The organism is Actinomadura harenae (genome assembly GCF_003696215.1).
Lineage (GTDB): Bacteria > Actinomycetota > Actinomycetes > Streptosporangiales > Streptosporangiaceae > Spirillospora > Spirillospora harenae.
In genome coordinates this window covers 1-48,612 of the sequence record NZ_RFFG01000061.1, presented here as the reverse complement: position 1 = coordinate 48,612, position 48,612 = coordinate 1, and the positions used below count along the sequence as shown (strand labels likewise).

The window sequence follows — 48,612 nt, the reverse complement described above, 5'->3', positions numbered from 1 at the left end:
TCCCTGATAAGGATGAGGCCCCAGGTTCAAGTCCTGGTACGCCCACCAGCCAAAACCCGCCGGATCACCGGCGGGTTTTCGCGTTGAGTGGGGGAATAGTGGAGATCATTTCCCCAATGTCACCCGGCCTTCGCGATTTCCGCCACTGAACCCTTCAGATGCGCGGCCGCCTGGTGCTCGCGCAGCAGCCGGTCCAACAGCGGGACGGCCGACCGTGGGCTGATCGCCGCCCGCGCGCTCAGCGACTCCTCCCAGCGCCGCTGAAGCCCGGTCAGGATGGCCTGGCGCATGTCGTCGGACGCGTGCGAGTAGACCCCGCGGATACCGCCCATCGTGTGCCCGAGACGCTCGAACTGCGCGATCTCCGGAATGTGGTCTTCGAGCATCCACGTCTTGTGGCTGTGCCGAAGACCGTGCGGGGTCAGGCCAGGTTCGACGGGCAGCCAGGCGGCCTCGGCGCGCCCGGCGCTGTTCCGGCCCACGACCGGGGCGCCGGGCCAGCTGCTCTCCTCATAGGAGACGTACACCGGGGCCCGCTCACCGTCGCGCACCGGCCGCATCCCCTCAACCGCGGGGGTGAACTGGCGGCGGTAGTAGTTGGAGCGCCGGTGGTGCCCGGAGCCGGGACCGAGGAAGGTGTACTCGCGCGGCCGGTCGTCGTGCGGCTCGTCGCAGGCGCAGAAGTTCTTGTCGATGGCCGCGATCTGGTCGGCGATCAGGTCGACCAGGAACGGCGGCAGCTGGATGTCGCGCCGGCCGTCCCCCTTGGGCGGCCGCCGGTAGAAGTGCCCGCGGACCTCCACGAGCTGCCACTCGACCCGGATGAGCCCGTGGAGCTTGGCCCGCGCGTAGCGCTTCTCCAGGCCGATCGCCTCCCCCAAGCGCATCCCCGTGTAGGCGATCGTGAGCGGGAACAGGAAATCCTCGTCGCGTCCGCCGAGGACGCCACACCGTTCGGCGACCAGCAGCGCTCCCAGCGGGGTCGTCCACACCTCTTCCTCGGAGGAGGTCGGCGCGTTGTCAGACCGCTTACCCCGTTTCCGCTTGTGGTCGCAGGGGTTCTTGCGCGCATAGCCGTTGTCCACCGCGTCTTCCATGAGGGTGTACATCCGCGCGTGTGCGGTGGCGATCGAGGACGGCTTGTAGCCCTCGGCGCGCAGCTTCTTCGTCCACCCGGCGATGTTGATCGGCTTGATCGACCCGGTCCCCCAGCCCACCCAGTGGGGCAGGATCATGCTGTCGAGCGTCGACCGGTAGTTCGACATGGTGGTCTCGGCCAAGTCCTGCGCCTCGTACCACTCCTCGGCCCAGGTCTCGAAGGGAGTGCCGAGGAGCTTCGGGTCAGCCCAGTCGCCGCCCTTCATCTTCTCTTCCTCGGCGTTCCCCCAGGACTCCGCAGCCCGCTTGGTGCGGAATCCGGGCTCGCTGCCGGTCGTTCCGTCCGGCTTCGTGTAGCGCGCCCTCCATTTGCCCTGCTTGCCGTATCGCTCTGCCCATGCCATGGGCACCTCCAGGGGGTTAGGCGTCGTTGTCGGGGTCGTCGTCGCTGCTCGGGTCAGGATCGGGATCGGGAGCCGGATCGGTGCGGGGGGCGTCGGCCGGTTCGGGCTCGGCCTGGGCGTCCGGCGGGGCGGGCGCGCCCGTGTCGGGCGCCGGTGCGGGGTCAGGTGCGGGAGCGGGTTGGTCGAGGATCGGGCCGTCGGTGGGCGGGGTCGCGGCGGGCGCCGGGGCCTGGTCGTTGGTCGGCGGCTGCTTCGCCGGGTCTGGGGAGGTCGGTGCAGGGCTCGGGTCTACGGGCGGGGACGTCGGCGGCGCGGGCGGGGTGGAGTGCGGCGGGCTGGTGGGTGTCGTCGGCGTGGTGCTCGGGGGGATCGGATCGGGGGTCGGCGTCGTGGGGGTCGGGCTCGGCGTCGGCATGGTCGGGACGGGCGTCGGCGGCGTCGGCTTGGCGAGGGGATCCGTCGGTCCGGGCGGCGTGGGGGGTGGCCCCGTCTCGTCTGAGGCGTGGTCGCGAGCCGTCGGAGCGTCCGGGCGCTGCGGGATCTGCAGGCGGAGCGGTTGTTCCTGGTTGAGCTGGCCGACTTCCGTCGTGGTGTTGGCCGAGGAAACGGCTTGGGGTGGGACGGCGGTATGCCACCACGCCAGGTCCTGTGCGACGTAGGGGCCGGTGATGACGGCGGCGGCCGTCGCGAGCGGCGCGGCCGTGGACGCGAACACGGTCGTCGGTGTCGCCAGGGCCGGACCGGTCATGGACAGGTCCCGCCCCCACCGCATCATCAGCAGGAGCGGCAGCAGGACGATGCTCCACAACTTCCGGCCCGGGTTGTGGTCGATCCAGGCGCGGCGCAGCTTCCGGACGACCACGCGCGTTTCGGTGCCGAGCCACTGCCCGACCACCAGGCGCGTCGTGTCCGCGCGGTCGAGCACGTATCCGGCGAGCGGGCGCGGCAGCGCGGCAGGTGCGATCGGGCCGACGTTCGTCGGCGGCTGGGTGCGGGCGGCCGTGACCGCCGTCAGGTAGCCGTAGATCTCCTCGGCGGTGGTCGTGTCGGCGTCGCCGCCGACCGTGACCAGGACGCGCTGCCCATCGTCGAGCGGCACCCACCCCGTTCGCCAGGGCTCGCCGCCGGAGAGCAGAGTCTCCAGCTCGGGAGGCACGTACGGTTCGAGGTTCTCTTCAAGCTCTGCGATGCGGCGCCGCAAGCGCGCTTCTCGTTCTGCGGCCTCCCTTGCCTCGCTGCTGCCGTCGTGCTGGTAGGGATCGCGCATCCCCGTGTCCCCTATGCGTCGCCGCCCCCGGTCCCGCTGTTTTGGGGATCAAGCCCGCTCGCGCAGGCTGATCAGTTGTGCGCGTGGCCGCGTCAGCGGCCGGACGGGTACTGCCCGCTCGCGCGCGCAGCACGATGCTGCGGCGCTTGCCGGAGTAGCCGCTTCTCCTTCTCCATCCTGCGCAGCTCAACGCGCAGGATGGCGTACTCCCGTTCGTCCTCTGGCACGCCTTCGAAATTCCAGATGTGCTGGTAGAAGGGGTCGCCGCCAACGAAGTCGGGGTAGTCGGTGACGCTGCTGTCGGGGCCCGATCCGGTGACCGGGCGCAGGACGGTCAGGGTGGGCTGGCCGCCTTGGAGGATCTGCTCGACGCTGCCGTGGTCCCACAGCAGGACGTTCTCCAGGGCGATGACCACGCGTCTTCCTGGCCGGAGTGTGCCGTTCTCGATCTTGGAGAGCATCGAGATCGACGGGCCGCCGGCCTCTTGTACGTCAGCCTGGTTCATGTCCATGTCGCGGCGACGGCGGTGTACCGCTTCGCCCAGGCGGGCGTAGTCGGCGGGTGAGTAAGGGTGCTCGTCCATGGGTCCTGTCCTCAGGTGGGCGGGCCACGTCTCGGCGAGGCGCTCCCCCGGACTGTAGCTCTGAAAACGGACTTTGGCGAGTCTTCACGTGCTTTAGTGAGCAACTGATCTTTGAATCTGGAGAATCACCGATCGTTACTTGTAAAAATCGGTGATGGCTCGTTACAGTCCCTGATCATGACGCACTTGCACACCAGCGGTGAGCCTCCGCGTCTCTACAAAGCGGCCGAGGCCGCCACGATCACCGGACTCACCGCGCATTGGCTGACCTCCCATGCCCGCGCCAAGCAGATCCCGCACTGGCGCTTCGGCAAGCTCATCCGCTTCAGCAGGGCCCACCTGGACGAGATCGTTCAGCAGGCCCACCAGCCCGTGACCGTCGGCGGCGCGAAGTGACCGCCCGGACGGCCTCGACGGACTCGGCCTGCAGCCGCTGCGGAGCGCCCCAGCTCTACACCGCAGCTGAGGCTGGCGTTCGTCTCAAGGTCGCCGCCTCGTGGCTGGAGAAGCGCGCCGCTGCCGGGCTGATCCCCGCGACCTACGTCGGCAGGTACCTACGGTTCTCGGACGCCGACATCCGCGAGATCGCGGAGGCCGGCGCCACCCGTCCCGTCAGCGAACACAGGCGACGGTCAACATCGCGGAGCGCCCGGTGACGGACCTCCCGATCTTCAAACCGGGCGTGTACGACCTGGACGCTGAGGTCTATCACGCCGATCCGGTGGCCGGCGGGTCGCTGTCGTCGTCCGGCGCGCGGCGGCTGCTGGCGACCTGCCCGGCGCGATTCCGGTACGAGCTGGACCACCCGCGGGCCTCAACGGCCTCGATGGACCTGGGGACGGCCGCGCACCGCCTGGTCCTCGGCGTTGGGCCCGAGCTGGTCGAGGTCGAGGCGAAGGACTGGCGGACCAAGGCGGCGCAGGACGAGCGCGACGAGGCGCGGGCTCGGGGCGCCGTCCCGCTGTTGTCGAAGGACTTTGCGGCCGTTCACGCGATGGCGGACGCGCTGCGCAGGCATGAGCTGGCGTCGGCGCTGCTCGGCGGCCCTGGCCGAGCCGAGCAGACCCTGATCTGGCGCGACGGCCCCACGGCGGTGTGGCGTCGGGCGCTGGTCGACTGGCTGGCGAGGCCCGAGCCGACGGGGCTGATGTACCTGGCCGACTACAAGACCAGCGAGTCGGCGCACCCCGCCGCGATCAGTAAGGCCATCGCGAACTACGGCTACCACGGCCAGGGCGCTTGGTACGGCGACGGGGTGATCGCCCTGGGCCTAGCCGCCGAGGTCGCGTTCTTCCTGGTGGTTCAGGAGAAGACGGAGCCGTACCTGGTGACGCCCGTGCAGCTCAACCAACTCGCCCTCGACGCGGGACGGCACGAGAACCGCAAGGCGCTGGAGCTGTACGCGCGCTGCCGAGCCACCGACACCTGGCCCGCCTACGTCGACGGGATCGAGCCCGTCGGCCTTCCCGGCTGGGCCGAGAACCGCTTTCTGCAGGAGGTCACGTCATGAAGACGGGGAACCAGCTTGACCGCGTCGCGCTGCCGACGCCGCCGTCGCCCGCCCGTGTCGGGCAGGCGACCGCCGTGGAGCAGTCCCGCGCCGTCGCCGAGGTCCATGCCTCGGTGCTGCTGGCGCGCGAGTCGCCCCGCAATATCGCCGCCGCGCAGGAGGCGATCCGGCAGGTCTGCACCAAGCCGACGTTCGCCGAGCGCGCCTTCTACTCCTTCCCGCGCGGCGACGGCACCGTCAACGGGGAGAGCATCTACCTGGCCCGCGAGTTGGCCCGCTGCTGGGGCAACATCCAGTACGGCGTCAACGAGCTGCGCCGCGACGACGTCGCCGGCGAGTCGGAGATCCTCGCCTGGGCCTGGGACGTCGAGACCAACACGCGCGCCTCGCAGACCTTCATCGTCCCCCACGCCAGGGACACCAAGAAGGGCCGCAAACCGCTCATCGACCTGCGCGACATCTACGAGAACAACGCCAACAACGGATCGCGGCGCCTGCGTGAAGCAATTTTCGCGGTGCTGCCGTCCTGGCTGATCGAGGACGCCAAGCAGACGTGCTCGCAGACCCTGGAGCAGGGCAACGGGACGTCGCTGGAGCAGCGCGTTGCCGAGGCCGTCGACGCGTTCGGCCAGCAGGGCATCACCGCCGCTCGGCTTGAGGCCAAGGTCGGTAAGCCGCGCACGAAGTGGACGGGGGCCGACATCGCCCGCCTGGAGGTCGTGTTCCGGTCGCTGTCGCGCCGCGAGACCACCATCGACGACGAGTTCCCCGTCGCCCCCGCGACCGCCGAGGAGATTCTCGCCGCCCGCAACGCCGCGCCGCCGTCCGCCCCGGATGCCGAGGCCGCCGCGCAGGCCGACGCCGTGAGCGGACGCGCGGGCTGATGACCGACTACGAGCGGAAGCTGCGCGCCGTCCTGGCCGCCCACGCGGCCACCGTCCGGCCGCGGCCTGCGCTCGACCTGATCCATCACCTGATGAAGCAGAAGCGCCGCCTCGGCTGGACCCCGGGGCGGCGCGCAGGTCAACAACTAGGGAGTCACCGACCATGACCCATCGTACGAGCGTTCAGCGCAAGCCGTTGGAGCTGGGGGCCGGGAGCCTGGTACTGGAGTGGCCGGACTACCGGCTGCGCACCTACCAGCCCGACGAGCTGGGCGAGTGGCTGATCACCGCCGACCCGATCGACTACGGCCCGCACGTCCGCGTCGACTACCGCGACGACCAGACCGGCACCGCCGGAACGTGGTTCCTGCCGGCCAGCAGGAAGGTCCGCGTCGCGCTGATCGGTCGCGAGCTGCAGCAGCAGGCCGCCGAGGTGCTGAATCTGCTGGCGAGCCGGACCTGGCTGCCGGAGGTCTCCCGCTGGGAGGTCACCGAGAACGGCCTGGAGGGACTGCTGGTCCACACCTACACCGACCAGGACGCCCAGGCCGTGGAGAAGTGGCGGGAGTACCTGGAGTCCGCCGAGACCCACAGCGCCGAGATCACACCCGGCCTGACCCGGGTGTGGGTGGCCGCGCTGGTCTGCGACGTCCCGGTGTCGGTGTCGGCCCACACCCGCACCCCCAAGACCGCGCAGCCGCCCACCCCGAGCGACCCGCCTCCGTCCGCCATCGAGTGCCGGAACTGCGACGTTCCGCTGACGCTGTCCTCCCCGAACGGGAGGTGGCTGCACGTCACCAGCCACCAGGAGGAGTGCGCGCCCGGTGCCGACCCGGCCCGCTACGCCCAGCCGATGATGCAACGCCTCCCGGACGGCTCGGCCCAGCCGCCGGCCGACTCCGCGCTGCTGGAGCGCGTCCACGACGGCCTGGTCCAGCTCGACGCCGGGGAGGTCGAGCGTGCCTGACATCTCCGACGAGCCCGTTGGCGAGCTGATCGCTCGGCTGCGCGCCGACCTGGACGCCGCCCGCGCCAAGGCCACCATCACCATCCGGCAGCGCAACGCGTTCAAGGCCGAGCGGGATCAGCTCCGCGCGCAGCTGGACGCCCGCGGGGTCTGGGTGGTGCCGCGGGTCGAGTACGACCCGGACCAGCTCGGCGCGCCGACCGCGTACTGGGGCATGGTCCGGCGCGAGGCCGGAACGGGCACCCCCGAGCACGCCCGCGTGTACGCCGCGCGGCTGCTGGCCGCCGCCGACCACGCCGAGCGCCTCAACGAGGTCCGCGACGTTGAACTGGCCGCCGGACGGCTGTGCCTGCGCTGCCAGCACGCGCCGGTCCACCATGAGGGCGAGGCCGGCCCGACCGGGCGCGGCTGCTGGAAGTGCCTGATCGCCTGCTTCCAGGACGGCGACGCCGAATGCGCGCTGTGCCGTCCGGCCCCGCGGGAGGCCGTCGATGCCCGCTGACCTGACCAGCGTCCCGTGGCCGCTGTGGCTCGCGCTCGCCTGCTCCGTCTGCGCCGTCCTGCTGGTGTTCGTCATCGGCCTCGGACGCGCCGCCGGACGCCCCCGGCCCCGCCCTGATCGACCCGAGGACACCAGCGGCGGTGGGCGGTGAACAAGCCCAAGCAGCGCGGCACCGCCGCCGAAACGGCCGTCGTCCGGTACCTGCGGGGGCACGGCTGGCCGTCCGCCGAACGCCGGGCGCTGCGTGGCCGGGACGACGCAGGCGACATCACCGGAACCCCCGGCATCGCCTGGGAGGTCAAGGGCGGCGACATGGCCCGCAACGCCTCCGACAATGACATCGCCCGCTGGATGGTCGAGACCGAGGTCGAGCGCGCCAACGCGCGCGCGGCCGTCGGCGTCCTGGTCGTCCAGCGGCGCGGAGTCGGCGCGCCGAACGCGGGCCGCTGGTGGGCCGTCCTGCCCGCCAACAGCCCCCTGCTGCGCGGCGGCCCGGTCGACCACGACTGCCCCGTCCGCCTGGTGCTCGCCGACGCCGTCACGCTGGCCCGGCACGCCGGATTCGGCGACTCCGCGGAGGTACCGGCGTGAGCACGACCTGGCCCGTCGTCCAGAGCCTGCGCGGGACGTGGCTGGCCGTGTGCCGTGATCCAGCCTGCGGCGCCAACCACCTCGTCGGCATGTCCGAGTCCCTCCGCGACGTCGAGCGCGTCGCCGACCGGCACCTCAAAGACACCCACACCCCCGCCCCGAACGGAGAGCGCTCGTGACCATCCCCATCGATACCGAGACCGGCGAGATCCAGGTCCGGCCGTTCGCCGACATCCTGCGCGACCTCGGCCGCGGGTCGGTCATCGACCAGGCCGCCGTCCTGCTGCAGGACCTGGTCCGCGCCGTCCAGGAACGCGGGAAGAAGGGCACCTTCTCCCTGCGCGTCGAGATCCAGCCCATGAAGGGCGACAGCAACGCCTTGGTCGTGTCGGCCAAGGCCGAGGCCAAGCCGCCCGCGGGCGAGCCCACCAGCGCCGTCTTCTTCTCCGACGAGCACGGCAACCTCCTGCGCGAAGACCCCCGCCAGTTGAAGATCTCGCTGCGCGAGGTCACCCGCCCGACCACCCCCGACACCAAGGACCTGAAGCAGGCATGAGCATTCCCGAGAGCCGCACCGAGAACGACGCCGTCGTCGAGCAGGCGCGGCAGGCCGCCGGTCCCGCGCTGCTCGACACCCGCACGGGCGGTGAGCTGGCCGTCTTCCACACGCCTGAAGGGCTCCGCATCGTCGACCTGGACGACGAGCAGTACGCCCGCCGCGCTGACCGTCCCCGCCGCAAGCAGGGCACGACCGTCGTCCGCGACATCGCGAGCTTCGCGCAGTTCTACGCCAAGCACAGCGACGAGTCATCGGAGGTGTACGCCGACCTCGACCGGGGCGCCATCACCGCCGTCCTGGATGCCCACGAGCCCGACGAACCCCGCTGGGCCGCTCACCGCCTGGTGCTGGAGCTGACCCCGACCGAGGCGTGGGCCCGGTGGGCGTCGATCAACCGGCGGCTGATCCCGCAGGTCGAGTTCGCCGAGTTCCTCGAGGACAACCTCCTCGACATCGCCCCCGACCCGGTGCCTGCCGCGCAGATGCTGGAGATCGCGCAGACCTTCCAGGCCCGCACCCGCGTCGCGTTCTCCTCCGGAGTCGTCTCCGCCTCCGGCGACATCCGGCTGAAGTACGAGGAGACCACCGACGCCAGCGGCGGCGCGAAGGGCGACATGGCCGTCCCGCGCGTGTTCGCGCTCGCGCTCGCGCCGTTCGACGACGTCGACCCGTACCGCATCGAGGCCCGGTTCCGGCACCGCATCGAGGGCGGCAAGCTCCGCTTGATGGCGATCCTCGACCGGCCCGAGGACGTCATCCGCGACGCCGTCAAGACCGTCGTGACCAAGGTCGAGGAGGCCACCGGCGCCGCGATCATGCGCGGCCGTCCGGCGACCGCCTGACCGTGGCCCGCTGCGCCCGCTGCTACGCCCCGGCCGCCGTCGTCTTGTACGAGGGCCGGGGCCCGCACGGGTACCGCGCGATCCTCGCCTGCGAACTGGATCGGTCCAGCGCCCTGCAGTGGACCCGGGGCGCTGGCGGGACGGTCACTACCACCCTCGTCGCCTCGGCAGCAGACACCGCCGACATCTCCACACCCACCCTCTTCTGATCTGGAGTCGCCTTGCCCCGCATCCGCGCCATCAAGCCGGGGTTCTTCGCATCCGAGGACGTCGCGGCGTTGCCATTGCGTGCGCGCCTGACGTGGATCGGTCTCTGGACGCACTGCGACGACCAGGGCCGCGCCAAGGACAACGTGAAGCTCATCAAGGCGGCGCTGTGGCCCCTCGACCCGGTGTCGCTGCAGGACGTCGAGGACGACCTGGCCGTCCTCGCCGAGCACGGCCGCATCGTTCGCTACGAGGTTGCCGGACGCCGGTTCCTGGCGGTGGTCGGCTGGCACGAGCATCAGAAGATCAGCAAGCCGACGCCGTCCAAGCTGCCGCCGCCCACCGCAGACCGCAGCTTGTCCGCCCGCACCGCCCCGGATTTGAACACGAAGAGTGACAGTCATCCTGTGGATAACCCTGGGGAGAGTTATCCACAAGAAGCATCCGAAGTGGCCCGAGAATCGGACAGTCGGGAAGAAAGCACCTCCGGGAGCCCTCCCGGAACGCTCCCGGAGTCCTCCCGGAAGGCTCCCGTGGGGAAAGGAAAGGAAAGGAAGGGAAAGGAAGGGATCAGTCCACGCGCGCGTACGCACAACGCCGCCCGCTGGCTCCGAGACCGCTACCGCCTGACCGACCACGAAGCGTCACAGGTCCTCGAAGCCGTCCAGACCCGCGCGCCCCGACCGATCGAACACCTCGTCCCCTACCTCGCGGCCATGACCGAGGGGGACCTGGCCGACATCGTCGCCGCCGTCATGGACACCCCGCCGCCCGGCACCACCACCCCCGCCGGCGGCGGGCCCGACGACGGGCCGCCACCGCCGTACGAGCCGCCGCCCGTCCGCAACGGGCTGCTCGACCGCGAGCCCGGACCCGACCAGGACGCCATCACCAGCCGCGGCGCAAGCGCCGTCCGCCAGGCCCTCGCCGCCGCACGCACCACCGAGCCCGAGGACGAGCCGTGATCGACGACGACGCCCCCCACATCCTGTGCCCCTGGCCCACCGTCTGCCGCTGCACCCACCACGCCTGCGTCGACGGCTGGCTCGACCGCACCCGCGACGACGGCACCGCCTACGCCGCCCCATGCCCCAACTGCCGGCCCGAAGTCCACCGACACCTGGCCGACCGCTCCAAGAGCATGCGGCGGCTCCGCCGCGAGCTGCCCGACCTGCCCCGCCCGTCCCGCAACACCGGCCGTCGAGTCGAGGAGGCCCATTGAGCACCATCCCGTGCCCGATCAGCGGCTGCGGACGCCCGACCCGCGGCGCGACGATCTGCGGCGCCTGCGAGGCCGACCTTGAGCGCGCGCTCACCGCCGTCCCCTGGCTCGTCGCCCAGCTTGACCTGGTGCTCTCCCGGCAGACCCGCACCGGTTCCAGTGGTGGCGCCCGCTCGGCCGAGACCTCGCTGCCCTACGCTCCGCACGCCAGCGAGGCCAGCCGCGTGCTGGCCTCGACATTGACGGCCTGGGTGGACGAGCTGCGGCCCGCCGAGCCGCGCCGGATCGGGCCGCTATGCGAACGGTGTACGCACGCCTCGTGCCGCCTGATGCGCCCGCTCGCCGGTCGAACGGCCAGCGCCTGCGCCGTCTGGCTCCGAGCCCGCGTAGATCGCATCGTCCGCCTGCCCGTGGCTGAGGAACTGTGGGACGAGATCACCGCCGCCGTATGGGCGGCTCAGCGCCTTGTGGACCGGCCGCCGGAACGGCGGTACGTCGGCCAGTGCGGCGCGGGCCTCGACGACGGGACCGACTGCGACGTCGACCTGTACGCGCGGCCGGACGCCGCGGCCGTGACGTGCCCGGAGTGCGGAACCCGCTGGGATGTCCGGTGGCGGCGCCGGCGGCTGCTCGAAGCTGCCGAGGACACCCTCGCGACGGCCGCCGACCTCGCGCGCGCCCTCACCGGCCTTGGCCATGAGGTGACGCCGGAGATGATCCGCGGCTACGGCCACCGCGGGCAGATCGTCCCGCACGGCCGGGACGGACGGGGCCGGCCGCTGTACAGGCTCGCCGACGTCGCCGACGCGGTCGCCGCGGCAGCCGCGCGCCGCGCTGAGCGTTCGGCGTAGCAGTTCGTCCAGTTCGCGCCGGGTCGTGGAAACCCGCGACCCGGTTCGCCGCACAGTGGCGCGCCACGTGATCTTGGAAAGGAAGTCGGGAAAGAACCTCCTACCGAACCGTTGGCGTTCGGTGAACGAGGTGCTTGCTTCGTGGGCGGAACGGTGTATGGTCTCGACCCACAACCCCATAAACGAAACGACCCCCAGCCGGTGCTAACAACACCGCTGAGGGTCTGGCCACAGAAGACTGGTTGGAGTCCCCCGTGGTTGCCCGCGATGCTATCGCGACGGCGTCAACGCCGTCACCCTCTGCCCCGCCCCGCCGCGGGATGCTCCGGATCCGGACCGAGCACCGATCCCACTTTGTGATCCTGCCGAACGCGCTGACCCAGCACGCCACGCTGTCGCTGCAGGCCCGCGGCCTGGCCGCCTACCTGCTGTCCCTGCCCGACGGGACCGACATCTCCATCCGGGCCCTTGCCGCCCGGCTGCCCGCCGGTGAGATCGCCATCAGCCGCGCGCTGCGGGAACTGGAGAACGCCGGATACCTCACCCGCCAGCGCGTCCGGGGGCCGCACAACCGGATCTCCACGGTCACCACCATGCGCGACGTCCCCGCCGCTGACCTGCGTGTTTCGCCCGCTGCGCCCGCTGCTACGCCCCGGCCGCCGTCGTCTTGTACGAGGGCCGGGGCCCGCACGGGTACCGCGCGATCCTCGCCTGCGAACTGGATCGGTCCAGCGCCCTGCAGTGGACCCGGGGCGCTGGCGGGACGGTCACTACCACCCTCGTCGCCTCGGCAGCAGACACCGCCGACATCTCCACACCCACCCTCTTCTGATCTGGAGTCGCCTTGCCCCGCATCCGCGCCATCAAGCCGGGGTTCTTCGCATCCGAGGACGTCGCGGCGTTGCCATTGCGTGCGCGCCTGACGTGGATCGGTCTCTGGACGCACTGCGACGACCAGGGCCGCGCCAAGGACAACGTGAAGCTCATCAAGGCGGCGCTGTGGCCCCTCGACCCGGTGTCGCTGCAGGACGTCGAGGACGACCTGGCCGTCCTCGCCGAGCACGGCCGCATCGTTCGCTACGAGGTTGCCGGACGCCGGTTCCTGGCGGTGGTCGGCTGGCACGAGCATCAGAAGATCAGCAAGCCGACGCCGTCCAAGCTGCCGCCGCCCACCGCAGACCGCAGCTTGTCCGCCCGCACCGCCCCGGATTTGAACACGAAGAGTGACAGTCATCCTGTGGATAACCCTGGGGAGAGTTATCCACAAGAAGCATCCGAAGTGGCCCGAGAATCGGACAGTCGGGAAGAAAGCACCTCCGGGAGCCCTCCCGGAACGCTCCCGGAGTCCTCCCGGAAGGCTCCCGTGGGGAAAGGAAAGGAAAGGAAGGGAAAGGAAGGGATCAGTCCACGCGCGCGTACGCACAACGCCGCCCGCTGGCTCCGAGACCGCTACCGCCTGACCGACCACGAAGCGTCACAGGTCCTCGAAGCCGTCCAGACCCGCGCGCCCCGACCGATCGAACACCTCGTCCCCTACCTCGCGGCCATGACCGAGGGGGACCTGGCCGACATCGTCGCCGCCGTCATGGACACCCCGCCGCCCGGCACCACCACCCCCGCCGGCGGCGGGCCCGACGACGGGCCGCCACCGCCGTACGAGCCGCCGCCCGTCCGCAACGGGCTGCTCGACCGCGAGCCCGGACCCGACCAGGACGCCATCACCAGCCGCGGCGCAAGCGCCGTCCGCCAGGCCCTCGCCGCCGCACGCACCACCGAGCCCGAGGACGAGCCGTGATCGACGACGACGCCCCCCACATCCTGTGCCCCTGGCCCACCGTCTGCCGCTGCACCCACCACGCCTGCGTCGACGGCTGGCTCGACCGCACCCGCGACGACGGCACCGCCTACGCCGCCCCATGCCCCAACTGCCGGCCCGAAGTCCACCGACACCTGGCCGACCGCTCCAAGAGCATGCGGCGGCTCCGCCGCGAGCTGCCCGACCTGCCCCGCCCGTCCCGCAACACCGGCCGTCGAGTCGAGGAGGCCCATTGAGCACCATCCCGTGCCCGATCAGCGGCTGCGGACGCCCGACCCGCGGCGCGACGATCTGCGGCGCCTGCGAGGCCGACCTTGAGCGCGCGCTCACCGCCGTCCCCTGGCTCGTCGCCCAGCTTGACCTGGTGCTCTCCCGGCAGACCCGCACCGGTTCCAGTGGTGGCGCCCGCTCGGCCGAGACCTCGCTGCCCTACGCTCCGCACGCCAGCGAGGCCAGCCGCGTGCTGGCCTCGACATTGACGGCCTGGGTGGACGAGCTGCGGCCCGCCGAGCCGCGCCGGATCGGGCCGCTATGCGAACGGTGTACGCACGCCTCGTGCCGCCTGATGCGCCCGCTCGCCGGTCGAACGGCCAGCGCCTGCGCCGTCTGGCTCCGAGCCCGCGTAGATCGCATCGTCCGCCTGCCCGTGGCTGAGGAACTGTGGGACGAGATCACCGCCGCCGTATGGGCGGCTCAGCGCCTTGTGGACCGGCCGCCGGAACGGCGGTACGTCGGCCAGTGCGGCGCGGGCCTCGACGACGGGACCGACTGCGACGTCGACCTGTACGCGCGGCCGGACGCCGCGGCCGTGACGTGCCCGGAGTGCGGAACCCGCTGGGATGTCCGGTGGCGGCGCCGGCGGCTGCTCGAAGCTGCCGAGGACACCCTCGCGACGGCCGCCGACCTCGCGCGCGCCCTCACCGGCCTTGGCCATGAGGTGACGCCGGAGATGATCCGCGGCTACGGCCACCGCGGGCAGATCGTCCCGCACGGCCGGGACGGACGGGGCCGGCCGCTGTACAGGCTCGCCGACGTCGCCGACGCGGTCGCCGCGGCAGCCGCGCGCCGCGCTGAGCGTTCGGCGTAGCAGTTCGTCCAGTTCGCGCCGGGTCGTGGAAACCCGCGACCCGGTTCGCCGCACAGTGGCGCGCCACGTGATCTTGGAAAGGAAGTCGGGAAAGAACCTCCTACCGAACCGTTGGCGTTCGGTGAACGAGGTGCTTGCTTCGTGGGCGGAACGGTGTATGGTCTCGACCCACAACCCCATAAACGAAACGACCCCCAGCCGGTGCTAACAACACCGCTGAGGGTCTGGCCACAGAAGACTGGTTGGAGTCCCCCGTGGTTGCCCGCGATGCTATCGCGACGGCGTCAACGCCGTCACCCTCTGCCCCGCCCCGCCGCGGGATGCTCCGGATCCGGACCGAGCACCGATCCCACTTTGTGATCCTGCCGAACGCGCTGACCCAGCACGCCACGCTGTCGCTGCAGGCCCGCGGCCTGGCCGCCTACCTGCTGTCCCTGCCCGACGGGACCGACATCTCCATCCGGGCCCTTGCCGCCCGGCTGCCCGCCGGTGAGATCGCCATCAGCCGCGCGCTGCGGGAACTGGAGAACGCCGGATACCTCACCCGCCAGCGCGTCCGGGGGCCGCACAACCGGATCTCCACGGTCACCACCATGCGCGACGTCCCCGCCGCTGACCTGCGTGTTTCGCCCGAAGCGCCCGCAGCTGCGCCCGAAGCGTCCCCCGCACCGGCCGAGAGCACGCCCGAACCGGCGCACCCGTCCGAGCCCGAGGACGAACCGGCCGCGCCGTGCGCTCCGAAGCCGACGCGCCCGGCCGCCGCGCCGTCGCTCGACGCGGTGACCGCCGGAACGCGCGTTCTCCTCGACGTCGCCGCCACCGAGCCCCGGCTGACCGTCGGCGCGACGGCACTGCCCGCGCTCGCCGCGCTCGTCGACCAGGCGCTCGCCGTCGTCGAGCCCGCCGAGATCTGCCGGGCCCTGACCGCGAACCTGCCCGGCGAAATCCGCTCGGCCGCCGCGCTGATCCGGCACCGCCTCGCCGAGCACCTCCCGGTTTGGACGGCCGCCGCGACCGTCCGCGCCCTGCACGCGTCCACCTCGGCCGCGCCCCGGCCCCGCATTGAGATCGCGACCTCGCCCGCCGCCGCACGCTGGACCGAATGCAGCGACTGCGCGCGCCCGCTCCGCACCTCCACGCCGGACGGCCTGTGCGGCGACTGCCGCGCCGTCTGCGCCGCCTGACCCGTTCACGCATCGGGCCCCGGCCAGCGCGCGACCGCCGACCGAGGCCCTCGACACCCGGAGAAAGAGGCTCCAGATGGCTACCCCCCACGCTATCCCCGCCCCGACCAAGACACCCACGACGACCAGCCGGCTCGACGGACAGCGCCTGGTTGCCGCGGCCGTGACCGTCATCGTGGCCGCCGCCGGTGTGCTGTCGCTGGACGGCCAGCGCCGCATCGCCGACACCGCAGGCTGGCACGGCCCCTACGCGTGGCTGCTGCCAGTCGCCGTCGAGACCTACGCAGCCCTGGCCACCTGGCTGTACTCCCGCACGCGCGGCGCCGACCGCGCCCGCATGGCCCACCAGGTTCTGGTCGGCATCGCCTTCTCCGCCGGCCTGAACGTGTGCTGGCACCTGATCGACGGCGGCGTGCTCCACCGCGGGTGGCCGGTCACCGTCGGCGTCAGCCTGGTCCCTACCGCCCTAGTCGCCCTCGCGTTGCACCTGGCCGCCGGATACCGCGTGCCGACCCCGGCCGAGGCGGACGAGCACCAGGCGGACGAGTCCGCGCAGCCACGCCGCCGGTACCGCGTGTCGCGCGCCCTGGTCGACGTTGCCGCCCAGGCGCTCGCTGACGCCCCCGACCCGCGGGCCGTGACCGGGGTCGAGCTGGCCGGCCGGGACCCCAAGGGCCGGTCCGTCCGCGCCTGGCAGATGGCCCTCGCTGAAGCGCGCTCACAGGTTGCCGGTTGATCAACGAGCTGGGCAAACGGTAGTTTGTGATCAGATACGTGATTTAGGCCCAGCGGTTCGCCGCCGGGCCTTTCGCGTTTCTCGACGTGGCCTCAGCAAAACCGGGGGGTTGCTGAGGCCACGTCACCCCCGGGAAGCCGCCCCCCGGCCACCCACACGACTTGCTCACCCGCCCACAAGCGCGTGCATGCGACCCGGGGAGAACCAACATGACCTGCCCAACCAGCCCGACCTGGACCCTGCACAACGGCGACGCGCTCGCCGTCCTGCCGACCCTGCCCGACGCGTCCGTCGACTGCGTGATCACCGACCCGCCCTACAACTCCGGCGGCACCGCCACCAGCCAGCGCGTCAACCAAACCGCCCGCGGCAAGTACGTCGGAAGCAACGTCAAGCACACCCTCGCCGACTTCGCCGGGGAGAACCGCGACCAGCGGTCCTTCGGCTACTGGATGACCCTGGTCCTGTCCGAGTGCCTGCGGGTCTCCCGGCCGGGCGCGTCCGCGCTGGTGTTCAGCGACTTCCGGCAGCTGCCCGCCGTCTCCGACGCGCTGCAGGCCGCGGGCTGGACATGGCGCGGCGTGATCCCGTGGTTCAAGCCGAACACCCGCCCGCAACGTGACGGGTTCAGGCGCTCCTGCGAGTACGTGCTGTGGGGGAGCCACGGGCCGCTGGCCCGCCACCCCGACCCGGTGTACCTGCCGGGCCTGCTGCAGGGGTCCCAACCGTCGGGAAAGAAGCGGCAGCACATCACCCAGAAGCCGGTCGCGGTCATGCAGGAACTGGTGAAGGTGTGCCCGCCCGACGGCACCGTGCTGGACCCGTTCGCGGGAGCCGGATCCACAGGCGTTGCCGCGCTGGCCGAGGGCCGCGGGTTCGTCGGGGTCGAAGTCACCCCGCACTACGCCCAGGTCGCACGGGAACGCCTCGCCGATGCCAGCACGGAGGCTGGCGCTTGAGCGTGGCCTGCGCGAACGCTAATCTTTGATCAGATGAGTGATTCAGGCCCGGCGATACGTCGGGCCTGGTGCATGTCCGGAGGTGAACGTGTCCGCCTCCGCCGGTCGCAAGGGTCGCCCCTACCGTCGTGCCCGTGCCGAAGTACTCGCCGTGTCGACCGTGTGCTGGTTGTGCGGGCACGAAGGTGCAGGCGACGTTGACCACGAACCACCGATCCGAGTCCTCCGAGCTCTGGGGCTGAACCCCGACGACCCCGAGCACATGCGACCCGCCCACGGAGCGCACTCCCGGTGCCGAACGTGCGGACGTTGCTGTAACCAGTCGAAGGGCGACCGTCCGCACACGCCCGCCGCGCCGTCCTCGCGGCCCTGGTGACGACCAGCCGCACCAACCGGCACCTCGGCAGCCGCCTGCAATCCCGCCCCTGACCTGCGGCTACTCCGGGTGGCCGGGGGGAGGGGTTTCAACGGGATCGACACGACCCCGGGTGACCCCACACGCATCCTCCCTTTTCTCTCCCTGCGTTCTGAAGCCGCCGGGCACGCCTTCCGGCATTCGCTCACGCGCCGTGACGATCGGGGGTGATCATGGCCTCGCGGAAGCCGACGCAGGTCGTCCCGAGCAGCGCCCTGGAGGACGCCGTCCGGGAGCAACTCATCGGCTGGGGCCTGGTCGACTCGGCCGAGGGTGCGTCGGCCCTCGACCTCGCCCGCCGCCTGGACGCCGGGGATGTCCGGGCATCGGCCGCGGCGATGCTCCACGGGCAGCTCCGGGCGCTGCTGTCGGATCTGCGCAAGCTCGCGCCGCCGGCCGACTCCGATGACGCGGTGGACGAGCTGGCCGCGCAGCGCGAGCAGCGGCGCCGCGCCGCGGGGATGCCGTGACGGTCCTCCAGGAGCCGCCGCTGGTGGGCCTGCAGGAGCCGACGGTCCACGTCGCTCCGACGTATGTGTCGTCGGCCGGGCCCGAGGTGTGCGCGCTCGCCGACAGCGCGGGCCTGCACCTGGACCCCTGGCAGCGTCTGGTGTTGCGCGACGGCCTGGGCGAGCGCGCCGACGGCCGATGGGCGGCGTTCGAGGCCGCGGTGATGGTGGCGCGGCAGAACGGCAAGGGCGCGATCTTCGAGGCGCGGTGTCTGGGCGGGCTGTTCGTGCTCGGCGAGCGGCTGATCATGTACTCGGCGCACGAGTTCAAGACCGCGCAGGAGATGTTCAAGCGCATCGAGGAGCTGATCGCGGGAACGGCGCACCTGCGCAAACGCGTCAAGGCGGTCTCGCGGTCGAAGGGCGACGAGGGGATCACCCTGGTCACGGGCCAGCGGCTGCGGTTCTTCGCACGGTCCGGTGGTTCCGGGCGAGGCTTCTCCGGCGACTGCAACATCTGGGACGAGGCGCAGCACCTGGGCAACGGCCCGGTCGATGCGATGATGCCGACGATGAGCGCGCGGCCGAACCCGCAGCTCTGGTACGGCTGCTCCGCGCCCGACAAGGACATGGCGCCCTGCGACCAGATCGCCCGGGTCCGCGAACGCGCCCTGACCGGCGGGGAGAAGGCCGCACGGCTGGCCTACTTCGAGTGGTCGGCGGCGCTGTGCACCGACCTGTGCCGCAAGGACTGCACCGACCACGACGACCCCGCCGACCCGCAGGTCTGGGCCCGCACCAATCCCGGCCTCGGCATCCGGATCAGCGCCGAGCACATCGGCACCGAGCGCTCGTCGATGTCGCCGCGTGGGTTCGCCCGCGAGCGCCTGTCGGTCGGGAACTACCCGGTGACGGGCGGCGGCTGGGCCGTCATCAGCGAAGCCGCGTGGACGGCGACCGCCGACCCGGCCTCGCACGCGCTGGACCCCGTCGCGTTCGCGGTCGACGTCACCCCCGACCGGTCCGCCGCCGCGATCGCGATCGCCGGGCAGCGCGAGGACGGTGGCACGCACCTGGAGCTCGTCGACCATCGGTCCGGGACCGGCTGGGTCGTCGAGCGGCTCAAGCAGCTGGACGACCGGTGGTCGCCCTGCGCCGTCGTCCTGGACCCCGCAGGCCCGGCCGGGTCACTGGTCGCCGACCTGGAAGACGCTGGCGTCGAGCTGACGCTCACGGGAGCCCGAGACGCCGCCGCAGCGACCGGCGCACTGTACGACGCGATCGTCCGGCCGCCGAACGCCCCGGCCGACTGGGCCCCGACCGCCCACCACGTCCCGCACCCGTCGCTGAACTCCGCCCTGGCCGGCGCGGCTCGCCGGCGCCTGGGAGACGCGTGGGCGTGGGACCGGCGCGGCGTGAGCGTGGACATCTCCCCGCTGGTGGCAATCACCCTGGCCCGCTGGGGCTGGACGACTCGACCTCGCGAGGAGGCACCCGTGGAGCCGTGGGCAGCATGGTCATGACGAACTCGTCCCCGCTGGCACGCAACGTGGGCCGCATCACTGACCGTGCGATCCGGACCACGGCGCCGGATCTGGCGCGGCTGCTGCTGACCGTGCTGGCGCTGGTGCCGTACCTGCTGGGATGGCTGGCCGGAGTCATGGTGACGGCGACGCTGTGGACTTGGGCCGCGCTCGTGGTCGGCTGGCACGACGGCCACCGCACCCGCCAGGCGTCCGCCCCGGCCCCGCCCGCGGACGAGGTGCGTTGATGGGCCTGGTGGAACGGATCGCCGCCGCTCGCGCCGACCGTTCGTCGCAGCGGTCGATCAGCACGATCGACGACTACGCCCAGGCCGTGCAGAGCTACGTCAACGGCTACAACGGCGGGGTCACCTACTCCATCGCCGGGGAACCAGCCGAGCGGGCACCCAACGACCTCGTCGGGTACGCGACCACCGCCTACGCCTCGAACGGGCCGGTGTTCGCGCTGATGGCCGTGCGGATGCTGGTGTTCTCGGCGATCCGGTTCCAGTTCCAGCGGCTGGTCGGCGGTCGCCCGTCGGAGCTGTTCGGCACGCAGGCGCTGAGCCTGGTCGAGGAGCCGTGGCCGGGCGGCACCACCCAGGACCTACTGATCCGCATGATCCAGGACGCCGACCTCGCCGGGAACAGCTACTGGACCGCGCAGGAAGGCCAGTTGGTCCGGCTGCGCCCCGACTGGGTCGACATCGTCCTGGAGCCGCGCCGCTTCCGCGGCGGGATCCTCGGCTACCGCCGGATCGGCTACCTCTACACCGAGGGCGGCTACGGCCAGGGCGGCGAGCCCGTCCCGCTGCTGCCGAACGAGGTGTGCCACTTCGCGCCGATCCAAGACCCGCTGGCGACCTACCGCGGCATGTCGTGGCTGACCCCGGTCATCCGGGAGCTGCTCAACGACCGCCTCATGGGTCGCCACCAGGCCAAGTTCTTCGAGAACGCCGCAACCCCGAACATGGTCGTCCGGTACGACCCGACCGTCACCCCGGACAAGTTCCGCGAATTCAAGAAGATCATCGACGAAGGCCATGCAGGCGCCGAGAACGCCTACCGGACCCTGCACCTGGGCGGCGGCGCGGACGTCACCGTGGTCGGCACGAACATGGAGCAGATGGCGTTCACCGCCGTCCAGGGCCGCGGCGAAACCCGCCTGGCGGCGGCGGCCGGTGTCCCGCCGGTGATCGTCGGCTTCTCCGAGGGCCTGCAGGGCTCCAGCCTGAACGCCGGGAACTTCTCAGCCGCCCGGCGCCGGTTCGCCGACATGACCCTCCACCCGCTGTGGGCCAACGCCGCCGGAAGCCTCCGCCAGATCATCCCCACCCCACCAGGCTCCCGGCTCTGGTACGACGCCCGCGACGTCCCGGCCCTGCGCGAGGACTCCAAGGACGAGGCGCAGATCCAGCAGACCCGCGCGCAGACGCTGCGTGCCTACATCGACGCCGGATACACCCCCGAATCGGCCGTCCGCGCGCTGCAGGCCGGAGACGAGTCGCTGCTGGAGCACACCGGGCTGTTCAGCGTGCAGCTGCAGGCGCCTGGGTCGACCGACCCGAACCCGCCGCCGACCAACGGACAGGAAGGGACCGCGCAGTGAGCGCACTAGTGACCGCACCGCGGGAGAACCTGACCAGGACGGCCTCGTTCGCGCTGCGCGACACCGCCGCCAATCCCGACGACGCGGCGGGCGACGGCCGCACCCTCGACGGCTACGCCGCGGTGTTCGACGCGCCGACCCTGATTGACTCTTGGGAAGGCACGTTCAACGAGGAGATCCGCAAGGGCGCGTTCCGCAAGAGCATCCGCGAGCGGACCCCGGTCATGCAGTTCGACCACGGGCGGCACCCGCTGATCGGCTCCATCCCGATCGGCCGGATCGACGAGCTCGCCGAGGACGACCACGGGCTCCAGGTGCTCGGCCGGATCAGCGACAACTGGCTGATGGAGCCGATCCGCGACGCGATCGCCGACCGCACCGTGACCGGCATGTCCTTCCGGTTCTCGGTGGTGCGCGAGGAATGGCGCGACGCGGCGGGCAAGCTGGTCAAGCCAGACGAGCTCTCTTCGCTGCTCTGGGACCCGGGCGACCGCGGCCCGTTGACCCGAACCCTCATCGAGGTCAAGCTGCACGAACTCGGGCCGGTGGTGTTCCCCGCCTACGAACAGACCTCCGTGGACGTGCGGGCCCGGTCCCTGGCCGCCGAGATCCGCGGCGACGACCAGCTGCGCCGCGAGGTCCGCGCCGCGCTGGCCCGCCAGGCGCCCCAGGTGCCCGCCGCCGACGCCGACGACCTGGACGACCCGGACGTTCGCCGCGACGTCGCCAAGGTCCTGCTGTTCGACCAGACCCGGACGTCCACCGAGACGCCCGTCACCGGACGCTCGTCCGAACCCGAAGACCGCTCGCAGGGCGCGCCGGCCGACGACGGCCACCCGCCCGCGACCACCGACGCGCCGCCTGCCGATGGGCACCCGTCGGACACCCCGACCCCACGAGCCACCCGCCTGCGGGGCGACATCCGAGAGATCGGCGCCCTCATGGACGACGTGCTCGCGTCCATCAAGGAGTAGACGTGGACCTGACCCACCAGCAGGCGATCATCCGCCTGCGCGACATCCGCTCCCGGCTGGAGGAGCTGGAACGGCGCGACAACCTCACCGCCGACGACGAGCGCGAGTTCGACGAGCTGACCCGCGAGTTCAGCGAGGTCGACGACCACCGCCGCCAGCTGGAGCGGCGCAGCGCCCTGGAGCGCGTCCGCTCCGCCGTCCAGTCCACCGAGCGGACCCCGGCCGCGCTGCGCGTCGAGCGCGGCACTGCCACCAACCCCGGCGACGGCTACGACGCCGACCCGATCCTCAACCCCGACAGCGTCGAAGAGGCCCGCTTCCGCAACCCCTGGGACCTGTCGTCGGTCAACACCTGGTCGCGGTCCCGCGAGGAGGTCGGCGCCGAGCTGCGCGCCCGAGCGCTGTGCGCGGTGGAACGCATGCGCGGCGCGACCGACCCCATCCGGTCCGTTGCGACCGACATCCTGGAGCGCTGGGACGACGAGCAGGGCACCATCGCCCGGATGTGCCTGGCGACCAGCTCGCCGGAGTACCTGCGGGCCTGGAGCAAGATGGCCCGCGGCATGGCCCACATGATCGTCCCGGACGAGCAGCGGGCCCTGGAACGCGCGATGTCGCTCACCGACAACGCGGGCGGCTACCTGGTTCCCTTCCAGCTCGACCCCACGATCATCCTCACCAGCGACGGATCCAAGTCCGACATCCGCCGCGCGGCCCGCACCGTGGTCGCCACCGGCGACATCTGGCACGGCGTGTCCGCGGGCGAGGTGAGCTGGCGCTGGGCCGCCGAGGGCAGCGAGGCCGGCGACAACGCCCCCGGCTTCGGCCAGCCGACCGTCCCGGTCTACAAGGCCGACGGGTTCGTCCCGATCAGCATCGAGGCGCTGCAGGACGAGGCGAACGTCACCGCCGAGGTCGGGCGGCTGCTCGCGGCCGGGAAGGACACCCTGGAGGCTGCGGCGTTCGCGACCGGCGACGGCGTCGGCAAGCCGACCGGCCTGGTCACCGCCCTCGCCGGTACCGCCAGCGAGATCCTGCCGACCACCGCCGAGACGTTCGCCGCCGCCGACATCTACAAGATGGAGGAGTCCCTGCCCGCCCGCTACAGGTCCGGGGCGTCCTGGGTCGCGAACAAGCGGATGTACAACCTGGTCCGCCAGTTCGACGTGAACGGCGGCGCGCAGATGTGGGAGCGCATCGGCAACGGCCAGCCGAACGAGCTGCTCGGTTACCCCGCGCTGGAGGCCGAGAACATGGCCGCCTCCTGGAACCCGGCCGTCAACGGCGACAACCGCGTCCTGGTCTACGGCGACCTGACCAACTACGTGATCGCCGACCGCATCGGGATGACCGTGGAGTTCCTCCCGCACCTGGTCGGCACCAACCGGCGGCCCACCGGCCAGCGGGGTTGGTACGCCTGGTACCGCGTCGGCGCCGACAGCGTCAACGACGCGGGCATGCGGGTCCTGAACGTCAAGACCACCAGCCCCTGACCCTGACAACGGCGCATTTCGGGCGACGACCCCTTCACTCGGGGCGTCGCCCGCTTCGCTGAAAGGAGAGATCGCCATGGCGATCATGCGCAGCATCGCGTCGTTCGCCGCCGTCATCGACGGCATCCAGAAGGTCATCCCCGTCGGCCACCTCGTCGAGGACGACGACGAGCTCCTCGTCGGCCGCGCCCACCTGTTCGAGCCCGTCGAGGCGCACCTGGCGCGCCGCGCCCAGCCCGTCGAGGCCACCGTCGCCGCCCCTGGCGACAGGCGCACCGTCAGCCGTCCCGGCCGAGGCACCTCGAGCCGAGGCAAGAGCAAGACGACCGGAGGGCAGTCGTGAGGCGCTCGTCCTACAGCCAGTCGACCTTCGTGTCCTCGCTGACCCCGACGGCGGCCCGGACCGCCAGCAGCAACGGCTCGAGCGTGGACCGCATGCAGGGCCTGCAGGCGTACCGGTCGGCGATGCTCGTCGTCCACGCCGGGGCCATCACCGACGGCACGCACACGTTCAAGATCCAGGTTTCCGACGACGGGACGACCTGGGCGGACGCCCCTACCACCGACCTGCAGGGCCCGGCGATCTCGGTGGCGGCCGTCACCGGAAACACCGCTTACACCCAGGGCTACAACGGCCCGGCCCGCTACCTGCGCGCGGTCGCGACGGTGACGGGGTCCCCGGCGACCGGCGGCCTGTACTCGGCCGGCTTCGTCCTCAGTGGTCCCCGCCGTAGCCCGCGGGCGTAACAGATGACCGTCGTCAACGGGTACTGCACCCTCGACCAGGTCCGCACCCACCTCGGCGACGACGCCGCGCAGCTCCCAGCCGAGCTGCTGGAACGCGCGATCAACGCGACGTCCCGCGCCATCGAGAACTGGACCGGCCGCCGGTTCTGGCAGGACCCCGCCCCGACGGTGCGCCGGTTCCGCCCGACCAGGCCGTCCGGGACCGACCTGCCCGACATCTCCACCACCGACGGCCTTCTGGTCGAGGTCGAGACCGTTCCCGGCACGTGGATGCCCTGGACGCTCGACACCGACTTCGAGCTGGGACCGGACAACGCCGACGGCGGCGCCTACGCGTGGTGGCAGCTGGAACCGATCGGCACGCAGCGGCTCCCGGTCACCGGCCGCCGGACGGTGCGGGTCACCGCACGCTGGGGATGGTCGGCCGTCCCCGACCAGGTCCAGGAGGCCGCGATCCTGCGCGCCGTCGCGCTGTTCAAACGGAAGGAGGCGGTGTACGGAGTGGCCGACTTCGGCGAGTTCGGGCCCGTCCGCATCACCCGCGCCGACCCGGACGTGATGGACCTGCTGCGTCCGTTCCAGAAGCCGATGGTGGCCTGATGGCGACCGTCACCGAGCAGCGGGACCGCATCGCCGTCGTCCTCGCCGGGGTGGACGGCCTCAAGATGGTCGTGAAGCATCCGGCTGAATCCGCGCCCAGCGTGCGCCCGGCGGTGGTGCTCGGCGAGCCGACCGCCATCTTCGCTGAGGGCGAGGCGCGCCGCGGCCTGGATTCCTGGGACTGGCCGTTGCTGATCCTGGTGTCCCTCGGCGACTATCCGGCCGCCCAGCAGGTCATGGACGCGTTCCTCAACACCGGCCCCGGCTCGATCCGCCAGGCGTTCCTCGAGGAGCCGGGACTCGGCCTGCTCGACGGAACCCACGCTGTCATCGACCGCATGGACGACTACGGCCCGCGCGACTCAGGAGACGGGACGCGCATGGTCGGCGCGGTCCTGCATCTGGTCGTCCGCACGACCACGTGACCACCCAAGGAAGGCAACCATGGCCCTGACCAGCCGTATCTCCGTCGACTTCTCGGCGGCGCTGACCGGCTCCCACAAGCTAGCCGCCCCATCCTCGCTGCTGCGCCTGGCCCGCCAGATCGACCTGGCCACCGGCACCGGCGCCGGGCAGGCCGACAAGGTCTGGTCCGACCGACGCACCCTCGCCGCCTCGGCGAACGAGGACCTGGACCTCGCCGGCACCCTGCTCGACGCGCTCGGCACGGTGGTGAGCTTCGCACGCGTGAAGGCCCTGTACATCTCCGCGGCCACGACCAACACCAACGCGCTCGTCATCGGCGCCGCCGCCGCGAACGCCTGGTCGGCGCTGCTCGGCACGACCGGCACCCTCACGCTGCCGCCAGCCGGGGAGCTGCTGGTCGCTGCGCCGGGCGCCACCGCCTACCCCGTGACCGCCGGGACCGCCGACCTGCTGCGCGTCACCAACGGCGGCGCGGGCTCGACGGTCACCTACGACATCGCCGTGATCGGAGCGTCCGCCTGATGCGCGCCACCATCACCCGCACCGAGGTGTTCGCCTTCGCCCGCTCACTGGGCGCTGATCCGCGGAACATCCGAGAGATCACCATCGAGCCGCTCGCCGTCACCGTCACGACGTACCGCACCGACGAGGCCGGCCAACGCGTCGCCGCTGACGACGGCGAGCCCGTCCGCGAGGTCACCACGATCGCGCTCGTCGGCGAGGACGGCGGCCCCGACCGTGTTCTGATGCGTCACCCGCTCCTGGACGCCGAGGTCGAGGTGCCCGCCAGCGCTGTTGGTCAGCACGCCATCGCGGGCTGGGAGGCCGTGGTCCCCGCCCCGGCGGTTGCCGACGAGTCGGCGCAGGCCGAGAACGTCTCTGCAGGTGGCGAACCGCCTGCCCAGCTCACCGGCAGCAAGCCCACGCCGCGCGTTCGGCGGAAGAAGGAAGAGGAGTAATTCGATGGCCGCACCCCCGATTACCCCCAGCAAGCGGTTCAGCGCCCGCGGGGTCAGCAAGTGCTACTTCGTGCCGTCGATCGCCAGTATCTCCGCGCCGACCCGGGCGGAGCTGGACGCGGGCACTGACCTGTCCCCGCAGGTCGCCGACATCGACGGCTGGACGGTCCAGAGCGAGCAGATCGAGACGCCCGACCTCGGCTCGACGTTCACCTCCAAGATCCCCGGCAGCACGTCGGCCGACGACTCGTCGCTGACGATGTACACCGACCTGGGCGGTGCCGACGTCCGGACGCTCCTGCCGCGCGGCACGGACGGTTTCATCGTCTGGCTGGACGGTGGCGACGTTGCCGGGCGCAAGATGGACGTCTTTCCGATCCGCGTCGCGAGCCTCGGTAAGAAGCGGACCACCGACGACGACGCCGAGACGATCGACGTCGGGTTCAGCATCACCGCCGAGCCCGCCGAGAACGTCACCATCCCGTAGCCATGCCGTCCGACCAGCTGCTACGGATCGAGAACGGCCAACGCCTCCGCGAGCTCGCCCGCACGTTCCGCCAGCTGGAGGACGGCAAGGTCCTCCGCAAAGCCCTGCGAGCGGAACTGAAACGGACGGCCGTCCAGCTGCAGCGCGCTGAGCAGAAAGCCGTGACGGCGCTGCCATCCAAGGCCCAAAACGCCCGGCTCGCCCGGATGGCACTTCGCCGGCGCGTCTCCCGCGCAACGCAGATCCGCATCCGCATGGCCGGTCCACGCACCGGCGTCATGGTGTGGGTCAACCCCCGCCGTATGCCTGCCGGGCAGGGCAATCTCCCCGCCTACCTCGAAGGGCTGCGGCCGTTCAGCCGCTGGCGTCACCCGGTGTTCGGCCGCGCCACCGACCGCTGGGTGACGCAGCGCCCGCACCCCTGGTTCTACCGCACCGCCTATCGCTACGAGGGCCAGGCGCAGCGCGCCGCCGCCCAAGCCATCAACCGCCTCGCCGACGAGATTGAGAGCCGTACATGACCGCCACCAGCCGCAAGGCTCCCCGCCCGGCCGACGATGAGCCGTTCGACTTCAACCTCAACACCGTCCAGAAAGAGGTGGAGCTCCGCCCCTGGCGCGTGGTCTGGGGCCCCGAGAACAAGCGGTGGACCTTCGCCCACATGCAGGAGCTGGACACCTGGGACCTGATCGCCGCCGCGGGCAAGGGCGACAACGCCGCCACGATCGAGATGTTCAAGGCCGCGCTCGGCCCGGACCAGTTCCGCGAGTTCCGGAAGATCCCGCTGCCGCAGTGGGCCGCCGAGGAGCTGTTCAACGCTTGGGGCGAGCACTGCGGTGTGGACGTGGGGGAATCGTCGGGCTCTACCGACTGATCGAACGTCACGGTAGAGCCGTCGAGGCCGACCTGCGTCGCTACTACTCCGTCCGGCTGCGGGACCTGTTCACCGGCGACGTGACGATGCGGGAGCTGTGCGCCTACGTCCGGTCCCTCCCGCAGGACGGCGCGCTCGGCCGCGCGGTCATGGGCGAGGCGGCCGTCTACAGCCCCGAGGTGCATCGGCTCACCGACATCGCCGACCTGCTCCAACAGCACAACTACATCGCGGTCCGGGCGGCGGGCGGCAAGGCCAGGAAGCCCAAGCCGATCCGCCGGCCACGTCCACCCGTCGAGGGCGACGCATGAGGTGATCGAGGGGGTGAGCCATGGCCGCCCGCTCGATCATCCTGAACCTGATCGGCAACGACCGGGTCAGTAAGACCCTGCGCGGGGTCAGCCGCGAGCTGGACAACGCCTCCGACTCGTCCTCGCGCCTGTCCAAGGCCATGTCGGGCCTGGACAAGGTCGGCAAGGGCACCGGCCTCGCGACCGCGGCGGCCGGAGCGCTGGCCTTGGCGCAGGCCGCCGCACCCGCCGCCGGGGCGTCCCTCGCGCTCGCGCCCGCGCTGCTCGGCGTCAAGGCCGCCGCCGGGCTGCTGAAGGTCGGGCTGTACGGCGTCAGCGACGCGATGTCGGCGCTGGCCGGGGGCGACGCCAAGAAGCTCGACGAGGCGCTGAAGAAGCTCGCGCCGAACGCACGCTCGTTCGTCCGCGAGGCGCAGAGCATGCGCAAGGAGATCATCGGCGTTCAGCAGGCCAGCCAGAACGCGCTGTTCGCGGGCCTGGACAAGGACCTCGACCGGCTCGGCCGGACGCTGCTGCCGACCGTCCGCCGCGGCATGGTCGCCGCGTCCGGCGCGCTGAACGGCATCGCCCGCGAGGCGGCACGGACGGCGGCGACGCCCTGGTTCCGTGGCGAGCTCGCAACCGCGATGCAGGGCGCGACCGGCGTCATCCGTACCCTCACCGGCGCGGTCGCGCCCGCGATCCAGGTCGTCACCCGGCTGACGGTCGCGGGGCTGCCGCTGCTGCAGCGCATGACCGGCTGGGCGGTCGCCGGGGTTCAGGCCGCCGCCGCGTTCCTGTCCAGCGAGCGCGGCGCGCGGGCGCTGACCGGCGTCGTCCAGGCGGCCGGGGACCGCATGGCGCAGCTCGTCGGCATCGGTGTCAACCTCGGCATCGCGCTCGGCAACATCGTGCGGGCGGCCGGGGCGTTCACCGCCACCGGCGGTGATCTCCTCGGGCTGCTGGTGAACCTCACCGGCGACTTCGCGGCCTGGACGAAATCGGCCGACGGGCAGCAGCGGCTCAACAACGTCTTCGCGCTGTTCGGCGAGATCGCGCGGGACGTCGCCCAGGCGCTACCGCTGCTGCTCGGCCCGATCGGTGCGACTGTCAAGATCCTTATGGGGATGCCCGCGCCGGTTCGCGGCGTGGTGTCCCAGATGCTCGCCTGGTCCATCCTGATCGGCGTCGTCGGGCAGCGCCTGCAGGTCCTGACCGGCATCACCGTGGCGTGGAAGGCCGCGATGATCTCGGCCACCGCGATCAAGACGGCCGCGACAGCGACGGCCGGGTTCGTGGCCGGCCTCCGCTCGATCGAGGTCGCGATGGCCGCCGACGCGACCGTCGCCACCCGGCTCGGCGCAGCGCTCCGGGCCCAGGTGCTCCTGTGGCGCCAGCAGGCCGCCGCCGCTGGAGTGTCCACCGCCCGGTACCTGGCGCTGGCGGTGGCGCAGAAGGCGGTCGCCGCCGCGACGGCGATCTGGTCGGCCGTCCAGTGGACGCTGAACGCGGCGCTGGATGCGAACCCGATCGGCGTGGTGATCATGGCGATCGCCGCCTTGGTCGCGATCTTCGTCATCGCCTGGAACAGCTCGAGCACCTTCAGGGCCGTCGTGATCGGCACCTGGAACGCGATCAAGGCCGGGGTGACGGCCGCGGTCTCCTTCGTGGTCGACTTCGTCAAGAACCACTGGAAGCTGCTGCTGACGATCCTGCTCGGACCGCTCGGCCCCGCCTTCCTGGTCATCTCGACGTTCTGGCGACAGATCTGGAGCACCATCCAGACCGTCTGGCAGGCCATCGCCGCCGCCGCGACGTGGGCGTGGACGAACGTCCTGCAGCCCATCTTCAACGCGATGCAGGCCGTGGTCGGCACGGTCCTCAACGTCGCCTGGATCGTCCTCTCCAACACGGTCAAGACGGTCTGGATCCTGATCCAGATCGCGATCAAGCTGGCGTGGGCAGCGATCAAGGTCATCTTCAACGCGATCCAGGCCGTGATCACGACCGTCCTCGCGCCCGCCTTCAGCTGGTTTTGGAGCAACGTCGTCCAGCCGGTCTGGTCGGCCATCGCCGGTCACATCCGCACCCAGTGGGCCGTCATGCGGGCGGCCTGGTCGGCGATCAGCAGCTGGCTGTCGACCGTCCTCGCACCCGCGTTCAAGGTGTTCAAGATCGCGGCGGGCGGGGCATGGTCCGCGCTGTCGTCGGTCATTCAGGCCGTCTGGAACTCGGCGATCAAGCCGTCGTTCGAGGGCCTCAAGGTCGCCCTCGGCACCGTCAAGAGCGCTTTCAAGGTCGCGATCGACGCGATCGGCTCGATCTGGGGCCATCTCGGGTCGATCGCCAAGACGCCCGTGAACTTCGTGATCGGCGTCTACAACAAGGGCATCGTCGGGCTGGTCAACAAGCTCGCCGACTTCGCCGGGGTCAAGACCCGACTCACGCCGATCCCCGCGCTGGCCCGCGGCGGCACCCTCGACAACCCGATGCCCGTCGCGCCGATGATGACCAACGGGCCGCTCGCGATCGTCGGCGAGGGGCGAAGGGCGTACCCCGAGTACGTCATCCCGACCGACCCCCAGTTCCGTGGACGCGCCCAGTCGCTCTGGGCCGCCGCGGGCCGGGACCTCGGAGGCAGCGCCCGCAAGTGGCTGACCGGGCCGCAGGCGCTCGGCGGCGAGGGCCTGGCCTTCGCGCGCGGCGGCACCCTCCAGGCGCTCGCGTCCGGCGGGATCATCGGCGACTTCGTCCAGGGCGTGAAGGACTTCACGATCGGCGACATCAGCAAGGCCGCGTCCGGCCTGCTGGGCAAGCTGATCGGCGGGACGGTCCCGGGCACCGGCACCTTCCGAGACATGATCGCCGCGGTCCCGGGCTGGATCAAAGACACCGTCCTGAAGTGGATCAAGGGCAAGGTCGAGTCCGGCGTCGGCGGCCCGGCGATCCAGCGGGGCATCGCGTTCGCCCGCGCGCAGGTCGGCAAGCCGTACGTCTGGGGCGCGGTCGGCCCGAACGGCTACGACTGCTCGGGGTTCATGTCCGCGCTCACCAACGTGATCCAGGGCAAGAACCCCTTCTCGCGCAGGTTCACCACCTTCTCGTTCACCGGCGCCAGCGACGGGCCCGCCGGGTTCAAGAAGGGCCTCCGTTCGGGCTTCCAGGTCGGGGTCACCAACGCCGGCGTCGGGCACATGGCCGGGACGCTCGGCGGGATCAACGTCGAGTCGTCCGGCTCGCAGGGCGTCCACATGGGCCCGTCGGCGCGCGGCGCCGGCGACGGCCTGTTCGGGATGCGGTACGGCCTGGCGCTCGCACGCGGCGGCGTCCTGCGCACCGCGACCTACGACCGCGGCGGGCTGCTGCAGCCCGGATACACCCTGGCCTACAACGGCACCGGGAAACCGGAACCCGTCGTGAGCCTCGCCCGCGGCGGCTTTGTTCCCTGGAGGAGTTCAGGCGGCGCGACGACGACCCGCACCGCGCGTGGCAAGGCCGGGCAGAGCCTGCTGAGCGGCATCAACTCGGGGATGTGGTCCGACCCGAGCAAGGTCAGCTCGTGGTTCAGCAAGCTGTTCGCGGCGATCCAGAAGAACTTCTGGGGCAGCACGCAGCAGAAGCTGCAGGGCTGGGCGAAGACGCTGCAGACGGCGATGGCATCGGCCGCCGCCCGCGCCAAGAGCATCGCCGATCGGATCGCCGCGGCGAGGGACTATGCCACCAACGTCGCGAACGCGGCGAAGGACTACGCCAGCCTGCAGAACCTCCCCGCCAAGGGCTCGGTCGCCGACATCACGACCGGGCTGGAGGGCCGCGCCCAGCAGATCCAGACGTTCGCCGACCAGATCAACAAGCTTCAGGCGCGCGGTCTGGCCAAGGGCCTGCTGCAGCAGATCATCGGCATGGGCGCGGGCGACGGCTCGGCGCTGGCGTCGATGCTGCTCGGCGCGGGCAACGGCGTGTTCGGCCGGCTGAACGCGGCGCAGCAGGCGATCGACAAGGCCGCCGCGAACCTCGGCAACAACGCCGCCGACGCGCTGTTCGACTCCGGGAAGGGCGCGGCCAAGGGATTCCTGACCGGCCTGTACGGACAGCAGGCCGAACTCAACAAGCTGATGGACCAGCTTGGCCGTCGTCTCGCCGATGGCGTGCGCCGGGACTTCGGCGGCGGCTGGAGCAAGGGCAGCCTCGCCCGGACGACCTGGAGCAAGGGCAGCCTGCGCCGGGCCACCTACGACTCGGGCGGGATGCTCCTGCCGGGCTGGACGCTCGCCTACAACGGCACCGGCCGACCCGAACCGATCTTCACCTCGACGGAAGCCGCAGCCGCATTCACCGGCTCGGGCAGGGGGAATGGGGAGGTCCATGTGAACGTCGGTCCGGTGGTCGTCCGGGACCGGGCGGACGCCGACATGATCGCGAACCAGATCGAGTTCCGGATCCGGGCGGCGATGGCCTGATGCTCACCTCGGTGCGGCTGGTCGACGGCGCCCGCCAGATGATCCTGCTCCCCCGGCAGGCCCAGGGCGTGCGGCTGCAGAACCTCAGCACCCCGGCCCCGACGGTGCGAGAGGTGTCCGAGCCGCGCGTCGACGACGACGGCGACCGCGACACCACCCGACTGATCGGGGCCCGCGCGGTGTCGATCGAGCTGCTGGTCACCCAGAGCCTGCGGGCGCTGCAGGACGAGCTGACCTACTACCTCGATCCCGGACGGCGCCCCTACCTGGTGGTTGGTGACGACGAGTGGAGCGCCGAGCGGCGGCTGCGGTTGCGCGCCGACCAGTTCGACGTGCCGATCACAGTGGACATGCCGCGCGGCATGGCGAAGGTCCAGGCGCAGTGGAAGGCACCGGACGGGGTGTGGGAGGCCGCCGAGCTGATGACGGCGCAGGTCCCCGCCGACATCCCCGCCCAGGTCGGCATCACCTTCCCGATCAAGTTCCCGTTGTCGTGGCCGGCCACCCAGTCGTCCGGGGCGTTGCAGGTCGCCAACCCGGGCAAGCGGGCCGTGCACTTCGTCGCGCGTCTGTACGGGCCGTGCTCCGGTCCGCGGCTGATCAACGCCGACACCGGCCAGGCGATGGTGTTCAAACCGGGGCTAACCCTGGGCCCTGGCGAGTACATCGAGGTCTCGACCCGGGCGCGCTCGGCGTACCTGCTCGGAGACCGCTCGCTGTCACGGCTGTCCAGCTACGACTACGCCAGCTCAGCCTGGTGGCAACTGTCCGACGGCACCACCCAAGTCCGCTACGCGCCGCTGTCGGCATCCGCCGGCGCGGTCTCCGTCATCGACTTCCGGCCGAGCTGGCTGTGAGAGGAGCAACCACGTGACCCTGAAGCGTCCGCTGTTCATGCAGCCCGTCGCGGGAGACCCCGACATCCCCTACAGCGGCCTGGACTCCCGCGCGCTGCTGACCCGCCTGTTTCACCAGGAAGGCATCGTGTCGCCTGACGCGGTCTTCGGTGCGCTGCGGGTCAGCCAGCGCGGGGCTGGTGCGAACATGAGCGTGGACGTCGCCCCCGGCGCGTGCGTGATCCAGGGTGACGATGTCACAGGCCAGGGGATGTACCTGTGCGAGTGCGACGCCGTGGTGAACGTGCCCGTGCCCGCGCCGCCGGCATCCGGCACCCGCACCCACCGCGTGATTGCGCGCGTCCGCGACAAGCTGCACAATCCGGCGTGGACGACCTACGACTGGACGATCGAGCTGCTGCCCGACACCGGGACCGGGACGCCCGCCATCCCGCCGTCCGCGCTGGCACTGGGCCGGGTACCGGTGTCCGCCGGGCAGTCCTCGATCACGAGTGTCCTCGATGATCGCTTCGACGCCGGGCTGATCAGTTCCAAACCCGACCTGGTCAGCTCCGACACTGGCAGGCCGCCGAACCCGTGGGACGGCCAGCTGATCACCCGCACCGACCGCGGCCTGCTCGAATTGGCGATCGGCGGATCTTGGTACGAGATCCCGCGCCGCGACGGCGGCGGGGTCGACTGGACTCCCTACAGCCCGGTACTCACAGCGGCGACCACCAATCCCACGCTCGGCGCTGGCTCCGCTCTGGCCGGCAGCTACTACAAGCTCGGGCGGAGCTGCGACTTCGAGCTGCAGTTGACGGTCGGGTCGGGCTGGGCGGGCGGCACGGGACAGTATTCGTTCTCGCTGCCGTTCCCGGCCGCGGCGTCGGGGCGGGCGCAGTTCGTCTCCTGCAAGCTGTTCGACTCCACGGCGGGCGGTTCGCAGCACTGGCTGGGGATCGGGTCCATCGCCTCAGGTGGCACGACCGCGTCGCTGCTGGTGCCCATCGGCACCGCCGACGGCAGCCTGAGAGGCGTCTCCAACAACCAGCCGTTCACCTGGGCCACCTCCGACACCATCAACGTGTGGGGCACCTACCGGACCGCGTCCTGATGGGGGGCTGGCAGCTCGTCGCCGGGCCTTCCACCGGCGGCTACGACATGGCCCTCACCGACGCGAAGTCCCGCCGAATGTCCTGGCGTCTCACCGAGGCCGCCACCTTGGATTTCACGATCGACGGCCGGTCATCGAACCTGGCGCCCGGTGCGCTCCAGGAGCTCACCACCGACGTGCATGCTCTGTGGGTCAGCGCCGACGGCACGTCCCAGCCGCTGGGGCGCTGGCGGGTCGGGCCGACCGGCGACGACGTGGAGGACACCAGCCACACCACCCAGGTCAGCGGGCTTTCCTACCGTGCGATCCTCTCTTCGCGCCGCCTGTACTCGTACAGCACCGTCACGTGGTCCTCGACCGACATCGGCGAGATCGCGTGGGGCCTCATCCAGCAGACCCAGACACGGCCCGGCGGTGACCTCGGCATCGTCAAGGGCTGGACCGGTACTGCCCCGACCGGCGTCATCAAGGACCGGACCTACACCGCGGGCGACTCCATCGGCGAGCGCATCCAGGAGCTCGCCGAGACCCTGCCCGGCTTCGACTGGGACATCCGCCCCGTGTCAGAGTCGGCGCTCCAGTTCGACGTGTGGTCGCCCCGAGGCATGGACCGCGGCGTGATCGCCGAGTACGGCGGGCTCGTCGCCAAGGTCCGCCGCGAGGTGTCGGTCTCCGACTACGCCAACGCCATCCGCCAGTCCGGAGCGTCCGGGCTCACCGCGCGCGAGCTGGAGGCGCCCGACCTGTCCCTGCGTCCCGAGGGCCGGTGGGACGGAGTGTTCGGCGACGATGGCCTGATCACCCAGGCGTCCCTCGACGACCGCGCCGCCTACCAGCTCGACGCCGCGCAAGTCATCCGCCCCGCCTACACCCTGACGTTGCGCGCTGGCGCCTGGTCTGGACCCGATCACATCTGGCTCGGCGACCCCATCCGCCTGATCATCCAGTCCGGCCGCCTCAACATCGACACCATCCAGCGCGTGCAGCAAGTCGACGTGGCGCTCGGCGAGGACGGCCAGGAAACCGTCGAGATCACCCTCGGCGCTCCTCGCACCGACTACCGCCGCCGCCCCGCGCTCGTAGAGCAGCGCCTCACCAATTTGGAGCGCCGGTGAGCAACTTCACGTCCCACGGGTCGGTCGGGGACGGCAACACGGCGGCCCCCATGTCGGGCATCTCCGCGTGGGAGGCGCTGTAGGCCCATGGAAGGACAGCCACAGACAGGCGAGCAGCTCGCCCGCATCGACACCAAGCTCGACGTGCTCATCTCCCAGCACGGCCACGTCGCCGCACAGGTGACCGATCACGAAACGCGGATCCGCGACCAGGAGGCCGCGCGCATCCGCGCCGATGCTCGGCTCGACGACCTCACCACCCGCGACGCCGACCAAGAGAAACGCCTCCGCGCCGCTGACCGGTGGCGGTACGCGCTCCCGGTGACCGCGGCCGGGTCGCTGCTCGCCGGAGCCGCCGCAATCATCGCCGCCCTCGGTAAGCACTGACCCACCCAACTCGATTCCCACCAGCACCGATCCAGGAGGTCGCCGTGCCTGAAACGCCCACGCCCGAAACCCCGCCGCCGGACTGGCAGCAGCGGGTCGACACCCACCCGGCCGTCGATCAGCCCGGCCACCCCGACGAGGAGCAGATCCTCCAGCGCCTCTACGGCGCGCCGGGACCCGACGGGATCTACCGGGGGGAGGGACCGCAGTGACCACCCAGACCATGCTCGCCTCGATGCGCACGCTCCTCGGCCTCGGCGAACCGAACCACGTCCAGCGCTGGTACCAGGGACGCAACGGAGCCGACTACGCGGGGAACCCGCCGTGGTGCGACGAGGCCATCACCTGGGCCGCCGCGCACTCCCAGGACCCGGGCGACTACAAGGCGGTCTGTCCCAAGGGCGATCGCGCCTACACCGTCTACCACGCCCAGGACTACCAGCGCCTAGGCGAGTGGCACATCGGGACCGCCGACCAGGTCCACCAGGCGATGCCCGGCGACATCGTGTTCTTCGACTGGTCCGGTTCCAACGACCTCGGCGCGGTCGACCACGTCGGGATCTGCGAGGTCAACCTCGGCGGCGGCCTGCTCCAGACCATCGAGGGCAACACCTCCGACGCGTGCAAGCGGCGCGTCCGGGACGCCTCGGTGATCGCCGGGTTCGGCCGGCCCCCGTACCGCAACGGCCCCGCCCCGACCCCGCCCAAGCCGGGGAAGGCACCGCGCTGGCCCGGCCGCTTCATCACCCAGCCGCCCATCATGACCGGCCCGGACGTCAGGCAGTGGCAACAGCGGATCCGGGACCGCGGCTGGAAGATCACCGTGGACGGCGCCTACGGCCCCAACAGCGAAGCGATCTGCCGCGCGTTCCAGCGTGAGAAGGGCCTCCAGGTCGACGGCGTGATCGGCCCCGACACCTGGCGCGCCGCCTGGGCATCCCCCGTCACCTGACCTCGTCCACCTCGTCCGCACCTCGTCCGCCCCGGGCAACGTCCGGGGCTTCGTCATGTCTGGAGAGCACCGTGCGCGACTACATCCTCCGCACCACCGTCCCGATCCTGGTCGGCGTCATCGTCGGCCAGGCAACCCGCATCGGCCTCGACCTGCCGTCCGGCGCGGTCACCGAGATCGTCACCCCGGGCATCGCACTGGGCTACGCGACCGGCGCGCGCCTGGTCGAGCGCGTCCGCCCCCGCCTCGGCCGGATCCTCCTGTCCCTCGGCCTGGCCGCGTCTTCCCCGGTCTACGTCCGTGAGTAGGCTCATGGCCCGTCGGCAGGGTGGGGAAGCCCTGCCGACACATGAACGCCCCGTCCTCACGCTTCGGCGGTGAGGGCGGGGCGTTCTGCCGTGTCAGAGGGCAGGGTGACGCTCCACGATCTCCCAGAACTTCGGGGCGGGGATTTGATGGATGCTGCTGATCGCCGCTCGGCCGCCCAGCCCGAACGTCTGGCTAATCTCCGCGACGATCGCGTCGAGGTCGTACTGGCCTTCACGGTCGCCCAGGACCTCGGCGACCTGATCAGCCAGGGCGAATTCGACCTGGACCACCGGGCCCGGGGCGAACGCCTCGACCAGGCGGGACAAGGGGGCCATTGCCGCGCGAGCTGAGTTCGCCATGCTGTTCATCGCCTCGGCGGCGACCGCAGCGGCGGAGTAGGGCCGCAGCCGGTCGAGCGTGGTCGGACGGGACGCGATCCCCGCCGCGTGGACACGGCGGGCGATCTCGTTCGCACTGACCTTTCCCTCACGGCGTATCGAGCCCAAGCTGCGCCAGAACATCTCCTCGAAGTCCACGCGCGCGGCGATGATGGCGTCGAGCTCGTTCAGGGCGGGCGTTGGGTCTGCCATGACCCCTCCGATCGGCTGGTCAATTTCTTGACCACCACTATCCGGTCAAAAGCTTGACCGGTCAATATTTTGATCGGATGGTGACAGGAAACTACCCGCGAGGTGACAACGGGAGCATCAGCTGAACAGCTTGATGCGCTTTCGCACCTTGTCCAGGCCCGTCCCCTGATCAGCGGTCGGCAGAGTCCACGAGGTGATCGAGTGGTCGCCGGGGTCGACATAGAGCAGTCGTCCGCCCTTGATCGGCACGTCGAAGGTGACGATCCCGATCTCAGGGTGAGCGGGCTCGATCGGAGTTTTCGAGACGAGCTCGTTCACTGCCCCCACCCATGGAGTTGAGTTCGCTCCGCCGTCCAGCGTGGTGATCGTCTGTTCCTTTCCTCTCCACTGGAATCCTGCACCTTCTCCGGCACCAGGCACCGACTCGGGAGCGCTCAGCGCCTCGGCCTTGACTGCAAGCGCGACATACCAGCCGTTCTGCGGCTCACCCCCACCCTTATACGGCCCCTTGTGGAACAGGACACCGAGGGGAGTCACGCGGAGCCTCTTGAAGTTGTAGCCCGTGACCTCGGCTGGCTCGCCCCACTTCATTTGCTTGGTGGACGGCTTCTGAGCGCTGTCCGCAGGGGTTGGGGCTGCGTTGGTGGGCTGGCTCGTGCTCTTGGAGTTGCTGCTGCACGCAGCGAGCCCAAGGACAAGGACAGCCGCAGCGGTGGTTGCTGCGGTGCGCTGGACTGGAGGCACGCGTCGCTCCGAGTGTGTCGATGTGAGGTGCCAATATGACGCTTCGTCTGGCCAGGCGGTTGACGGATTCCCGCCGGGGGACAGGCAGCGCTGACGTCTCCGGCTACTGCCTGGTGTCCGGATCGGCGCTGGGGGCCACGAAGACCTTCTCGGGCGGCACGACTTCGAGGGCCTCGTTCACTTCGTCGAAGACCTGCCACTCTCCGGGCGGGAGTGGCGAGATGGGCAGGGTCGCGCCGACCATCTGCTCGACCAGGTCGGCCCAGCGATCCGCGGCTGCGCAGTCGTCGTCCGGAGGAGAGCAGGCGATCACGGTGAGCTGGGGATGTTGCTCCAAGAGCAGCTTCGTGAGCGGCTCCTTGGCTCGGACGATCGTGAAGATGGAGACCGATTCCTGGCCCGTGAGCCAGGAGATGATCTCGTTGTACGGGCGTCTCTCAATCGGGTATCCGTGCGTGACTGAAAGAATCGAGCGAATGGGCCAACTTCGGGCGTCCCTCATGCGCGCTCCCTATGTGATGAGAATTCTAATGTAGTGCGCAATATGTCCAACAAGGTCGATTGTCACATTTCTGTCCAGAAATTATCGCGGTGACGGTAGAGATATCCACAGAATGGTGTTCGGGAGGCGGTGCCCTATCCTGCGTTCGTACCGTCGGCGCATGGACACCATCAGCGTGATCACCAGCATCGCCCAGTGCGTCACCGCCGTCGGCTCAGCCCTTCGCGCGGTAGACACCATCCGGAGACGCGGAGGGCCGCCCCGTCCCCTCCCAGGTAACGAGACGGCCCGCCTGACCGTGGCCCCCGGGCGCGCGCCAGCAACCCGCGGGGCCACGGTGTCTAGGTGGTGATGGTGGTCGACCAGCGTCCGCGGCGCAGGGTGATCGTGCCGTCCGGGGTGATGGACGCGCGGGCGCCGTACACGGGGAGCGATCCGTCGCGCAGCCAGCGGGAGCGCAGGCCGTCGAGGGTGCTCCACAGTCGGCGGGGCCCGCCTTGGTGCACGGTCGCGGGCTGGTCGGGGTATCCGGTGGCGCGTGCCCATGACCCGTCGCCGTGGGTCATGATCGCCGTGCCGAGGTCGTCGGGTCCCTGCTGGTAGTCGTGTTCGAGGCCGGGCAGCGTGACGCCGAGCATCGAGTACGGCTCCCACGCTTCCATCACGTTGAGCACGGGGTACGGGCTGGTTTCGGGTTCGGCCTCGGCCGTCCGCGCTTCCTCGATCCGTTTCACGGTCTCGTCGGGGTAGTCGAGGCCGGTCCGGGTCGTCATGAACCCGGCCCGGTCCCATTCGATCCGGCCCTGGGCGCCGCCGTCGGGGGTGCGGTCGGCGGTCAGTAGGAGGTTGGTCCCGGCGATCGTGGTGACCAGCCGTCCGCCCGGTCGCAGCGCGGCGAGCCACGATGCGGGGATCGGCCGGACGGCGACCGTGGCGACGATCCGATCGAACTCGCCGTCGAGCGGTCCGGTCGCGTCCACGGTGCGGACGGTCGGATGGTGGCCGATCCGGTCGAGACGTTCATCGGCGGCGGCAACCAGGTAGGGGTCGACGTCGACCGAGGTGACGCGGGCGTCGCCGAGCCGCTCGGCGAGCAGCGCCGTCCCGTAGCCCGACCCGGTGCCGACGTCGAGCACGTCCAGGCCGTCGACGATGCGGGCGTGCTGGAACATGGTCACGACCAGACCGGGCAGGGTGGCCGAGGAGGTCGGCGACCCGGTCGCCTGCTCGTCCGCGCGGGCGTCGTCGGCGTGCAGGGCGCCGACCCGGGTCACGCGCGACCGGTCGGTGTAGGCCGCGGTGAACCACGCCTGGCGGTCGGCCGGACCGTTGACCAGGGACCATACGGCCGAGCCGTAGGGGCCCGGTGCCGGACGGTCCCAGGACCACCAGCGGGGCACGAACACGTGGCGGGGCACCGACTCGACGATCGGCCGCCAGCGTGACGTGGTGTGGGTGACCTGCTCGGCCAGGCGCGCGGCGTGCGGTTTCCAGTCCACCGTCATCAGCGTGACGGGTCGCAGTCGTTGCTGTCCGCCGGATTGCACACGTCGGCCTTCCCCGGGATGGCGGCGACGATCTGCGCCCACCGCTCGCCGGCGAGCAGCTCGGCCAGCGGCGTATCGCGGACGTTCCCGGCGGTGAAGGCGCGGCCGAGGACGCACGGCATGAGCTGGCCGTTGGTGTCGATCGCCGCGCGTCCCCGCCCGCACATGCCGCACAGGTCGTCGACCGTGGTGGCCTGGCCGCGGCCGAGCGCGCGCCCGACCGGCCGGGCGTCGTCGATGTTGTAGTCGGTGATGCCGATCTCGGTGAGCTGGGCGACCGCGCCGTCGACGTCCTGGTCGGCCAGCACGCGGACGATGCCGACCTTGACCTCGATGCCCCGCCGCACGGCCGACCGCAGGTTCGCCCACGTCGCGACGTAGGCGCCCGGGTAGCCCAGGATGCGGTCGTGCTCGGCGCGGTCGGCCGAGTACCACGAGGCCGACAGCCGGACGCGGTCGTCCTCGTACAGCTCCCACAAGGCGGGGGTGACCTCGATCAGGTTCGTGTAGATCGCGACGCCCAGGCCGACGTCGAGCGCGTGCCGGACCAGGCCCGCGAACTCGGGGTGCTGGGTCGGCTCTCCGCCGATGAACTGCACGGTCGTGATGTCGGGGTGCGCGCCCGCCTGCGCGATCACCGCCCGCCAGTCGCCGGCGGTCATGGCGCCGGATCCGGCGGCCGGCCCGGAGTTGCTGTAGCAGTGCTGGCACCGGGCCTGGCACTCGCGGGTGATCTCCAGCTCGAGGAAACCGACAGGTCCGCCGGGTCCGGTGAAGGCGGGCTTGGGCGTGAAGTCGAGGGTCGTCATCCTGGCCTCTCAAGGGTCGGGTCGGCGGGGTGCCGATGGTCCTGGAGCGCGCGCCGGCCGGTTCCTCTACTGAAAGCAGGTTCCGCGTCCGGCGTCGCATCAAGCGGGGATGCAGTCGTCTTGCGGTTGTGGGCGGGCGGCGCGGCGGTGCTCTCGCCACCGTCAGGGGCTCGCTGGCGCTCATGTCAGGTCCACGGGGCCCTGAACGCAGGGTCGCGACCATCCACGTCGGGCGCGGCGACGAGGTCGGGAAGTTCGCCAACGTGGCGGATGAGGTGGGCACCTGTGGGGAGTTCCTCGCCGCCTCGCAGTCCGTCGGGGCGGACCAGGGCCGCGCGCATTTCGTGCCCGATCGGTCCGGTGACGTCGTCGCGGAGGTTGTCTCCGACGAACAGCAGCTCGCCGGGGGCGCAGTCGGCGGCGGCGAGGACGAGCCGGTAGAACATCGGGTCGGGCTTCGCGACACCAAGAGGGTCGGACAGGAGCGCGACGGTGAACAGGTCGTCGACTCCGGCCATCTGGAGCGCAGGCCAGCGAGTCTCGTGGGCGAGGGTGTTGCTCGCCAGGACCAGCCGGATCCCCATCGTGTGGAGCCGGTGCAGGGGCGCGACCGCGGCGGGGTCGAGCCGCTTCTGTCCGATGACCCGATCGATCCGAGCTTCGGAGATGGTGCCGCCGTAGTCGAACGCGACGGCCTTGATCTGCTGTTCGGGCATCAGTCTCCCCAGAGTCGTTGAGCGACCCGCAAGGGGTCGCCGGAGGGTTCGAAGAATTCCTTGTGCTGGCCGTTGGGCAGGTAGGCGTCCCACCAGCCCACGAACGTGGGGGACGGCTTGAACCCGCCCCAGTCGCGGTGCTGATCGTCGATGCCGTAGTAGGCGCCGGCCTTGGCGCGGTAGTAGACGTTGATCCTCACCAGACCTCCGGCTCCTCGGCGATCAGGAACCGGCGGACGCCCTCGAGGAGCCGGCGACCCCGGCTCGGACGCCGATTGGTGAACTGGTCGGCGTACCGCGGCGGGAACCGGGGTGGCTCGGCGGGGCGGTAGGTCGAGCGCGGAGGCTGAGGTCGCGGTGCGGGCCCCGCCGCGCTGGTCTGGGGCCGCTGGGGGACGGACGCGGCCGGGGCGCGGAACTGGAACTCGGCGAGCGCCGCCCGGACCTTGACGAGCAGGTCGTCGAGCGTCTGCGCCTCATACCCCTGGTCCCCGATCAGCGCCCACCATTCCCGCGTGGCCCGTCCCCACCAGATCACCACCCCGGGGAACTGCTCGGCGAGCTGGCCGAGCCGCTCCTCAACGCTGAGCGGCCTGGGGTTGAAGCTGTACCGCGGCTGGTAGGGCGTGGCGGTGGCGTTCACCGGATCACCTCCAGCACCGTCGTGATGAGGCTGTGGTCCGACAGGTTCGGGACGGGCTGGGTCACCTGGTAGCCGGTCGGCCGGAACCACTCCCGCGCCGGAGGCGACAGGTACAGGCGGTCACACCGCTGGGCCGCGCTGTCGTGCCCCGCGGTCGGGCGGCGGTCGGCGGGATCGGGGAACACCTCCGTCGCCAGGTCGATGAAACCGGCCTCCGCGAGCACGCCCGCCGCCGACAACTCACCCGGGACGTCCCGGTGCAGCCGCTGCACCGGCGACAGCGCCGACAGGTCCGCCGCCCAGTCCCCGAACCCCTCGTCGTTGAAGTCCCCGCCCATCACCGCCAGGCGCCGCGCGAACTCGGTCAGCGCGCGGGCCTCGGCGACGCGGTTCGCCGGGTCGAAGGGCGACAGGTGACACCCGACGAGGGCCACCGGCTCCTCCACACCCGCGACGTCCGCCTCGACGTAGGCCAGGGCGTGCCACCACGGGTGATGCTCCTGGTGCCGCTCACGCCGCACCCGGACAGTGTCGGAGCGGGTCCAGATGACCAGGTTGCAGTCATGCCGGGGCGCACGCGCCACCGACGGATGCATGCCCAACCGGCGAGCAGCCAGCCACAACGCCTCACGCCCGTTGTCGAGCCACCCCTTGCCCTCCGTCGAGAACAGGACGTCCAGCTCCAGGGACGCGATCATCTCCGCCTGGTCGATCAACCGCCCCCAGTCGCCGATGTCGCGGCCGCCGTTCTCGTGGTTGAACGCGCCGATCTTCACGTGGGTCACGGCCTGCTCCCATCCCGCGCGGCGGCCCGCGCCTCAAGGCGGGCCTCGTCGTCGTCGGCGATGTCGGCCAAGGCGAACTCACGGGTCCCGTAGCCGCCCGCGGCGTCCGCACGTGGGGCGTGCTTGAGGGGCAGGCCCGTCGCGCGGAACGCACGCCACGACCGGGCGCGCGGGTCGAACTCGACGTACCCGAGCATCACCGTTCCGTGCCGCAGCCACGTCCGCCCAGACGGCGTCCGCTCCGCCTCGTACCCGGTCCCCAAACCGGGGAGCGGTTCGAGCTGACTCGCCCTTACAGGGGCGGCAGGTTTCGTACCATCGTGCATGGATCGGACTCCTTTTCCGATCAAGGCCCCGGGCCCCCGCTGTTCCCGCAGCGGGCCGGGGCCGCTTCAGGTTGTGGGCGTGTCGGCTGCGGGGTACCGACCAGGGAACGCACCGCAGCCGACACGCGCCCTTCGCGCGGCCGATGTTCCGGGGGAGGACACCAGCTGCGCTATCCCCCGTGCGGCGCTGCGGATGCAGCGCGACCATCCCAGTGAAGCGACGCCAGCAGCTGGCGCGGTAGGTGTGTTCGGCTCCTGCGTGTTGCATCTGATTCACACAGGGTGTGAATGAATTCCACGATGTCTTTCCGAGCCTGGCCGGCACGCTCTTACACTTCGGGTATCGCCGATCGCGAAGGGGCGTCATGGAGCCGAATCTGCTGCTGGACGCTCTACTCGACGAGGCTGGCATGTCGTACGCCGGATTCGCGTCCCGCCTCAATCAGGGCCGGTCCACGCGATACGACCACTCCTCCGTGCATCGCTGGATTCGCGATCACGGGATCCCGCGCGGCGACACTCCCAACCTCATCTGCGATGTGCTGGGTGAACGCCTTGGACGGTCCCTCACCTTGGCTGACATCGGAATGGACCGCGTTGCCGCGATGCATCAGACCGACCACAGCCTCGAGTCTGCGTTGGCACACGCAACTGCCCTGTGGCGGGGTGACCACCGCCGTTCCGAGGTCGTTGAGAAGACCCGGCTGTTGCGCGGGGCCGCAGCGGTGGCGCCGGTCTTTGAATGGGAGAACCCCCCGGATGACCCGGACGTGTCTCATCATGGCCCCCGCCGGGTCGGGCGCAGCGACATCGACCGCGTTCAACATGCGCGCGCCCGGTACGAGCAGATGTACCGCCGTGTCGGCGGTGTTCCCGTTCGCGGGCGGGTTGTTGCCTACCTAACCGATCAGGTTGCACCGCTGGTGAGAGGAAGCTACGACGATCGTACGGGCCGAGAGTTGCTGCGCGCCGCTGGTGGCCTGGTTGCGCTGGCTGGCATCTCGGCCTACGACTCCAACATGCAGCCGCTCGCCCAGAGGTACCTCGTGCATGCGCTGAGGCTGGCCAAGGCAAGCGGAAGTCGCTCGTTCGGCGGCTACGTCGTGGCGCTATTGGCCAACCAGGCGATGTACCGTGGCGCGCATCGCCAGGTGATTCAGTACGCGGAGACCGCGCTGCGCGGGGCCCGCGGCCACCTTTCGCCCGCACTTACTGCCGATCTCCATGCTCTTCAGGCCAAGGCGTACGCCCGGCTCGGCGACACGACCGGCTGCCACCTGCACATGGAGCAATCCCACGTGGAGATCCGCCCTGAGGAAGAACCGCCGGAAACTGGTTACGTTCAGCCCGGCTTGGTTGACACGCAACACGCCGAGGCCCTTCGTAGCCTCGGAGATCTCCGAGCGGCGCAGGAACACGCCGAGTTGGCCCTCCAGGCCAGCGACGTCCACACCCGCGGCCGAGTACACCGCATGGCGACGTACGCCGTGATCCTCGGCCAGCGCCGCGAGGTCGATCACGCGGTCGAGGTCGGGCAGCAAATGTTCGACCTGGCGCTCGGCATGGAGTCCGGACGGATCGCCGACCGCGTTCGCACGGTCGCCGGCGCACTCGCGCACTACGACACTCCCGTCGTCAGGGACTTCCGTGAGCAAGCCAGCCATCTTGCTGACGTGCCCCGATAGCGTGGGCTGTGGCCCTGCCATCGATCATCGGGAGCTCACGTGCGCTGGACGGTCAAGTCTGAGGAGCAGTTGTACCGAGACCCCTGGCTGAACATCCGCATGGCCAAGGTGGACGCCGGAGGCAGGATGCTGGATCACCGGTTGATCCGCACGCCACCAGGTGCCGGGGTTGTGGTGCTCGATGAGCAGCAGCGTGTGCTCCTGATGTGGAGGCACCGTTTCATCGTCGATGTGTGGGGCTGGGAGATCCCGATCGGGAAGATCGAGGATGGTGAGTCCGCCATGGTTGCAGCCGCTCGCGAATGCGAGGAGGAGACGGGCTGGCGTCCGGCCGACCTACTTCGCCCGCTCCTCGTCGTGCGCCCGACGCCTGGCATCAGCGATAGCGCCCACCACATCTTCCTGGCGGACGGTGCCGAGCACATCGGGCCGCCAACCGAGGCGTGGGAGTCGGAGCGCATCGAGTGGTTGCCCCTCGCGGACGTGCCGGGATTGATCGCGCAGGGAGAGATCACGAGCGGCACGACGGTAGCCGCACTGCTGTTCGCATTGAGTCAAGATCGTAACTCTTAGCGACGTTTCGCGATGCAGGGGCAAGGGACGCGATCGGCGCGCTGACCCGCGGGATCCGGGGGCGTGGGATACATAGAAGGCCGTCGCGCCGACCGCGATCGCGTTCCCTGGTGCCACCATGATTACGCATCGCAACCAGAATCCGCAAGTCGCGAATCAAACGTTCGAACGTGGCTTGCTTGCGTAGGCTTACACCATCCGGTGGATACCCACGCTTCCCCACATTTCCGCAGGTGAACCCACATGCCTACGCGCCCTTCCCCGACGCTGCCGCTCCGCCGGCTGCGCCAGCGCCTAGCCGCACTCCACGCTGCCGACGGCCGCAAGGCCGCCGAGGTCGCAAGTCAGCTCGGCTGGTCGGCCAGCAAGCTCACCCGCTACCTCGGCGGCGACATGCGCAAACCGCAGCGCAGCGAGATCGATCGCCTTCTGGCCGTCTACGGCGTGAGCGACGCGGAGCGAGAACGCATCCTCGACCTCACCACCCACGCGCGCGTTCGCAGATGGTGGGAGGAGTACAGCGGTGCCCTGTCCGGCTCCTATGACACGTACGTCGGTATGGAGTCCGAGGCCGCTGTCGCCTCGAATTACGAGCCAGGGGCTATTCCAGGGCTCTTGCAAACCGCCGACTATGCCCGCGCGCTGATGAGTGCTCGCAGTCCAGCTCTGCCGAGTCGGGACCTTGACGACCGCGTTGCCGTGCGCATTGATCGACAAGCCCGCCTAGTTGACCGCACGTCACCAATCCAACTTTGGGCCATTATTGGCGAGGAAGTACTGCATCGCGTAGCGGGGACTCAAGAGATCATGCGTTCCCAGATCGAGCATCTCCGCACGGTTGCCGACCTGCCGAACGTCAAGGTCCAGATCCTCCCCATGGCCTGTGGTGTCGCTCCTGCTCAGGGGCCCTTCATGATCCTGCAATTCAACGAGCCAACAGACCCTGAGGTTGTTTACATAGAGACGCCCGGCGGCGACATATGGGTCGAAGAGCGAGCAGCCGTCAATCGATTCATTGTGGATTTCGAACGCCTAGTTGATGTCGCGCTGTCAGTCGAAGATAGTATGATTAAACTTGATGACATTGGCTGACAGCATGAATTGATGGGTGCACGTGACGACGATTTGGCGCAAGAGCAGTCACAGCGACGCGCATGGACAATGCGTCGAACTAGCCGACCTGGGGAGGTCCGTCGGCATCCGCGACAGCAAGAAGCCTGATGCGGGGCACTTTCAGATGTCGGCCAGGGCTCTCGCCTTCCTCCTCGCCACCATCAAGGCCGACGACTAGCGCATCACCCGACCCGGGCCAGACCCCCGACCACCTGTAGCGGTCCGACGACTGCGGGCCGGTCGGGACGCCACGTCTGCAGATCCACTACGCCGGGCTCGACGAGGGCCAGGCCGTCGAAGATCGGCTCGATCACCGAGAGGGGGCGCGGCCACAGGCCGCCCGGATACGCGCCCCGCACCTCATTCAGCAGCTCCTCCTCCGCGCCGTCCGTGATGGCGTGCGTGATAGCCACCCAGCTGCCGGGTGCCAGGCGCTCGACGTACTCCGCCACCAGTGCGGCCGGATCCTCCGGCAGGTACTGCAGGAGCGCCGCGGCGATCAGCGCGACGGGCTCTTCGAAGTCGAGGTGCTGGCGGACGGCGGCGAGGACCAGGTCGACGTCGCGGACGTCTGCGCCGACGTACTGGACAGGCTCGCGAGACGGAAGCAAGGCACGGCCACGGCCCAGGACGACGGGATCGTTGTCCACGCAGACGGTTCGCGCTGGGACGGTCCGCCGGGCAACCTCGTGCACGCTGCCCGCCGAGGGGAAGCCCGCGCCGAGGTCGAGGAACTGTCGGACACCGCCTTCGGTCATGAGTCGGACGGCGCGGCCAGTCCAGTCCTGCGTCACCGAAGGGATCTCAAGGAGGCCCGGCCAGCGAGCCCCGAGGTGCTCCGCTTGGCGGCGGTCGACGACGTAGTTGATGCTTCCGCCGCGGAGGTAGTCGTACATCCGGCCGGACTGGGGGTGGTCGATGTCGATGGTCCGTGGGGGGCGCGACGCTGGCGACATCGGCCCAGAGTGACACATCCCATGACACCTGTGCGCAAGGCGCGTGGAACGGTCCCGGATCGTGTCTTGGGCAGTCGCAGGAGTGGGGGAATAGTGGGGGAACGAGCGTCGGAAAGCGTCTCCGAGCGTCGCCCAAGGTCTCTGAACGGCGACGGCTGACCTGCACTTGTCACTATCTGTGCAGGTCAGCCGCATTGTTCTGTTTCCCTGATAAGGATGAGGCCCCAGGTTCAAGTCCTGGTACGCCCACCAGCCAAAACCCGCCGGATCACCGGCGGGTTTTCGCGTTGAGTGGGGGAATAGTGGAGATCATTTCCCCAATGTCACCCGG

62 protein-coding genes and 1 pseudogene are annotated in these 48,612 nt (G+C 70.6%); 49 read left to right on the top strand and 14 right to left on the bottom strand.

What is annotated here, in order from left to right; all coding sequences use genetic code 11:
- Positions 1-119: 119 nt before the first annotated feature.
- From EBO15_RS28485 to EBO15_RS28475, 3 genes are all read right to left on the bottom strand, one after another.
- The gene (locus EBO15_RS28485) at positions 120-1,502 is read right to left on the bottom strand and encodes a tyrosine-type recombinase/integrase (protein ID WP_122197538.1); all 1,383 of its coding nucleotides are present in this window, start codon (positions 1,500-1,502) and stop codon (positions 120-122) included.
- Between the two features lie 16 nt (positions 1,503-1,518).
- Positions 1,519-2,703 (bottom strand): hypothetical protein, encoded by a 1,185-nt coding sequence (locus EBO15_RS28480; protein WP_122197537.1) that lies wholly within the window; start codon positions 2,701-2,703, stop codon positions 1,519-1,521.
- Between the two features lie 158 nt (positions 2,704-2,861).
- The gene (locus EBO15_RS28475; protein WP_122197536.1) at positions 2,862-3,353 is read right to left on the bottom strand and encodes a helix-turn-helix domain-containing protein; all 492 of its coding nucleotides are present in this window, start codon (positions 3,351-3,353) and stop codon (positions 2,862-2,864) included.
- Between the two features lie 177 nt (positions 3,354-3,530).
- Between EBO15_RS28475 and EBO15_RS28470 the strand changes: the two genes are divergently transcribed.
- The 45 genes and pseudogenes from EBO15_RS28470 to EBO15_RS28260 all read left to right on the top strand — a co-directional run bounded on the left by EBO15_RS28470 (position 3,531) and on the right by EBO15_RS28260 (position 37,291).
- Positions 3,531-3,749 (top strand): helix-turn-helix domain-containing protein, encoded by a 219-nt coding sequence (locus EBO15_RS28470; protein WP_122197535.1) that lies wholly within the window; start codon positions 3,531-3,533, stop codon positions 3,747-3,749.
- A 256-nt stretch (positions 3,750-4,005) separates the two neighbouring features.
- A complete protein-coding gene (locus EBO15_RS28465; protein ID WP_199744863.1) occupies positions 4,006-4,863 on the top strand; it encodes a PD-(D/E)XK nuclease-like domain-containing protein in 858 nt (285 codons plus the stop codon).
- Positions 4,860-5,747, top strand: a complete 888-nt coding sequence (locus tag EBO15_RS28460; RefSeq protein WP_122197534.1) for a hypothetical protein — start codon at positions 4,860-4,862, stop codon at positions 5,745-5,747. Before EBO15_RS28465 ends, EBO15_RS28460 begins: the two co-directional genes overlap by 4 nt.
- Entirely contained in the window at positions 5,747-5,914 is a 168-nt protein-coding gene (locus tag EBO15_RS44495; RefSeq protein WP_158628372.1) for a hypothetical protein, read from the top strand. The genes EBO15_RS28460 and EBO15_RS44495 overlap by 1 nt, the downstream gene beginning before the upstream one ends.
- Positions 5,911-6,714, top strand: a complete 804-nt coding sequence (locus EBO15_RS28455; protein ID WP_147481689.1) for a hypothetical protein — start codon at positions 5,911-5,913, stop codon at positions 6,712-6,714. Before EBO15_RS44495 ends, EBO15_RS28455 begins: the two co-directional genes overlap by 4 nt.
- The gene (locus EBO15_RS28450; RefSeq protein ID WP_122197532.1) at positions 6,707-7,216 is read left to right on the top strand and encodes a hypothetical protein; all 510 of its coding nucleotides are present in this window, start codon (positions 6,707-6,709) and stop codon (positions 7,214-7,216) included. Before EBO15_RS28455 ends, EBO15_RS28450 begins: the two co-directional genes overlap by 8 nt.
- Positions 7,206-7,367: a hypothetical protein gene (locus EBO15_RS44490; protein ID WP_158628371.1), complete on the top strand. Its 162-nt coding sequence runs from the start codon at positions 7,206-7,208 to the stop codon at positions 7,365-7,367. Before EBO15_RS28450 ends, EBO15_RS44490 begins: the two co-directional genes overlap by 11 nt.
- Entirely contained in the window at positions 7,364-7,807 is a 444-nt protein-coding gene (locus tag EBO15_RS28445; RefSeq protein ID WP_122197531.1) for a hypothetical protein, read from the top strand. The genes EBO15_RS44490 and EBO15_RS28445 overlap by 4 nt, the downstream gene beginning before the upstream one ends.
- Positions 7,804-7,986 carry a hypothetical protein gene (locus tag EBO15_RS28440; protein ID WP_122197530.1) on the top strand — a complete coding sequence of 61 codons (183 nt, stop codon included), beginning with the start codon at positions 7,804-7,806 and terminating at the stop codon, positions 7,984-7,986. Before EBO15_RS28445 ends, EBO15_RS28440 begins: the two co-directional genes overlap by 4 nt.
- Positions 7,983-8,363 (top strand): hypothetical protein, encoded by a 381-nt coding sequence (locus EBO15_RS28435; protein ID WP_122197529.1) that lies wholly within the window; start codon positions 7,983-7,985, stop codon positions 8,361-8,363. Before EBO15_RS28440 ends, EBO15_RS28435 begins: the two co-directional genes overlap by 4 nt.
- Positions 8,360-9,208, top strand: a complete 849-nt coding sequence (locus EBO15_RS28430; protein ID WP_122197528.1) for a DUF2303 family protein — start codon at positions 8,360-8,362, stop codon at positions 9,206-9,208. The genes EBO15_RS28435 and EBO15_RS28430 overlap by 4 nt, the downstream gene beginning before the upstream one ends.
- Positions 9,209-9,210: 2 nt before the next feature.
- Positions 9,211-9,417, top strand: a complete 207-nt coding sequence (locus EBO15_RS28425; protein WP_122197527.1) for a hypothetical protein — start codon at positions 9,211-9,213, stop codon at positions 9,415-9,417.
- Between the two features lie 12 nt (positions 9,418-9,429).
- Positions 9,430-10,380: a hypothetical protein gene (locus EBO15_RS28420; protein WP_122197524.1), complete on the top strand. Its 951-nt coding sequence runs from the start codon at positions 9,430-9,432 to the stop codon at positions 10,378-10,380.
- Complete coding sequence (locus EBO15_RS28415) at positions 10,377-10,637, top strand: hypothetical protein (protein WP_122197523.1); 261 nt, start codon at positions 10,377-10,379, stop codon at positions 10,635-10,637. The genes EBO15_RS28420 and EBO15_RS28415 overlap by 4 nt, the downstream gene beginning before the upstream one ends.
- A complete protein-coding gene (locus EBO15_RS28410) occupies positions 10,634-11,488 on the top strand; it encodes a hypothetical protein (protein ID WP_122197522.1) in 855 nt (284 codons plus the stop codon). Before EBO15_RS28415 ends, EBO15_RS28410 begins: the two co-directional genes overlap by 4 nt.
- An 844-nt stretch (positions 11,489-12,332) precedes the next feature.
- Entirely contained in the window at positions 12,333-13,283 is a 951-nt protein-coding gene (locus EBO15_RS28400; protein WP_122197524.1) for a hypothetical protein, read from the top strand.
- Complete coding sequence (locus tag EBO15_RS28395; RefSeq protein ID WP_122197523.1) at positions 13,280-13,540, top strand: hypothetical protein; 261 nt, start codon at positions 13,280-13,282, stop codon at positions 13,538-13,540. The genes EBO15_RS28400 and EBO15_RS28395 overlap by 4 nt, the downstream gene beginning before the upstream one ends.
- A complete protein-coding gene (locus EBO15_RS28390) occupies positions 13,537-14,391 on the top strand; it encodes a hypothetical protein (RefSeq protein ID WP_122197522.1) in 855 nt (284 codons plus the stop codon). The genes EBO15_RS28395 and EBO15_RS28390 overlap by 4 nt, the downstream gene beginning before the upstream one ends.
- Positions 14,392-14,747: 356 nt before the next feature.
- The gene (locus tag EBO15_RS28385) at positions 14,748-15,575 is read left to right on the top strand and encodes a helix-turn-helix domain-containing protein (protein ID WP_122197521.1); all 828 of its coding nucleotides are present in this window, start codon (positions 14,748-14,750) and stop codon (positions 15,573-15,575) included.
- Between the two features lie 76 nt (positions 15,576-15,651).
- Positions 15,652-16,311: a DUF2637 domain-containing protein gene (locus EBO15_RS28380; protein ID WP_122197520.1), complete on the top strand. Its 660-nt coding sequence runs from the start codon at positions 15,652-15,654 to the stop codon at positions 16,309-16,311.
- A gap of 209 nt (positions 16,312-16,520) precedes the next feature.
- A complete protein-coding gene (locus EBO15_RS28375) occupies positions 16,521-17,270 on the top strand; it encodes a DNA-methyltransferase (protein ID WP_122197519.1) in 750 nt (249 codons plus the stop codon).
- A 588-nt stretch (positions 17,271-17,858) separates the two neighbouring features.
- Entirely contained in the window at positions 17,859-18,155 is a 297-nt protein-coding gene (locus EBO15_RS28370; protein WP_147481688.1) for a hypothetical protein, read from the top strand.
- On the top strand, positions 18,152-19,657 hold the full coding sequence (locus EBO15_RS28365) for a terminase large subunit (RefSeq protein ID WP_199744862.1): 1,506 nt from the start codon (positions 18,152-18,154) through the stop codon (positions 19,655-19,657). The genes EBO15_RS28370 and EBO15_RS28365 overlap by 4 nt, the downstream gene beginning before the upstream one ends.
- A complete protein-coding gene (locus EBO15_RS28360) occupies positions 19,639-19,905 on the top strand; it encodes a hypothetical protein (protein ID WP_122197517.1) in 267 nt (88 codons plus the stop codon). The genes EBO15_RS28365 and EBO15_RS28360 overlap by 19 nt, the downstream gene beginning before the upstream one ends.
- Positions 19,905-21,266 carry a phage portal protein gene (locus tag EBO15_RS28355; RefSeq protein ID WP_122197516.1) on the top strand — a complete coding sequence of 454 codons (1,362 nt, stop codon included), beginning with the start codon at positions 19,905-19,907 and terminating at the stop codon, positions 21,264-21,266. Before EBO15_RS28360 ends, EBO15_RS28355 begins: the two co-directional genes overlap by 1 nt.
- Positions 21,263-22,240 (top strand): HK97 family phage prohead protease, encoded by a 978-nt coding sequence (locus EBO15_RS28350; protein WP_122197515.1) that lies wholly within the window; start codon positions 21,263-21,265, stop codon positions 22,238-22,240. Before EBO15_RS28355 ends, EBO15_RS28350 begins: the two co-directional genes overlap by 4 nt.
- Before the next feature lie 2 nt (positions 22,241-22,242).
- Complete coding sequence (locus tag EBO15_RS28345; protein ID WP_233616483.1) at positions 22,243-23,733, top strand: phage major capsid protein; 1,491 nt, start codon at positions 22,243-22,245, stop codon at positions 23,731-23,733.
- 76 nt (positions 23,734-23,809) lie between these two features.
- Complete coding sequence (locus EBO15_RS28340) at positions 23,810-24,076, top strand: hypothetical protein (protein WP_122197514.1); 267 nt, start codon at positions 23,810-23,812, stop codon at positions 24,074-24,076.
- Positions 24,073-24,480, top strand: a complete 408-nt coding sequence (locus EBO15_RS28335; RefSeq protein ID WP_147481687.1) for a hypothetical protein — start codon at positions 24,073-24,075, stop codon at positions 24,478-24,480. Before EBO15_RS28340 ends, EBO15_RS28335 begins: the two co-directional genes overlap by 4 nt.
- Before the next feature lie 3 nt (positions 24,481-24,483).
- A complete protein-coding gene (locus tag EBO15_RS28330; RefSeq protein ID WP_122197512.1) occupies positions 24,484-25,080 on the top strand; it encodes a head-tail connector protein in 597 nt (198 codons plus the stop codon).
- The gene (locus EBO15_RS28325) at positions 25,080-25,505 is read left to right on the top strand and encodes a hypothetical protein (protein ID WP_122197511.1); all 426 of its coding nucleotides are present in this window, start codon (positions 25,080-25,082) and stop codon (positions 25,503-25,505) included. Before EBO15_RS28330 ends, EBO15_RS28325 begins: the two co-directional genes overlap by 1 nt.
- 19 nt (positions 25,506-25,524) lie before the next feature.
- Entirely contained in the window at positions 25,525-26,028 is a 504-nt protein-coding gene (locus EBO15_RS28320; RefSeq protein ID WP_122197510.1) for a hypothetical protein, read from the top strand.
- Entirely contained in the window at positions 26,028-26,465 is a 438-nt protein-coding gene (locus EBO15_RS28315; protein WP_122197509.1) for a hypothetical protein, read from the top strand. Before EBO15_RS28320 ends, EBO15_RS28315 begins: the two co-directional genes overlap by 1 nt.
- A gap of 4 nt (positions 26,466-26,469) precedes the next feature.
- Positions 26,470-26,952, top strand: coding sequence for a phage tail tube protein (locus tag EBO15_RS28310; protein ID WP_122197508.1), 483 nt, complete (start codon positions 26,470-26,472; stop codon positions 26,950-26,952).
- Positions 26,953-26,954: 2 nt separating this feature from the next.
- The gene (locus EBO15_RS28305) at positions 26,955-27,473 is read left to right on the top strand and encodes a hypothetical protein (RefSeq protein WP_122197507.1); all 519 of its coding nucleotides are present in this window, start codon (positions 26,955-26,957) and stop codon (positions 27,471-27,473) included.
- Entirely contained in the window at positions 27,470-27,826 is a 357-nt protein-coding gene (locus tag EBO15_RS28300) for a hypothetical protein (protein ID WP_122197506.1), read from the top strand. The genes EBO15_RS28305 and EBO15_RS28300 overlap by 4 nt, the downstream gene beginning before the upstream one ends.
- Complete coding sequence (locus EBO15_RS43765) at positions 27,772-28,137, top strand: hypothetical protein (RefSeq protein WP_147481686.1); 366 nt, start codon at positions 27,772-27,774, stop codon at positions 28,135-28,137. The genes EBO15_RS28300 and EBO15_RS43765 overlap by 55 nt, the downstream gene beginning before the upstream one ends.
- Before the next feature lie 2,936 nt (positions 28,138-31,073).
- Positions 31,074-31,163 (top strand): annotated as a pseudogene (locus EBO15_RS47360) (NlpC/P60 family protein); the annotation flags it as partial.
- A gap of 1,412 nt (positions 31,164-32,575) precedes the next feature.
- A complete protein-coding gene (locus tag EBO15_RS28285; protein WP_122197503.1) occupies positions 32,576-33,433 on the top strand; it encodes a phage tail family protein in 858 nt (285 codons plus the stop codon).
- A 13-nt stretch (positions 33,434-33,446) separates the two neighbouring features.
- Entirely contained in the window at positions 33,447-34,529 is a 1,083-nt protein-coding gene (locus tag EBO15_RS28280; protein ID WP_122197502.1) for a hypothetical protein, read from the top strand.
- Entirely contained in the window at positions 34,502-35,644 is a 1,143-nt protein-coding gene (locus tag EBO15_RS28275) for a hypothetical protein (RefSeq protein WP_122197501.1), read from the top strand. The genes EBO15_RS28280 and EBO15_RS28275 overlap by 28 nt, the downstream gene beginning before the upstream one ends.
- A gap of 87 nt (positions 35,645-35,731) precedes the next feature.
- Positions 35,732-36,031 carry a hypothetical protein gene (locus tag EBO15_RS28270; protein ID WP_122197500.1) on the top strand — a complete coding sequence of 100 codons (300 nt, stop codon included), beginning with the start codon at positions 35,732-35,734 and terminating at the stop codon, positions 36,029-36,031.
- A gap of 44 nt (positions 36,032-36,075) precedes the next feature.
- Positions 36,076-36,243 (top strand): hypothetical protein, encoded by a 168-nt coding sequence (locus EBO15_RS45470; RefSeq protein WP_199744861.1) that lies wholly within the window; start codon positions 36,076-36,078, stop codon positions 36,241-36,243.
- Positions 36,240-36,983: a peptidoglycan-binding domain-containing protein gene (locus tag EBO15_RS28265; protein ID WP_233616482.1), complete on the top strand. Its 744-nt coding sequence runs from the start codon at positions 36,240-36,242 to the stop codon at positions 36,981-36,983. Before EBO15_RS45470 ends, EBO15_RS28265 begins: the two co-directional genes overlap by 4 nt.
- 71 nt (positions 36,984-37,054) lie before the next feature.
- Positions 37,055-37,291: a hypothetical protein gene (locus EBO15_RS28260; protein WP_122197499.1), complete on the top strand. Its 237-nt coding sequence runs from the start codon at positions 37,055-37,057 to the stop codon at positions 37,289-37,291.
- Positions 37,292-37,384: 93 nt separating this feature from the next.
- On the opposite strand, the gene EBO15_RS28255 is transcribed toward EBO15_RS28260, so the two are convergent.
- The 10 genes from EBO15_RS28255 to EBO15_RS43755 form a co-directional block, all read right to left on the bottom strand.
- Entirely contained in the window at positions 37,385-37,882 is a 498-nt protein-coding gene (locus tag EBO15_RS28255; RefSeq protein WP_122197498.1) for a hypothetical protein, read from the bottom strand.
- Positions 37,883-37,999: 117 nt separating this feature from the next.
- Positions 38,000-38,473 carry a hypothetical protein gene (locus tag EBO15_RS43760; RefSeq protein WP_147481685.1) on the bottom strand — a complete coding sequence of 158 codons (474 nt, stop codon included), beginning with the start codon at positions 38,471-38,473 and terminating at the stop codon, positions 38,000-38,002.
- A 256-nt stretch (positions 38,474-38,729) separates the two neighbouring features.
- Positions 38,730-39,128 carry a hypothetical protein gene (locus tag EBO15_RS28245; RefSeq protein ID WP_122197496.1) on the bottom strand — a complete coding sequence of 133 codons (399 nt, stop codon included), beginning with the start codon at positions 39,126-39,128 and terminating at the stop codon, positions 38,730-38,732.
- 341 nt (positions 39,129-39,469) lie between these two features.
- On the bottom strand, positions 39,470-40,627 hold the full coding sequence (locus tag EBO15_RS28240) for a methyltransferase domain-containing protein (protein ID WP_122197539.1): 1,158 nt from the start codon (positions 40,625-40,627) through the stop codon (positions 39,470-39,472).
- A 5-nt stretch (positions 40,628-40,632) separates the two neighbouring features.
- A complete protein-coding gene (locus tag EBO15_RS28235) occupies positions 40,633-41,484 on the bottom strand; it encodes a radical SAM/SPASM domain-containing protein (protein ID WP_122197495.1) in 852 nt (283 codons plus the stop codon).
- A gap of 185 nt (positions 41,485-41,669) precedes the next feature.
- Positions 41,670-42,200 (bottom strand): HAD family hydrolase, encoded by a 531-nt coding sequence (locus EBO15_RS28230; protein ID WP_122197494.1) that lies wholly within the window; start codon positions 42,198-42,200, stop codon positions 41,670-41,672.
- Positions 42,200-42,400, bottom strand: coding sequence for a hypothetical protein (locus EBO15_RS28225; protein WP_122197493.1), 201 nt, complete (start codon positions 42,398-42,400; stop codon positions 42,200-42,202). The genes EBO15_RS28230 and EBO15_RS28225 overlap by 1 nt, the downstream gene beginning before the upstream one ends.
- Positions 42,397-42,843: a hypothetical protein gene (locus tag EBO15_RS28220; RefSeq protein ID WP_122197492.1), complete on the bottom strand. Its 447-nt coding sequence runs from the start codon at positions 42,841-42,843 to the stop codon at positions 42,397-42,399. Before EBO15_RS28220 ends, EBO15_RS28225 begins: the two co-directional genes overlap by 4 nt.
- On the bottom strand, positions 42,840-43,628 hold the full coding sequence (locus tag EBO15_RS28215) for an endonuclease/exonuclease/phosphatase family protein (RefSeq protein ID WP_122197491.1): 789 nt from the start codon (positions 43,626-43,628) through the stop codon (positions 42,840-42,842). The genes EBO15_RS28220 and EBO15_RS28215 overlap by 4 nt, the downstream gene beginning before the upstream one ends.
- Positions 43,625-43,954 (bottom strand): hypothetical protein, encoded by a 330-nt coding sequence (locus EBO15_RS43755; protein WP_147481684.1) that lies wholly within the window; start codon positions 43,952-43,954, stop codon positions 43,625-43,627. Before EBO15_RS43755 ends, EBO15_RS28215 begins: the two co-directional genes overlap by 4 nt.
- Positions 43,955-44,319: 365 nt before the next feature.
- Between EBO15_RS43755 and EBO15_RS28205 the strand changes: the two genes are divergently transcribed.
- The 4 genes from EBO15_RS28205 (at position 44,320) to EBO15_RS28190 (ending at position 47,503) form a co-directional block, all read left to right on the top strand.
- Complete coding sequence (locus tag EBO15_RS28205) at positions 44,320-45,639, top strand: transcriptional regulator (RefSeq protein WP_122197489.1); 1,320 nt, start codon at positions 44,320-44,322, stop codon at positions 45,637-45,639.
- A 39-nt stretch (positions 45,640-45,678) separates the two neighbouring features.
- Positions 45,679-46,212 carry an NUDIX hydrolase gene (locus EBO15_RS28200; RefSeq protein WP_122197488.1) on the top strand — a complete coding sequence of 178 codons (534 nt, stop codon included), beginning with the start codon at positions 45,679-45,681 and terminating at the stop codon, positions 46,210-46,212.
- 243 nt (positions 46,213-46,455) lie between these two features.
- Positions 46,456-47,304: a helix-turn-helix domain-containing protein gene (locus EBO15_RS28195; protein ID WP_122197487.1), complete on the top strand. Its 849-nt coding sequence runs from the start codon at positions 46,456-46,458 to the stop codon at positions 47,302-47,304.
- A gap of 16 nt (positions 47,305-47,320) precedes the next feature.
- Positions 47,321-47,503: a DUF397 domain-containing protein gene (locus EBO15_RS28190; protein WP_122197486.1), complete on the top strand. Its 183-nt coding sequence runs from the start codon at positions 47,321-47,323 to the stop codon at positions 47,501-47,503.
- 4 nt (positions 47,504-47,507) lie between these two features.
- Here the strand turns inward: EBO15_RS28190 and EBO15_RS28185 are convergent, their stop codons facing one another.
- Complete coding sequence (locus EBO15_RS28185) at positions 47,508-48,281, bottom strand: SAM-dependent methyltransferase (protein ID WP_158628370.1); 774 nt, start codon at positions 48,279-48,281, stop codon at positions 47,508-47,510.
- Positions 48,282-48,612: the final 331 nt, after the last annotated feature.

Coding starts and splice junctions, on each gene's coding strand:
- EBO15_RS28485 (WP_122197538.1), bottom strand. CDS start 1,502: ATGGCATGGGCAGAGCGATACGGCAAGCAGGGCAAATGGAGGGCGCGC.
- EBO15_RS28475 (WP_122197536.1), bottom strand. CDS start 3,353: ATGGACGAGCACCCTTACTCACCCGCCGACTACGCCCGCCTGGGCGAA.
- EBO15_RS28470 (WP_122197535.1), top strand. CDS start 3,531: ATGACGCACTTGCACACCAGCGGTGAGCCTCCGCGTCTCTACAAAGCG.
- EBO15_RS28460 (WP_122197534.1), top strand. CDS start 4,860: ATGAAGACGGGGAACCAGCTTGACCGCGTCGCGCTGCCGACGCCGCCG.
- EBO15_RS44495 (WP_158628372.1), top strand. CDS start 5,747: ATGACCGACTACGAGCGGAAGCTGCGCGCCGTCCTGGCCGCCCACGCG.
- EBO15_RS28455 (WP_147481689.1), top strand. CDS start 5,911: ATGACCCATCGTACGAGCGTTCAGCGCAAGCCGTTGGAGCTGGGGGCC.
- EBO15_RS44490 (WP_158628371.1), top strand. CDS start 7,206: ATGCCCGCTGACCTGACCAGCGTCCCGTGGCCGCTGTGGCTCGCGCTC.
- EBO15_RS28430 (WP_122197528.1), top strand. CDS start 8,360: ATGAGCATTCCCGAGAGCCGCACCGAGAACGACGCCGTCGTCGAGCAG.
- EBO15_RS28380 (WP_122197520.1), top strand. CDS start 15,652: ATGGCTACCCCCCACGCTATCCCCGCCCCGACCAAGACACCCACGACG.
- EBO15_RS28375 (WP_122197519.1), top strand. CDS start 16,521: ATGACCTGCCCAACCAGCCCGACCTGGACCCTGCACAACGGCGACGCG.
- EBO15_RS28370 (WP_147481688.1), top strand. CDS start 17,859: ATGGCCTCGCGGAAGCCGACGCAGGTCGTCCCGAGCAGCGCCCTGGAG.
- EBO15_RS28355 (WP_122197516.1), top strand. CDS start 19,905: ATGGGCCTGGTGGAACGGATCGCCGCCGCTCGCGCCGACCGTTCGTCG.
- EBO15_RS28340 (WP_122197514.1), top strand. CDS start 23,810: ATGGCGATCATGCGCAGCATCGCGTCGTTCGCCGCCGTCATCGACGGC.
- EBO15_RS28330 (WP_122197512.1), top strand. CDS start 24,484: ATGACCGTCGTCAACGGGTACTGCACCCTCGACCAGGTCCGCACCCAC.
- EBO15_RS28325 (WP_122197511.1), top strand. CDS start 25,080: ATGGCGACCGTCACCGAGCAGCGGGACCGCATCGCCGTCGTCCTCGCC.
- EBO15_RS28320 (WP_122197510.1), top strand. CDS start 25,525: ATGGCCCTGACCAGCCGTATCTCCGTCGACTTCTCGGCGGCGCTGACC.
- EBO15_RS28315 (WP_122197509.1), top strand. CDS start 26,028: ATGCGCGCCACCATCACCCGCACCGAGGTGTTCGCCTTCGCCCGCTCA.
- EBO15_RS28310 (WP_122197508.1), top strand. CDS start 26,470: ATGGCCGCACCCCCGATTACCCCCAGCAAGCGGTTCAGCGCCCGCGGG.
- EBO15_RS28305 (WP_122197507.1), top strand. CDS start 26,955: ATGCCGTCCGACCAGCTGCTACGGATCGAGAACGGCCAACGCCTCCGC.
- EBO15_RS28300 (WP_122197506.1), top strand. CDS start 27,470: ATGACCGCCACCAGCCGCAAGGCTCCCCGCCCGGCCGACGATGAGCCG.
- EBO15_RS28285 (WP_122197503.1), top strand. CDS start 32,576: ATGCTCACCTCGGTGCGGCTGGTCGACGGCGCCCGCCAGATGATCCTG.
- EBO15_RS28270 (WP_122197500.1), top strand. CDS start 35,732: ATGGAAGGACAGCCACAGACAGGCGAGCAGCTCGCCCGCATCGACACC.
- EBO15_RS28255 (WP_122197498.1), bottom strand. CDS start 37,882: ATGGCAGACCCAACGCCCGCCCTGAACGAGCTCGACGCCATCATCGCC.
- EBO15_RS43760 (WP_147481685.1), bottom strand. CDS start 38,473: ATGAAGTGGGGCGAGCCAGCCGAGGTCACGGGCTACAACTTCAAGAGG.
- EBO15_RS28245 (WP_122197496.1), bottom strand. CDS start 39,128: ATGAGGGACGCCCGAAGTTGGCCCATTCGCTCGATTCTTTCAGTCACG.
- EBO15_RS28235 (WP_122197495.1), bottom strand. CDS start 41,484: ATGACGACCCTCGACTTCACGCCCAAGCCCGCCTTCACCGGACCCGGC.
- EBO15_RS28230 (WP_122197494.1), bottom strand. CDS start 42,200: ATGCCCGAACAGCAGATCAAGGCCGTCGCGTTCGACTACGGCGGCACC.
- EBO15_RS43755 (WP_147481684.1), bottom strand. CDS start 43,954: ATGCACGATGGTACGAAACCTGCCGCCCCTGTAAGGGCGAGTCAGCTC.
- EBO15_RS28205 (WP_122197489.1), top strand. CDS start 44,320: ATGGAGCCGAATCTGCTGCTGGACGCTCTACTCGACGAGGCTGGCATG.
- EBO15_RS28195 (WP_122197487.1), top strand. CDS start 46,456: ATGCCTACGCGCCCTTCCCCGACGCTGCCGCTCCGCCGGCTGCGCCAG.
- EBO15_RS28185 (WP_158628370.1), bottom strand. CDS start 48,281: ATGTCGCCAGCGTCGCGCCCCCCACGGACCATCGACATCGACCACCCC.